Origin of the sequence: Streptomyces sp. NPDC057565, assembly GCF_042801455.1 — a bacterium.
Lineage (GTDB): Bacteria > Actinomycetota > Actinomycetes > Streptomycetales > Streptomycetaceae > Streptomyces > Streptomyces yanii.
This window is the reverse complement of record NZ_JBHVFU010000066.1, coordinates 1-42,938: the sequence shown is the minus strand read 5'-3', so window position 1 is coordinate 42,938 and position 42,938 is coordinate 1. Positions and strand designations below refer to the sequence as shown.

38 protein-coding genes and 5 pseudogenes are annotated in these 42,938 nt (G+C 68.5%); 25 read left to right on the top strand and 18 right to left on the bottom strand.

Features of this window, described 5'->3' with window-relative positions:
* Nucleotides 1–61: pseudogene (locus ACFU8W_RS44955) on the bottom strand (nuclear transport factor 2 family protein); the annotation flags it as partial.
* Between the two features lie 573 nt (nucleotides 62–634).
* On the opposite strand from ACFU8W_RS44955, the gene ACFU8W_RS44950 reads away from it, so the two are divergent.
* From ACFU8W_RS44950 to ACFU8W_RS44930, 5 genes and pseudogenes are all read left to right on the top strand, one after another.
* Entirely contained in the window at nucleotides 635–1,267 is a 633-nt protein-coding gene (locus ACFU8W_RS44950) for a transcriptional regulator (protein ID WP_384050878.1), read from the top strand.
* Nucleotides 1,268–1,271: 4 nt separating this feature from the next.
* On the top strand, nucleotides 1,272–1,709 hold the full coding sequence (locus tag ACFU8W_RS44945; protein ID WP_384050872.1) for a RidA family protein: 438 nt from the start codon (nucleotides 1,272–1,274) through the stop codon (nucleotides 1,707–1,709).
* Nucleotides 1,618–2,681 (top strand): annotated as a pseudogene (locus ACFU8W_RS44940) (ornithine cyclodeaminase family protein). Before ACFU8W_RS44945 ends, ACFU8W_RS44940 begins: the two are co-directional and overlap by 92 nt.
* Nucleotides 2,678–3,847, top strand: coding sequence for a DSD1 family PLP-dependent enzyme (locus ACFU8W_RS44935; protein WP_384050869.1), 1,170 nt, complete (start codon nucleotides 2,678–2,680; stop codon nucleotides 3,845–3,847). The pseudogene ACFU8W_RS44940 and the gene ACFU8W_RS44935 overlap by 4 nt, the downstream one beginning before the upstream one ends.
* Before the next feature lie 70 nt (nucleotides 3,848–3,917).
* Nucleotides 3,918–4,886, top strand: coding sequence for a pyridoxal-phosphate dependent enzyme (locus ACFU8W_RS44930; RefSeq protein ID WP_384050866.1), 969 nt, complete (start codon nucleotides 3,918–3,920; stop codon nucleotides 4,884–4,886).
* Nucleotides 4,887–5,020: 134 nt separating this feature from the next.
* Here the strand turns inward: ACFU8W_RS44930 and ACFU8W_RS44925 are convergent, their stop codons facing one another.
* Both ACFU8W_RS44925 and ACFU8W_RS44920 read right to left on the bottom strand, forming a co-directional pair.
* Nucleotides 5,021–6,226 (bottom strand): hypothetical protein, encoded by a 1,206-nt coding sequence (locus ACFU8W_RS44925; RefSeq protein ID WP_384050863.1) that lies wholly within the window; start codon nucleotides 6,224–6,226, stop codon nucleotides 5,021–5,023.
* 554 nt (nucleotides 6,227–6,780) lie between these two features.
* Complete coding sequence (locus ACFU8W_RS44920; protein WP_384050860.1) at nucleotides 6,781–9,972, bottom strand: glycoside hydrolase N-terminal domain-containing protein; 3,192 nt, start codon at nucleotides 9,970–9,972, stop codon at nucleotides 6,781–6,783.
* Between ACFU8W_RS44920 and ACFU8W_RS44915 the strand changes: the two genes are divergently transcribed.
* Entirely contained in the window at nucleotides 9,971–10,489 is a 519-nt protein-coding gene (locus ACFU8W_RS44915; protein WP_384050857.1) for a hypothetical protein, read from the top strand. The genes ACFU8W_RS44920 and ACFU8W_RS44915 overlap by 2 nt on opposite strands.
* A gap of 439 nt (nucleotides 10,490–10,928) precedes the next feature.
* Here ACFU8W_RS44915 and ACFU8W_RS44910 read toward each other — a convergent pair whose 3' ends face one another.
* The 3 genes from ACFU8W_RS44910 to ACFU8W_RS44900 form a co-directional block, all read right to left on the bottom strand.
* Nucleotides 10,929–11,390, bottom strand: coding sequence for an RHS repeat-associated core domain-containing protein (locus ACFU8W_RS44910; RefSeq protein WP_384050854.1), 462 nt, complete (start codon nucleotides 11,388–11,390; stop codon nucleotides 10,929–10,931).
* Between the two features lie 281 nt (nucleotides 11,391–11,671).
* Entirely contained in the window at nucleotides 11,672–12,514 is an 843-nt protein-coding gene (locus tag ACFU8W_RS44905; RefSeq protein WP_384050851.1) for an alpha/beta fold hydrolase, read from the bottom strand.
* 46 nt (nucleotides 12,515–12,560) lie between these two features.
* The gene (locus ACFU8W_RS44900) at nucleotides 12,561–13,658 is read right to left on the bottom strand and encodes an integrase core domain-containing protein (protein WP_384050848.1); all 1,098 of its coding nucleotides are present in this window, start codon (nucleotides 13,656–13,658) and stop codon (nucleotides 12,561–12,563) included.
* Between the two features lie 163 nt (nucleotides 13,659–13,821).
* Between ACFU8W_RS44900 and ACFU8W_RS44895 the strand changes: the two genes are divergently transcribed.
* From ACFU8W_RS44895 to ACFU8W_RS44885, 3 genes are read left to right on the top strand one after another with little or no spacing between them, the layout of a single operon-like run.
* Nucleotides 13,822–14,109 (top strand): winged helix-turn-helix domain-containing protein, encoded by a 288-nt coding sequence (locus ACFU8W_RS44895; RefSeq protein ID WP_384050845.1) that lies wholly within the window; start codon nucleotides 13,822–13,824, stop codon nucleotides 14,107–14,109.
* Nucleotides 14,106–14,333 carry a hypothetical protein gene (locus ACFU8W_RS44890; RefSeq protein WP_384050842.1) on the top strand — a complete coding sequence of 76 codons (228 nt, stop codon included), beginning with the start codon at nucleotides 14,106–14,108 and terminating at the stop codon, nucleotides 14,331–14,333. Before ACFU8W_RS44895 ends, ACFU8W_RS44890 begins: the two co-directional genes overlap by 4 nt.
* A gap of 6 nt (nucleotides 14,334–14,339) precedes the next feature.
* Entirely contained in the window at nucleotides 14,340–14,555 is a 216-nt protein-coding gene (locus tag ACFU8W_RS44885) for a transposase (protein ID WP_384050839.1), read from the top strand.
* A 113-nt stretch (nucleotides 14,556–14,668) separates the two neighbouring features.
* Here ACFU8W_RS44885 and ACFU8W_RS44880 read toward each other — a convergent pair whose 3' ends face one another.
* The 4 genes from ACFU8W_RS44880 to ACFU8W_RS44865 all read right to left on the bottom strand — a co-directional run bounded on the left by ACFU8W_RS44880 (nucleotide 14,669) and on the right by ACFU8W_RS44865 (nucleotide 18,949).
* Complete coding sequence (locus tag ACFU8W_RS44880; RefSeq protein WP_384050836.1) at nucleotides 14,669–15,217, bottom strand: nuclear transport factor 2 family protein; 549 nt, start codon at nucleotides 15,215–15,217, stop codon at nucleotides 14,669–14,671.
* A 240-nt stretch (nucleotides 15,218–15,457) separates the two neighbouring features.
* On the bottom strand, nucleotides 15,458–16,807 hold the full coding sequence (locus ACFU8W_RS44875) for an IS701 family transposase (protein WP_384050833.1): 1,350 nt from the start codon (nucleotides 16,805–16,807) through the stop codon (nucleotides 15,458–15,460).
* 98 nt (nucleotides 16,808–16,905) lie between these two features.
* Nucleotides 16,906–18,036: an agmatine/peptidylarginine deiminase gene (locus ACFU8W_RS44870; RefSeq protein WP_384050875.1), complete on the bottom strand. Its 1,131-nt coding sequence runs from the start codon at nucleotides 18,034–18,036 to the stop codon at nucleotides 16,906–16,908.
* Between the two features lie 211 nt (nucleotides 18,037–18,247).
* Nucleotides 18,248–18,949, bottom strand: coding sequence for a TetR/AcrR family transcriptional regulator (locus tag ACFU8W_RS44865; protein WP_384050831.1), 702 nt, complete (start codon nucleotides 18,947–18,949; stop codon nucleotides 18,248–18,250).
* 220 nt (nucleotides 18,950–19,169) lie between these two features.
* On the opposite strand from ACFU8W_RS44865, the gene ACFU8W_RS44860 reads away from it, so the two are divergent.
* From ACFU8W_RS44860 to ACFU8W_RS44815, 10 genes are all read left to right on the top strand, one after another.
* Nucleotides 19,170–20,720 carry a serine/threonine-protein kinase gene (locus ACFU8W_RS44860; protein ID WP_384050828.1) on the top strand — a complete coding sequence of 517 codons (1,551 nt, stop codon included), beginning with the start codon at nucleotides 19,170–19,172 and terminating at the stop codon, nucleotides 20,718–20,720.
* Between the two features lie 329 nt (nucleotides 20,721–21,049).
* The gene (locus tag ACFU8W_RS44855; RefSeq protein ID WP_384050825.1) at nucleotides 21,050–21,631 is read left to right on the top strand and encodes a TetR/AcrR family transcriptional regulator; all 582 of its coding nucleotides are present in this window, start codon (nucleotides 21,050–21,052) and stop codon (nucleotides 21,629–21,631) included.
* 369 nt (nucleotides 21,632–22,000) lie between these two features.
* A complete protein-coding gene (gene ureA / locus ACFU8W_RS44850; RefSeq protein ID WP_384050822.1) occupies nucleotides 22,001–22,729 on the top strand; it encodes an urease subunit gamma in 729 nt (242 codons plus the stop codon).
* Nucleotides 22,729–24,477, top strand: a complete 1,749-nt coding sequence (locus tag ACFU8W_RS44845; protein ID WP_384050819.1) for an urease subunit alpha — start codon at nucleotides 22,729–22,731, stop codon at nucleotides 24,475–24,477. The genes ureA and ACFU8W_RS44845 overlap by 1 nt, the downstream gene beginning before the upstream one ends.
* 190 nt (nucleotides 24,478–24,667) lie before the next feature.
* Nucleotides 24,668–25,681: an agmatine/peptidylarginine deiminase gene (locus ACFU8W_RS44840; protein WP_384050816.1), complete on the top strand. Its 1,014-nt coding sequence runs from the start codon at nucleotides 24,668–24,670 to the stop codon at nucleotides 25,679–25,681.
* Between the two features lie 98 nt (nucleotides 25,682–25,779).
* Nucleotides 25,780–27,441, top strand: a complete 1,662-nt coding sequence (locus ACFU8W_RS44835; RefSeq protein ID WP_384050813.1) for an ABC transporter substrate-binding protein — start codon at nucleotides 25,780–25,782, stop codon at nucleotides 27,439–27,441.
* Complete coding sequence (locus ACFU8W_RS44830; protein WP_384050810.1) at nucleotides 27,438–28,397, top strand: ABC transporter permease; 960 nt, start codon at nucleotides 27,438–27,440, stop codon at nucleotides 28,395–28,397. The genes ACFU8W_RS44835 and ACFU8W_RS44830 overlap by 4 nt, the downstream gene beginning before the upstream one ends.
* The gene (locus tag ACFU8W_RS44825) at nucleotides 28,394–29,248 is read left to right on the top strand and encodes an ABC transporter permease (protein ID WP_384050807.1); all 855 of its coding nucleotides are present in this window, start codon (nucleotides 28,394–28,396) and stop codon (nucleotides 29,246–29,248) included. The genes ACFU8W_RS44830 and ACFU8W_RS44825 overlap by 4 nt, the downstream gene beginning before the upstream one ends.
* Entirely contained in the window at nucleotides 29,245–30,222 is a 978-nt protein-coding gene (locus tag ACFU8W_RS44820; RefSeq protein WP_384050804.1) for an ABC transporter ATP-binding protein, read from the top strand. Before ACFU8W_RS44825 ends, ACFU8W_RS44820 begins: the two co-directional genes overlap by 4 nt.
* Nucleotides 30,215–31,024 (top strand): ABC transporter ATP-binding protein, encoded by an 810-nt coding sequence (locus ACFU8W_RS44815; protein WP_384050801.1) that lies wholly within the window; start codon nucleotides 30,215–30,217, stop codon nucleotides 31,022–31,024. Before ACFU8W_RS44820 ends, ACFU8W_RS44815 begins: the two co-directional genes overlap by 8 nt.
* A 16-nt stretch (nucleotides 31,025–31,040) precedes the next feature.
* Here ACFU8W_RS44815 and ACFU8W_RS44810 read toward each other — a convergent pair whose 3' ends face one another.
* Complete coding sequence (locus ACFU8W_RS44810; RefSeq protein ID WP_384050798.1) at nucleotides 31,041–31,541, bottom strand: TetR/AcrR family transcriptional regulator; 501 nt, start codon at nucleotides 31,539–31,541, stop codon at nucleotides 31,041–31,043.
* Nucleotides 31,542–31,665: 124 nt separating this feature from the next.
* Here ACFU8W_RS44810 and ACFU8W_RS44805 point away from each other — a divergent pair, with 124 nt between their 5' ends.
* Complete coding sequence (locus tag ACFU8W_RS44805; RefSeq protein ID WP_384050795.1) at nucleotides 31,666–33,426, top strand: IS1182 family transposase; 1,761 nt, start codon at nucleotides 31,666–31,668, stop codon at nucleotides 33,424–33,426.
* Nucleotides 33,427–33,586: 160 nt separating this feature from the next.
* The gene (locus ACFU8W_RS44800; protein ID WP_384050792.1) at nucleotides 33,587–34,678 is read left to right on the top strand and encodes an integrase core domain-containing protein; all 1,092 of its coding nucleotides are present in this window, start codon (nucleotides 33,587–33,589) and stop codon (nucleotides 34,676–34,678) included.
* 33 nt (nucleotides 34,679–34,711) lie between these two features.
* Here ACFU8W_RS44800 and ACFU8W_RS44795 read toward each other — a convergent pair whose 3' ends face one another.
* From ACFU8W_RS44795 to ACFU8W_RS44780, 4 genes and pseudogenes are all read right to left on the bottom strand, one after another.
* Nucleotides 34,712–35,449, bottom strand: a complete 738-nt coding sequence (locus ACFU8W_RS44795; RefSeq protein WP_384050749.1) for a DUF1963 domain-containing protein — start codon at nucleotides 35,447–35,449, stop codon at nucleotides 34,712–34,714.
* A 650-nt stretch (nucleotides 35,450–36,099) separates the two neighbouring features.
* A complete protein-coding gene (locus tag ACFU8W_RS44790; RefSeq protein ID WP_384050789.1) occupies nucleotides 36,100–37,329 on the bottom strand; it encodes an MFS transporter in 1,230 nt (409 codons plus the stop codon).
* A complete protein-coding gene (locus ACFU8W_RS44785) occupies nucleotides 37,326–37,793 on the bottom strand; it encodes an ArsI/CadI family heavy metal resistance metalloenzyme (RefSeq protein WP_384050786.1) in 468 nt (155 codons plus the stop codon). The genes ACFU8W_RS44790 and ACFU8W_RS44785 overlap by 4 nt, the downstream gene beginning before the upstream one ends.
* A gap of 60 nt (nucleotides 37,794–37,853) precedes the next feature.
* Nucleotides 37,854–38,285 (bottom strand): annotated as a pseudogene (locus ACFU8W_RS44780) (flavoprotein); the annotation flags it as partial.
* Between the two features lie 35 nt (nucleotides 38,286–38,320).
* Between ACFU8W_RS44780 and ACFU8W_RS44775 the strand changes: the two are divergent.
* The 3 genes and pseudogenes from ACFU8W_RS44775 to ACFU8W_RS44765 form a co-directional block, all read left to right on the top strand.
* Nucleotides 38,321–38,554 carry a hypothetical protein gene (locus ACFU8W_RS44775; protein ID WP_384050783.1) on the top strand — a complete coding sequence of 78 codons (234 nt, stop codon included), beginning with the start codon at nucleotides 38,321–38,323 and terminating at the stop codon, nucleotides 38,552–38,554.
* Nucleotides 38,555–38,702: 148 nt separating this feature from the next.
* Nucleotides 38,703–39,143 carry a DUF6083 domain-containing protein gene (locus ACFU8W_RS44770; protein ID WP_384050780.1) on the top strand — a complete coding sequence of 147 codons (441 nt, stop codon included), beginning with the start codon at nucleotides 38,703–38,705 and terminating at the stop codon, nucleotides 39,141–39,143.
* 203 nt (nucleotides 39,144–39,346) lie between these two features.
* A pseudogene (locus ACFU8W_RS44765) lies at nucleotides 39,347–39,790 on the top strand (dihydrofolate reductase family protein); the annotation flags it as partial.
* Nucleotides 39,791–40,185: 395 nt separating this feature from the next.
* On the opposite strand, the gene ACFU8W_RS44760 reads toward ACFU8W_RS44765, so the two are convergent.
* Nucleotides 40,186–40,920 (bottom strand): dienelactone hydrolase family protein, encoded by a 735-nt coding sequence (locus ACFU8W_RS44760; protein ID WP_384050777.1) that lies wholly within the window; start codon nucleotides 40,918–40,920, stop codon nucleotides 40,186–40,188.
* Between the two features lie 835 nt (nucleotides 40,921–41,755).
* On the opposite strand from ACFU8W_RS44760, the gene ACFU8W_RS44755 reads away from it, so the two are divergent.
* A complete protein-coding gene (locus ACFU8W_RS44755; protein WP_384050774.1) occupies nucleotides 41,756–42,034 on the top strand; it encodes a hypothetical protein in 279 nt (92 codons plus the stop codon).
* A 46-nt stretch (nucleotides 42,035–42,080) separates the two neighbouring features.
* Here the strand turns inward: ACFU8W_RS44755 and ACFU8W_RS44750 are convergent.
* Nucleotides 42,081–42,646, bottom strand: a pseudogene (locus ACFU8W_RS44750) (transposase); the annotation flags it as partial.
* 82 nt (nucleotides 42,647–42,728) lie between these two features.
* Nucleotides 42,729–42,938: DUF2461 family protein (locus ACFU8W_RS44745; protein ID WP_384050771.1), on the bottom strand; the 210-nt coding region annotated here is incomplete at its 5' end.

The window sequence follows — 42,938 nt, the reverse complement described above, 5'->3', positions numbered from 1 at the left end:
CCGAGGCGTTAAACGCGGAGATGAACGTGTCGATCGCGGAGCGTGCCGTCTCTTCCTGCATGCCCCAGTAATACCAGCCGTTGCGCGTGCGCTCGTCCCGCGAGCCGCCTTCCGATCACGGTGGACCATCCCGGTCACAGCACTAGCCAGTCGGCGGGCAGCACGTACGCGCCCTCCACCTGGACCGTCCGTGCGAGGTAGGAACGCCCGTCTGCGCGCTCCCCTCCACCTGGCTGCTCGATGACTACACCTCTGCCGTGCTGCAGACCGGGGGGTGGCAGTACGGACGTTCCTACGGGCGAAGCGGCATCGGTCTGCCTCCGTCCTGGTCGGCCGGCACCGGCCAGCCCTAGCACTGGACGAGAACTCTAGAAATAGATAGATTGTCTGTATAGAGCTAGACGAAAAATCCGAGAAGATTGGATGCCGGTCCCTGCGCATGATCGCAGGCCTGGCGAGAGCGAACCGCTGCAGCGCCTGAGTGACTGCACTAAGCACCGGGCGGAAGCAGGATCAGGAGATGAGCGGCAGTGACACCACTACGGAGGGCCGGGCGATGACCGCGGAAGGCAACCGCCACGTGAGGGGCCAGGACGGCACGCAGCTACGGGACGGGCGACCCCCAGGGCCGGCGATGTCCGGGGCGCCGGAGGACGAGCACCTCTTGGCCGAGGCCGAGAAGATCGCCCAGGCGCTGGGCCGCATGTTCCCCGGCATCTGCGAGGTCGTGCTGCACGACCTGCGCGATCCGGACCACGCCATCCGCTTTATCGAGAACAACCTGTCGGGACGCCAGGTGGGAGAGTCCGCCACGGAACTGGGTCTCGCCCGTATCAGGGACCCGCACTACCCCAGCGTCATCCAGAACTACGCCAACCAGTTCCCCGACGGACGCCCCGCGAAGAGCACCTCGATCGGGATCAAGAACGCCGCCGGGCAGTACATCGCCGCCCTCTGCCTGAACCTGGACATCTCCACGCTCTCGCCCATCACACTGACACTGTCGAACCTCGTCGCGACCGATCCCGAGAACCGCGACGTCCAGCTCGAGAGGCTGAGCGACCGGAGCCGCCGAGAACTGCGCGAAGTCATCGAGACAGCGGCCGCCGAGCGCTCCACAACCCCACGAGCCCTGCCCCGGGAAGCGAAGAAGGACCTTGTACGACGCCTGTACGAGGACGGCTACTTCGACACCCGCAACGCCGCCCAGACCATCGCCGACCTCCTCGGCATCTCCCGAGCCAGCGTTTACTCCTACACGAAGTGAGACGATGACCACCAGCGAGATCACCACGGGGAACGACCGCCCCCACACAGGCGGCACCCCCGCGATCGACACGTTCGACAGCCCGCAGCTGGCACCGCCGGCAGGCCACTACTCGCACATCGCCACCCACCGCGGCGTGGCCTACATCTCCGGCCAGCTCCCCGTGACACCCGACGGCTCCCCCCTGGCCGACGAGCCGTTCGAGGTCCAGGCGCGCCAAGTGCTCAGCAACCTCGATGCATGCCTGGCCACAGCAGGCACCAGCTGCGACAAGTTGATCTCGGTCACCGTCTACGTGACCGACATCGGTGACTGGCCGGCCTTCGACCAGGTGTACAAGGAGTGGCTCGGTGCGAGCAGGCCCGCGCGGGCCGTCGCCGGCGCCAGGGAGCTGCACTACGGGTCCGCGGTGGAGGTGCACGCAGTTGCAGCCCTCGACTGACCGCCACCCTGTGCCGAGCGCGGACCGGCTGCCGGGACCGTCCGGCCTGCTGTACATCACTGAGCAGCAGACCGCCGCGCTGGTGGATGAGTCCCTCGCGCTCGACGCGGCCCGCGCCGCGTTCGCCGCCACCGTGGACGCTGCCGTCCTGCCCAGCCTTGTCGTGCATGGATCCGACCCGCGTAATCGGTTCAGCCTCAAGCCGTCCGCCTCCGCGACCCATGCGGGGGTGAAGATCGGTACCTTCTGGCCGGACAACCCCGCGCAGGGGCTGCCGCGGCACCACTCCACCCTGCTGCTGTTCGACCAGACCATCGGCAGGATCGCGGCCGTCCTGGAGGTCGGGACCGCGAACGCCTACCGGACCGCTGCCGCCGACGCCCTGGCCGTGGACCTCCTTGCCCGCACCGACGCCTCAACCCTGGCCGTTTTCGGCACCGGGCACCAGGCCGCCTACGAGGTCCGGGCCGTCAGCCGCGTACGGCCATCAGCACGGTGCTGGTCGTGGGACGGGACAAGGACCGCGCCGGCTGGCTGGCCGCACAGTTGGCCGCAGAAGGCCACGACGCGCAGACCATCAGCGCCGAGGAAGCCTGCGCACGGGCCGACGTCATCGTCACCGCCACCACCGCCCAGGCCGACACGCCGCCCCTGTTCGAGGCCGACTGGGTCCGCCCCGGCACCCACATCTCCTTCATGGGCGCCGACGCCCCCGGCAAGCGGGAACTTGCGCCCGAACTGTTCGCCCGCGCCCGCGTCTTGTGCGATCTTCCTGAGCAGGCCCGGCGCATGGGCGAGAGCCAGCACGCCCCACAGTGCACTGTGCTCACCGCGCTCGGCGACGTCCTCACCGGGGGCGCCCCGGGACGGGGCGGCAACGACGACATCACGCTCTTCGACAGCTCCGGGATCGGTCTGCAGGACCTCTACCTGGGCCTGGTCCTCCTCAAGAAGATGGACGTAACCCTGTGAACACCGCCCTGCCCCCGGCCCCCGTGACGACGCTGGCCGACCCCGACACCCCGTTCGCTGTCGTCGACGTGCACAAGGCCCTGCGCAACATCGAACGACTGGCGAGGCGGGCCGACCAACTTGGGGTCACCCTGCGGCCGCACGTGAAGACGGCCAAGAGCCTCGACATCGCCGCCCTGATACACGGCGGCGCCCCGTGTCCGGTCACCGTCTCCACCCTCGCCGAGGCCGAGGCGTTCGCCGACGGCGGCTACACCGACATCACGTACGCCGTCGGCATCGACCCGCACAAGCTGCCCCGCGTCATCGCCCTCCTGCGCCGCGGCGTCACCCTGCGCGTCCTGCTCGACAGCCGCGAACAGGCCGCCTTCGTCGCCGACGCCGCCCGCGAAGCCGGTCTCGCCGTCCCGGCGCAGATCGAGATCGACTGCGACGGCCACCGCGGCGGCCTCAAGGCCAACGCTCCAGGACTCGTCGACATCGGCCGCATCCTGCACGAGGCCGGATGCCTCGACGGCGTTCTGACCCACGCGGGCGAGTCCTACTTCGCCTACACCCCGGAAGACCAGCGGCTGGCAGCCAAGAACGAACGCGACACCGCGGTCGCTGCAGCGGAGCGGCTGCGCGCCGCCGGGCTGCCCGTCGGCACGGTCAGCGTCGGCTCCACACCGACCGCACACGCGGCCGAGGACCTCACCGGCGTCACCGAACTGCGCGCCGGCAACTACGTCTTCTTCGACCTCGTCATGGCCGGTCTGGGCGTCTGCCGCGTGGAGGACCTCGCCCTGTCGGTGGTCGTGACCGTCATCGGCCACCGCCCCGAGTACGGCTGGATCGTCACCGACGGCGGATGGATGGCCATGTCCCGGGACCGCGGCACCGCCGGCCAGGCCCAGGACCAGGGCTACGGCCTCGTCCTCGACCTGGCCGGAAACCCGATCCCGAACCTGGTCATGAGCGCGGCGAGCCAGGAGCACGGCACCCTCACCGCCCGCGACGGCGCCGACCTGCCCGATCTGCCGGTCGGCACCCGGCTGCGCATCCTGCCCAACCACGCGTGCGCCACCGCTGCCCAGCACCGCGATTACCACGTCATCGACAGCACCCGGCCCACGGACCCCGCGCCCACCATCCAGGCCAACTGGGAACGCATCACCGGCTGGTGACCAGCAACAGGACCGCCCTCACCCTGCCGCCCGACTCGCCCTCCCTCCCCGGCCTGCTCAAGGACCCTCCATGACCACTGCCTTGCCCGTGACCTTCGACGACGTCCGCGGCGCCGCTGCCCGCCTCAACGGCATCGCCCACCGCACCCCCGTGCTGACCTCCCGGACTCTCAACTCCCGGGTCGGCGCGGAGGTGTTCATCAAGTGCGAGAACTTCCAGCGCATCGGCGCGTTCAAGTTCCGCGGCGCCTACAACGCCGCCGCGCAGCTGCCCCCCGAGCAGCTGGGCAAAGGCATCGCCGCCTACTCCTCCGGTAACCACGCCCAGGCCACCGCACTGGCCGCCCGGGAACTGGGCACCAGCGCCGTCATCCTGATGCCCGAGGACGCCCCCCGCTCCAAGCGGGAAGCAACCGTCGGCTACGGCGCGGAAGTCGTCACCTACGACCGCTACACCCAGGACCGCACCGCGCTCGGCGAGGCGCTCGCCGCCGAACGCGACCTGGCGCTCATCCCTCCCTACGACCACCCGCACGTCATCGCGGGCCAGGGCACCGCAGCCCTGGAACTCCTGGAGGAAACCGGGGAACTGGACGCTCTCATCGCACCCGTCGGGGGTGGGGGCCTCATGGCCGGCAGCGCCATCACCGCCAAGACGTTGCACCCCGGCATCCACGTCGTCGGTGTCGAACCCGACACCGGCGACGACACCAAGCGCTCCCTGGAAGCCGGCGAGCGCATCACCATCCCCGTGCCCCGCACCCTCGCCGACGGACAGGCCCTCCCCACCCCCGGTGAGATCACCTTCGGCATCAACCAGCAGCTCGTGGAGGGCATCGCCCTCGTCAGCGACGATGAGATCCGAGGCGCCATGCGTTTCGCCTTCGAACGACTCAAGATCGTCCTCGAACCCAGCGGTGCAACCGCCCTGGCCGCGCTCCTCGCCGGGCACATCGACAACCGCCCCCGGCGGATCGGTGTCATCGCCTCCGGAGGAAACATCAACACCCAGCGATTCACCGACATCATCAACGGCTGACAGACCCTGCTCCAGCACGTAAGTCCCCAGCGGCGGCGGCTTCGGCGTCGGTCATGAGCAGCGCCTGCCGACAGCCGCCCGATGCCTGCTCCCTGGACTTCGGCAGGATCGTCCAAGGCGCGGTGCCGGGGGTCTCAGCTGTCCCCGGCGCTCTTGGCGGAGGGTGGCAGTGCCAGATCGAGCAAGGCGTCGATGGTCTTGCCGTCCAGTTCGCTGTCGAGGTGGAGGGATTGCCGCAGGAGACGGCCGACCTTCTCGGGAGGAAGCGCGAGACGCAGGCGGGCGGTCAGGCAGATCTCGCCGAGGAGTCCCGGCGTGTGGCCCGGTTCCCGCTGGATGTACCAGTCGAGGAGTTTTACCACGTCGGTCCTGATGTCTCCGAGAGAAACTTCGCCCTTCCCCCATTCCCGGGCGTTCTCGACGTCTTGGGCGAGGCCGCCGATGACAGCCTCGATCAGCGTCGTGCGCAGCGCTGAGACGGGAATCAGGCTGTTGGGGCCTTCGGTGAGGGCGACCGCTGGCCACCAGGCGAGGGTTGCGGCGGTCTCTTCAAGGCTCGCTTTTGTGAGCCCGAGGCGTCGCTTCCCGCTCCGGCTGTCCTCGAGACTGTGGCGGATTATCTCTGTCAGGTGGTTGTGGTCGGCGACGAGTCCGCATGGCTGGTCGGTACCGAAAGCCGTGGTACTGGCGAGAAGGGCCTGCGGCCCATGGGCGCTGCGGTGTTGCTCGGCCCAGTCCCGGGCGACAGGTTCCGACCAGCGCGGGCCGTTGGGTGTTTCGGTCTGAGGACCGGGCAGATCGCGGCGTCCTCGTTCGGGGTGGGGCAGATCGTCCGGTGCCACGCCCGCGATCTTCGCCAGGCCGGCCCGGTCGACGAAGTGAGCTGGCTCGAGTTCCGGCGCCTGCAGGTCGACGACGCACTGATCGAGCGGCTTGGAGTCGTGCAGGCGCCGCTCGGCCCATAGGGCGAGATGGTCGCGCCAGTTGGGCAGCGGCTCCTTCGACGCGGTGAAGGCGGAGATCTTCGCGACGCGGGCGTTGTCCGGTGTGCCGGGATGGGACAGGAGGTCCGCGGCAGTGACGGTGATGGCGTCCTGAACAGGACGGGCGTCGTAGCGTTCGAAGGCACGGTCCACGACCTGGCTGGGCCGGTGCCAGGCGGTGCCGTCCCACCAGTAGCCGCCGTGCCGGTAGAGGAATCCGCTGTGCCCGTACATCCACTCGTGGTGGAGGTCGCTCGTATCCTGGTCACGGATCAGCAGAACGGTACGGCCGTGCTCGGGGTGGTGGTGAACGGCCCACGCGTACACGGGGTTCTTCGGTTCGGTAGCAAAGGCCACCTAGCCACCGCCGGGTAAGGAGTCAGTGCGGCCCCACAGGCCTTCGCCCTGGTTCCGGCCGGTCCGCTCGATCGCGTCGGGGTTGTCCAGGGGCAGCCGCTCGTCGTTGATGAACGGCAGGCCCGGAACAGGATGATCGGTGCGCAGACCGTTGGCGACCGGATGAATCAGACTTACGACGGCTTCTCCCCTTTTGCGGCACTCAGGCCCCCAGGCGGCATACGCCGGGGGTGCTCCCCCATCCCTGCAACACAGCAGGTGCCGTCAAACCCGGCAGCAGGCACCGGGCTCATGCAGTCCGAGCCCGGGCCCACCTCACGTTACGAATACCTCCGACCGGGATGATCGACAGACGTGGATCGAGGCCGGTCCACCCCTGGCTGATCAGATAGTCGGACATGCGCATCAACGGCCACACCAGCGTTCATGCGCGAGGTTGTTAGGACCATTGGGGAGGGGGCCGTTCCGCGCTATTCATCCGATGGCACGCCCTGGGCCCGTGGTCGCCGGACAGCGTCCACGGGCTCAGGTCGGGGAGTGGTGCGCGCCTTGGGTCAGTTACCGCGGCACGGTTTCACCGGCTTGACCCGCACCTCCTTGCCGTTGACGCGGACGATGACGGTGCCCTGGTCGCGTGCCCGGTCGGCCACGATCGTGAAGTCCGTGACGCGCCCGCCGCGCCAGGTGCAGCTGACCTCGTGGCCGCCGCGGGCACGCAGACCCTTGAACGAGCCGTCGGCCCAGTCCTTCGGCAGCGCCGGCAAGAGGTGGATGACCTTCTCGTGGCTCTGCAGGAGCATCTCGGCGATCGCACCGGTGATGCCGAAGTTGCCGTCCATCTGGAACGGCGGGATCTTGGCGAAGAGATTCGTATGCGTGTTGTACCGCAGGAGACCCCGGAGCATGTACCTCGCCCGCTCGCCGTCACCAAGACGCGCGAACAGCGCCGCCCGCCAGGGCCAGGTCCACGACCCCCGGCTCTCACCGGAGACGGTGGCCTCGCTGAACGGGACCCCCTCGCGCTCGCCACACCGCGCCTTGAGCGAGACGAGAGCGGCTGCCGCAAGGTCGGGCGACGCGTCGGGCGTGATCTGGCGGCCCGGGAACGCCGCGAACAGATGGGACGTGTGGCGGTGGATGTCCTTCGGGTCGTCACGGTCGGTCTGCCACTCCTGGAGCTGGCCCCACCGGCCGATCTTGTTGGGCGCGAGCCGCGACTGCATGTCGGCGATGGTGGCCCGGTACTCGGGGTCGACGTCGATCGCCGCCGCGCAGTCGAGGTAGTTCTGGAAGAGGTCCCAGATGATCTGCTGGTCGTACATCACGCCGTCTTCGTGCGGGCCGTGCTCGGGCGACCACCCTTGGGGGGACACGAGCTGGCCGGCCTCGTTCTCAACGAGCCGGTCCTCCCAGAACTGGCAGATCTCCTTGATCATCGGGTAGGCGACGCGGCGCAGGTAGGTGAGGTCCTGCGTGAAGGCCCAGTGCTCGTACAGGTGCTGCGCGTACCAGGCGCTGGCGACGGTGTTCCACTGCCAGGAATTGCCCCCGAAGATGCTCTGGCTCGTGCGTGCCGTCCAACCTCGGGTTTCGGCGCCGAAGGCGTTGCGGGTCGCGACGCGGCTCGGCACCGCTACCTGGCGCACGAACTCGATGAGTGCCTCATGGCTCTCGCTGAGGTTGGTCGTCTCCGCGCCCCAGTAGTTCATCTGGACGTTGATGTTCGTGTGGTAGTCCGACGCCCACGGGGGCTGGTTGCTGTCGTTCCAGAGCCCTTGGAGGTTGGCGGGCAGGCCGCCCGGTCTGGAAGAGCTGTGGAGCAGGTAGCGGCCGAGAACGAACATGCTCTGCTCGAGCCCGGGGTCGGACTTGCCGGCGCCGTAACGGGCGAGCCGTGTGTCTGTCGGGAGCGCGGTGACCTCGTCGTCGGTGCTCCCCCAGTTCACGGAGACGCGCTCGGCCATGGCGCCGGTCTCGGCGACGTGCGCCCTGCGCAGCTCCTTGTAGGACTGTTCGGCTGCGGTGTCGAGGGCTGCAGTGATGGCGGGCTGGGGGTCCGGCCCGCGCCACTTCGCGGCGGCGTCGAGCTTGTAGTCGGTGCGCGCGTCGAGGAGCAGGGTCATGCGCGTCGCCGATCGAACCCGGAGTTGGGAACCCGCGGCGGTCACGGAGCCGTCGGTGTCGGTCACCCGGAGGACGGCGGCATGCTTCAGGCCGTTTCCCATGGTGCCACGGAATCCGACGGTCCCCGCTGCGGCGTCGACCGACGCAGGCGCACCCTGCGCGGAGGCGAGGGTGATGTCGCAGTCGAGCGCGCCGGCGCGCTCGGCCTCGTAGCGCAGTACGAGCAGGTCGGCGGCTCGACTGGCGAACGCCTCCCGCAGGACCCGCTGCCCGGGGGAGCCGAACCACGTGGCGTGGATTCCGGACTCGGGGTCAAGTGCCCGGCGGTACTCGATCACCGGGCCCAGCTTCGCCGTGTCGAATTCGGTGCCGATGAGGCGGATCTCGGCAACGCGCACGACCGAGGATCCGGACCTCGGCCGCAGCGTCAAACGGTAGCTGGTGAACGCCCCAGGCGTGCCGACGGTGAACTGCCGGCGCTCACCGCGATCGAGTGCGGGTTGGACGTTGCGCTCGTCGAGCAGCGTCCACTCCTGGCCGTCGGTCGAGCCCTCGAGGGTCCACGAACCGGGGTCCTCCTCGGGAGTGTCCGGCGCAGCCGTCACGCTGTAGCCGGTGACCGTCGCAGCCGACGGCAGGTTGCCTTGCCACACCGCTCCGGCGGTCGCGTCGGCCGCTCGCCACACGGTGGAGCCGTCCCCGTCCACGCTCCGGGAGATGTCGTGCCCGTCACCGGCGCCGTCGGCGTGGCCGGAGGATGAGGAGACGTAGAGGAGGCGCCGTCCGCCGAGGTCGACCCCGGCGAGCGCAATCTCGGCCACCTGGAAGTGGCTCACCCCGGAGCGGGGTGTGAAGACGAGGCGGTAGAAACAGTAGGCAGTGCTGTTGGAGCAGGTGAACTCCTTGGTCTGGAGCCGACTCTCGAAAGGGCTGGGCAGCGACCGGGAGTCGAGCGTGGTCCACGCGGACCCGTCCGTCGAGCCCTGGAAGGTCCAGGTCTGGGGATCTCGGTCAGGGACGTCTTCGGCGCTCGTGAGCCGGTAGGTCGACACCGCGGCGGGTGCGGTGAGGGCGACCTGCCAGATCACCTCCTTCGGGGGGCCTTCGATGCACCATTTCGTCCGCAGGTCGCCGTCGACGGTCTTGTCCAAGCCCTGGGTCGCAGAGCTCATGTAAGGACCGCCGGGGGAGGTGACCTCGGGCCGGGCTCCGAAAGAGAGCGTGACGTCACCGAAGGCCCGGTAGGAACCGAAGCCGGTCATGCTCGTGTCGAAGACGTCGTCGGAGCGGCCGGCGAGGGCGTTGTCGTAATTGTTGACTCCGCCCCAGAGGCTCTGCTCGTTGAACTGGATCCGCTCGTGGTCGGGCTGGCCGAACAGCATGGCGCCGATCCGGCCGTTGCCTATCGGCAGCGCCTGGGACTGCCAGTCTGTGGCGGGGAGCCGGTACCAGAGGGAGTGGCGGGCGAGCGAGGGTGGACGCACCGACACCAGCGCGGCCGGCCCGAAGGCGGTCGGTGCCGCGGATGCCGGCGCCGAGGTGAGGTTGCTGACGAGAGGGGTCAGGGCCAGTGCGCCACCGAGTCGCAGGACTCGGCGCCGGTTGGGTTGGTACGGGGCCATGGACGAACTCCTGGGGCTCATTGATCGGGCCTATTCGGACGAAATATCGATAATGGGCACATGTGATGCGCCTTCAGTTCAATCCGCCGGGCGACTGACGGGAGAAAGGTTGGATGCCTACACCCAGCGCCGGATTCCGCGTGAGTACGAACTGCGTAAGCACGCCGCGGAGTTGAAGACGCGGGGGCTGGGGTCGCAGGCCGCGCAGCAGCCGATCAAGAAGGTCCGCGACGACTACACGACGTCGAAGGCGAACATCAAGGCGGAGAACCTCGGCAAGCCGGGCTTCAAGCGCCGGATCAAGGCCGAGTCGAGGCCGATCACCTTCGGTCCGAGGCTGCTCCCGGCCCGGATGGTGATCTACCTTGACGCACCAGAGGGTCTCTCTCCGGCAGCGAGGACAGCGCGACCAGCGACGCCCCGGCACGCAATACGCCACGACGCGACATACCACCCTTGTCCTCGACGGGGGTTGGGCAGGGAAACGAGGGGACATGGCGCGCGCGTCCTTCTTTGAAGGCAGAGGCTTGGTCGTCCAGCTGCGGCAGTGCGGAGGCTGGGCAACAGTGCAGCGGCACGGGCGGACCCTGTCAACGAGTTGAACCGAATTTCCTATATTTTTCTGCTCGCTCCATCGAGTGATGCGTTCGATCCATCGGGGGTCGCAGTCGTCCCCCGGAAGGCTGACCCAATGCCGGTACCGCTTCAGACGCGGCCCGTCACTGCACGTCATACCGCCTGGATGAGGTCGAGCCCGCCCAACTCCCTCGATCACGTCGGCAGTCCGCACGGGGGTGAGCCGCCCCACGGGGCTTGACGACGCCATCCCTGGCCCACCATCACCTCATCAATTTCCTATATTATTTTGAGAGGTGGGGGCATGCGTCTCCGGACCAGAGCTGTGCAGCCAGGAGTTCTCGCCGCCGCGGTCCTGATGGGCTCCGCGGCATGCACCCTCAAGACCTCGGACGAGCCCCGCCTCTAGGAACGCCGGGGGTAGTGCTCTGGCCTCCCCCTCCGCCGCCGGGACGCGGCTCGTTGTGGCCGGTGCCGTCGTCGAGCCACATGCCGGTGGGATCGGCGTGGGTGACGGGGTTGTTGTCGGCGTAGGTGTAGCCGTTGAGGGACTGGGGGTCGGTGGTGTCGAGGACGGGGTCGACGCTGATGAATTGGCCGGTGGTGGGGTCGTATTCGCGGGCGCCGATGTGGGTGAGGCCGGTTGCGGTGTCGGCCGGTTTGCCAAGGAAGGCCTTGTCGTCGGGCCAGGTGCCCGTGGAGGTGCCGCGGGGGGCACCGAATGGGGTGGTGTAGCGCTTGCTGATCGCCTGGGTGGTGCTGTCCAGGGACAGGCTGGAGGTGCCGTGCTGGTCGCCGGCGAGGAAGGAGAGCTTCTCGGTGCCGGTCTGGTTGGTGCGCACGGCGATGGTGGAGCCGGCCGCGCTGTAGTAGCGGCTGGCCCAGGTCTTGCCGGCTTTGGTGTGGACTTCGGTGTTGCCGAGGTGGGCCGCGCTTCCGTGATGACTACGACGTTCGACGTGGAGCGCTGACGGCAGAAGCCGTGGGTTTACGGGACATGGATCGAGAGAAGCATCCTGGACAACCTCGGGTTGGAATCGTGCCGATCGCGGCGCGCGGGCGGATCGAGCCTCCGACGTCCACTGCTGCGTGGAGGCTGGACCCGCGCGGTACCCGCCGTTCCCTATCCGAGCGTGAGCATCGCCTCGGTGACCTCGCCGACCGCCGCATCGGGGATCGCAGTGGCGGCCTCCTTGAGGACGAGCAGCCGTGCCCCGGGGATCTCGCGCGCGATCGCCTCGCCGTTGCCGACGGGGAAGAACCGGTCGCGGCGGCCGTGGACGACGAGCGTGGGGACCTCGATCTCGGGCAGGCGCTCGCGCCAGCGGGGTTTGCAGTCGAGCCTGGAAAACACCATGCCGATCTGGTTGGCCATCTGGACCGGGGGTGCGGTGCCGGGCGTGCGGTCCCAGATGCGCGCGGCGATTGCGCGGGCGGCGACGGGGTCGTTGCCGAGGATCTCCGCGCCGGCGGCGGCGAACTCCGCTACCGCCTCGCGGTCGGTCCAATCGGGCATCGGGCGCGCGAACAGTCGGCTCATCGTTGCCTGGTCATGGTCGGGGAGGTCATCGTCGGGTGGGCCAGGGGCAACCGGGCGGGTGCCGACCAGGGTGAGCGCCGAGAACGCGTCCGGATGGTCGAGCACGGCCACCTGGGCGACCATCCCGCCGACGCCGATCCCCGCGAGGTGCGCGGGCCCCCCGCCGAGCACGCCGGCAAGGGCCGCCGCGTCGGCGGCGAGGCCGCGCAGGGTGTAGGCGGGCGCCTCCGGATCCGTCATCGTCGACTCCCCGCTGTCGCGCAGGTCGTAGCGCACCACGCGGCGCCCGCCGGCGGCGAGGCGCTCGCACAGCGCGTCGGGCCAGGAGAGCATCGTCGTCCCGCCCGCGAGCAGGACGAGTGGCGCGTCGTCGTCACCGAACGACTCGATGCCCAAGGCGATCTCATTGGCGTGGACCGTGGTCATCGGATCACCGGAAGCGTGCGCTTGCCGAGTACCTCATCCGTGCTGGTCAGGCCGCATGTTGGTACTCGTGGAGGGTGCCGCCGAGTCGCGTGCGTCTGCGTATGTCGAGACGCGCGATAGTGCCCGGATCTTCGATCGGAGCAGGTAGCGGATGGAGGGGGCGGGCATTCGCGATGCCCTGGTGCGGCCTGTGCTCGTTGTAGAAAGATTCGAACTCGCGCAGGGCATATAGGAGATGGCGCTGGTTCCAGATCAGTGTGCGGTCCAGCAGTTGTCGTCGGCAGGTTTGCACCCACCTCTCCATGATGGAGTTCATCCTTGGCATCTGAACGCCGCTGAGCACCACCTCGATGCCCGCTTCCTTGAGGACTGCGTCGAACAGCCCGGGGAACTTCCCGTCCCTGTCCCGGATCAAGAACCGCGCTCGGCAGCCCGCGTCCTCGAGGTCCATGACGAGGTTCTTCGCGGCCTGGACCACCCAGGCTGCGGACGGGTGAGCAGTGGCGCCCAGGATACGGACCCGGCGGTTGGCGTGCTCGATCACCGCGAACACGTATAGCCGCACCCCGGACAGGGTGACCGTTTCGAAGAAGTCGCAGGCCAGAAGGGCGTCGGCCTGGGAGCGCAGGAAGTCGCCCCAGGTGCCGGAGCTCCGTTCGGGCGCCGGGTCGATCCCGGCATCCTTGAGGATCTCCCATACCGTGGAAGCGGCAACCTTGATCCCCAGCACGAGCAGCTCACCGTGCACTCTCCTGTAGCCCCAGCTGGGATTTTCGCGCGCCAGGCGCAGCACCAGGGCTCTGATCGAGTGCACGGTCCGTGGCCGACCCGGGCGCTTCGGCCGAGACCGGGCCGCGTGGCGGCGTGCGACCAGGTCGCGATGCCATCGCATCACCGTCTCCGGGCGCGCCAGCAGCCGCATCCTGCGCAGCACATGCCGTGGCAGCCAATGCGGCAGCGCCGCCAGGAACGCCCGGTCGGTCGGGGTGAACCGCACCCTCTGCTTGCCGAGTTGGCGTTCCAGCACCGTGATCTGATGACGCAGGGCAAGGATCTCCGTGTCCTTGTCCCGGGCGCTCATCGGCAGCAGGCGCAGCAAGGCGAATGCGTTCGTCACGCCCAGGTAGGCCAGTCGTAGCAGCACGGTCGATCATCATGCCGCGCTGATCGACAGCCACGTGAGGGTGCCGGCGCGAGCGACCGCGGTCGACATCCCGCACACCGGCTACCACCAGGGCGGATGAGTTTTCGGCAAGGGCAGCGGCTACGACTGTCGGCTCGGCCCACACCTGCAGGCCAGGCTCGCGATGTGGCTTGATGAGGGGCCGGCCGCGCACGGCTGGGTGGACGGCCAGGTGTGGACCGCCGCCCGGGTGCGCACGCTGATCGGGCGGACGTTCCACCTCTCCTACAGCGTCTGCGGGGTCACTCGGCTGCTGCACCGCATGGGCTACAGCGTGCAGATGCCCGCCCGGCCCGCCGCCGAACGCGACGAGGACGCGATCACCGCATGGCGGGAGGTGACCTGGCCGGAGGTAAAACCCTCCGGGCGGCGACCGGCGCGTTCATCTGCTTCGAGGACGAAGCGGGCGTGACCGGTCGGCCGCCCAAGGGCCGCACCTGGGGCCGGCGCGGCATCACCCCGAGGGTCAAAGTGTCCGGCCGCAAGGGCGAGCGTCGCTCGCTGGGCGAGGCGGACTGCATCCGCCTGTTGGATGGCGCCCACCAACTGCTCAAGGCCCCGCTGATCGTGGTGTGGGACCGGCTGAGCACCCACACCTCCAAGACGATGAAGGCACTCGTTGCCGAGCGGGACTGACTGACGGTGGTCCTGCTGCCCGGGTATGCGCCCGACCTCAACCCGGTCGAGGGCCTATGGGCGCACATCAAACGGAGCCTGGCCAACCTGGCCGCCCGCACCCTCAGCGAGCTGGAGACTCTGCTCCGCAGGCGGCTCAAGGCGCTGCAGTACCGGCACGGCATCCTCGGCGGATTCCTCGCCGGAACCGGCCTCGCTCTCGACAGACCGGACGGACCCTAATACGCCGAAGTCAGTAACGTCGTTGGTGGTGATGTTGGGCTGTCGTCTGGCCGGGGTGGGCCGTGACCTCGATCGAGCGGACCGCGTATCCGCTCAATCGGCTGATGGCTGAATCAGGCCGGTGGCCGGCGTCTCCGTGGCGTCAGAGCCAGCTGGTTCAGCGGGAGAGCACCGTCCAGGACGTCCGACTGCTCCGTGATCACAGGGAGCCGCGCGACCAGGTCGGCGTCCAGCAGGCACGTCTGGGCGAGGACCGATGCCTGGTCCCAGTAGATGTGCTCGCTGTCGATGGCTCCGTCGCGGAACCCCACGACGGCGATGACGGGTACGCTGACGGCTCTCCCGGTCGGGTCCACGCCGGGCAGGACCCACGGGACCTCGATGTCGTGGGTGAAGGACACAACCATCTCGTCGACGATCCGGTCGCCCCCGACGGTGCGGGACACGGACCTCAGCGCAAAGTCCGCCGGGTTGCACCCGATGAACCAGCGCTCGTAGAAGTCCGCGACACTCTGGCGGCCCACGCCGCCCATCGCGGTCGGCACATGGACCACTGTGGGGCTGTCGGTCATCGTGCTCATCGTGGCCTGCAGGTCCAGCTGCACGAACTCGCCGTCCGTGTGCGCCACCCACACGCGCTCCATCGCAACACGATCAGACATGGGCGTCTTCCTCACCGAAGCACCGGTCGTCCCCGCCCCGACACTCAGTGTCGGGACAGAGGGTCCGGTACGCATCTCGAAGGTCGTCCGCACACCCCCGGCGGGCTTCAAGACCATCCCATGGCCTTTTAGGGCTCACCTCGGCGATACACGTAGTCTGCCGATCAGCAGCAACGAACCCACCGCACTTTCGAGCACACCGCCAAAAGACACCGTGGGTTCCCGATGAAGGCCCCTCAGTCACGCTGAACCCACGGCGGACGTGTCAATCCCCTGGAACAGAGCTTGGTCATGGTCCTCGATCAAGGTTGGTGAGGTCATCAGGCGCGTGGTGGCAGGCGGGGCAGCGCCACAGGGAGCCGAGCAGCGCGATCTGGAAAAGAGCCACGATCTTGTACAGGCTGAGGTCGTGCCCTCGCCTTTTGGGTTGAGGCGATGCTCCAGGCAGAACAGGTGGGCTGCGGAGACCAGCGCCACGTGGTGGTGGAATCCCCGGTAGGTCCGGCCCTCGTAGTCGCCCAGGCCGAGGGCCTGTTCCATCTCACGGTAGTCGGTTTCGATGTACCAGCGGCTCGTCGCGTGCCTGACCAGGGCCGCGAGCGGAGTGTCCGCGGGCAGGTCGGTGATCCAGGACCGGAAGACGTCACCGCCGCGCTTGCGTCTCCACTGGATCAACAGGGTGCGCAGGGGCAGGAGCCGGTCGGCGGTGGACGCGACGTGCTCGCGCTCGATGATCCCGGCGATGTGCACCGGGATGGCGACGAACCAGCCGGAGCGGGCGCGGTGATCGGCGGTCCTGGCCCGGTAGACGAACCTGCGGGCCCGGTAGCGGTGTTCCGCGGAGACCTGGTCGACGGTGATGCTGGGACGCCTGCGCGCCCAGGCGGTGACCGGGGCTCCGGTGGCGGGCAGGACCACGGTGTGGCCGGTGACCGCCAGCAGCCAGCGGATACCCCGTGCGGTCAGACCGGTCCGGAAGGCGACGTTGGTGCCGTAGTCGCTGTCCGCCACGACCAGCGGCGGGGCCAGGCCCCACTGGCCGAGATCGTCGAGCAGGTCCAGGGCGATCCGCTGTTTGGTGCGGTGCGTGATCTCTGGCCCGATGCCCGCCTTCGCGCAGCGTGCCCGGTCCTCCGCCCAGCTCTGCGGCAGGAACAGCCGCCAGTGCAACGGCGACGCCCCCTGGCGCGAGACGGCGTGCACGGACACCGCGACCTGGCATAAGTGCTGTTCGCGTTCACCGCAGTGCTGCACGATGGCGCCGGCGGTGCCGTGCCCGTAGCGGACGAAGGGGTGGTCGTCGATCAGCCAGGCCGACGGCCGCAGCACCCGGTCCGCACGGGCTGCCACGCGCCGCATCACCTCGCGGTACTCCCAGGTGGACTGGGCGACGAAGTGGCCCAGGTTCTGCCGGGGGATGCCCAGGCGCTCGGCCATCGGTTCCACCGACTTGCGCCTGCCGTCCAGCATCAGCCCGCGCAGGTAATGCTGTCCGTAGCCACGCTGGCCCGCGTAGGCCAGATACGCGAAGACATCGCCGGTGAACTCGGCGAGATCCGCGTTCAGTTCCTCCACCGCCTGTCGGTCCATCCTCCTACCGTCCTCCCCACAGGCATGGTCAAACAGCTACTCCCGCGAACTGATCGAGGACCATGACCAAGCTCTGTTCCAGGGGATTGACAGCCGTGTCAGGCGGCCGGCTTGCCGGGCTGATCGTGGGTCGAGCAGTGGATACCACCGCCACCGGAGGCGATGGTGTCGATCTGGATCGGCACGATGTCGCGCTTGGGGAAGTGCTCCTGCAGGATCCCGCGGGCGCGGTCGTCGGCCTCCCGATCCCCGAACTTGGGCATGAACACCGCATCGTTGGCGATGTAGAAGTTGACATAGCTCGACACGAAGTCGTCACCCTGGCCCGTGATCTTGTCGAGGTCGGGCTGCGGCAGGTCGATGATCTCGAATCGTCGGCCCCGGGCGTCCGTGGCCTTGGAAAGTACGGACCTCGCCTGGTCGGAGGAGCGCGACCAGGAGTCGGCGGGCATCCCGGGGAACGCCTTGTCCAAGAGGACCACACCGGGTGCGGCGAACCGTACGAGGCTGTCGACGTGGGCATCGGTGATGTCTTCGCCGCGGACTCCAGCCAGCCAGATCACCTTCTTCAGGCCCAGGGTGTCCTTGAGTTCGGCCTCGATCTGGTCCCGGCTCTTGCCCCGATTACGGTTGTTGTTGACGATCGAGCTCTCGGTGATCAGCAGGGTTCCCTCGCCGTCGGTCTCGAAGGAGCCGCCCTCGGCGACCAGCGGCGCCTGGACGCGGGGGACCCCGTACTTCTGCAGCAGGGTGCGGCCGACGCGAGCGTCGTTCATGTGCACCTGCTTGTTACCCCACCCGTTGAAGTTGAAGTCGAGCCCGACGACCTTGCCGTTCTCCTTCACGAAGACGGGCACGATGTCGCGGGCCCACAGGTCGTCGACCTCCAGGGGGATGACCTCAACCTGGGAGCCGCAGGCCCGCTGGGCCGCGGCCAGCTGCGAGGGCCGGGCCATCACGATGACCTCTTCGTACTCCGCGACGGCACGCGCCACCCGCGCAATGTCCTTGCGTACGTAGGGCAGGTCCTTCCCCCAGACCGACTCCAGCGCAGGCCACGACATGAAGGTACGCGTGTGACTCTCCCACTCGGCGCCTATGTGTCGCTCTCCGCCCGTTTCAACATCCTTGCGCGGGCTGCCGGAAGCGCTGCGCTGCTGTCCGAGCTCGGCGGGGCCGCAGGCCGAGGCGCCAAGCACGACCGCGCCGACTCCGGCGAGCGTGCGCAGGACGGAACGGCGAGAGGGAGGCAGAACGGTCACAATGGGCTCCGATCGTGGACTGGCAGGACGGAGATATCCGGCCGAGAGGGGGGTCACGAGGCGGTATGGCAAGGGTCGCACGAGCCCTGATAACAGGGGCGCACGAGCCGCAACGCGCGCGGCTGGCATCCGCATAGCGGATACGGGCTGCGCCATCAGTGTCGTACTGACTGGAATTTCAGTCAAATTGCCTTCGCTGCGTAAGCGACGGGCGCGCGTTCAGCGTCGGGCTCCCGGGGGTCAGGCTCGGAGGGGTCGCTGCGGCCCGGAGATCATCCAGTTGCCCCGTTTCCACTGCGATCGCCTCCCTCATGAGCTCTCGAGCATGCTTCAGCGACAAGACGCCGCTCAGCCATCGCGCGCTGAGCCCTTCGAGTAGCGAGGTGAGTCGTTCGGCCGACGCGGCGAGGGCCGTTGCGGGTGCCGTCGGGTGTGCTCCGCCGAGGAGCTCTGCGACCTCGAGGACCCAGGTCAACCCGGCTTTGGTCAGATCACCCCGCAGTGCAGGGTCGAAGACCGCGCTGGCCCGCAGCTCGCCCCATGCGATGCTGTTCTCGCGAACCTCGGGCAGGTCCTGCAATTCCAGTAGGAAGGACTGCTCCAGCTCCCGCCTGGGGTTGGACGGCTTGGTGGGGTCGTTCCGCTCGGCGGTGTACCGTTCCGCCCGGTCGCTGATGAACTCCAGAGTACTGAGAAGGATGCCGGCCCGGTTCTTGAAGTGGTAGTAGATCAGTGCAGCGGACACGTCGGCTTCTGCTGCCAGCTCCTCTACCCGCAGCCCGCGCACCCCGCGGCGGGCTATGAGTCGGGCGGCCCCTTCCAAGATTGCCCTTCTGCGGTCCGTCGCCACTTGATCCCTCCTGGTGGTCTGCGCACCCATGGTGTCATATTGACTGAATTTTTAGTAAGAAGGATCAATCGCTGGGGTACGGTGCCCCCGGACGGGATGGGTTCGGCGGAGTCGTGGGCGGCTGTCGGTGCGCTGCGCCCGGCCGGATGCCCCAGTGGGTCGATCACCACGCGGTTCCGTCGGCCTCATTCATGTCCGCGCAAGCATTCTGCCCACCGCTTCGTCCTTCTCTCACTGAAAGAGCCACTGCATGTCCGCTCAGCTTCCCGGTGCGCAGCCCGCTCACGCGGCCCTGTCTGCCGACGACCCTCGTGAGATCGGTGGTTACCGTCTCCACGCCCGGCTGGGCTCAGGCGGCATGGGTGTGGTGTACCTGGCTCGTACGCCAGGTGGCCGGCCCATTGCTCTGAAGGTGGTGCGCGAGGAGTTCGCGGGGGATCCCGAGTTCCGGCAGCGTTTTGCCCAGGAAGTGGCCAGCGCTCGGCGCATTCATGGTCTGTTCACCGCGCAGGTGGTTGACTCGGGTGTGAACGACCCCACCCCATGGCTCGCCACGGCCTACGTTCCTGGCCCTTCGCTGCAGCAGGTGGTCCAGCGACACGGTCCGCTGCCGGTGCGTACGGTGCTGTTGCTCGTGGCCGGTATCGCGGAAGCTCTCCAGGCGATCCACCGCGCGGGCGTCGTCCACCGGGACCTCAAGCCCGCCAACGTATTGATCGCCGATGACGGTCCCCGTGTGATCGATTTCGGTATCGCTCGTGCGGCCGACGCCACGGCGCTGACCGGTACGGGGCTGCGGATCGGCACCGCCGCGTTCATGGCACCCGAGCAGGCTATGGGTCTGCCGGTGACGCCGGCGACCGACGTCTTCGCACTTGGGGCGCTCGCTGTGTACGTGGCAGGAGGTGCACCACCCTTCGGGCCAGGGCCCGAATCGGCCGCGCTTTACCGAGTGGTCCACGAGCAGCCCGACCTCACCCGGGTGCCCCACGACCTGCACGACCTGCTGTGGCGTTGCCTGGCCAAGAGCCCCGAGGACCGGCCCACCCCCGATGACCTGATCGCGGCCGTGCACGCCCATCCCCTCGTGGGTCTGCGCACCGAGTTCACCGACGGCTGGCTCCCTCACTCCGTCAGCAGCGGGATATCAGAGCATGAGCAGCCGTCGGCGCCGTCCCATGCCCAGTCCACGCTCACGGCCCCCGCAGTTGCGAAGTCGCACCCTGGAAACAGCGCCGGGACAGAACGCACCCGTCGTGGCGGGCGCCGCCTGCTCGTGACCGCTTCGGCGGCGGCCACGGCACTCGTACTGGCAGGCGTCATGGTGTATTACCTGGCCTATCCGCAGGAGGCGGGGGCAGGTTCTTCCGGGGCGCCCGCCCCGTTTTCCAGCGCGCCGCCTCGACCGTCCACGTCCTCACCTACAGCTGCCTACAAGTCGGATTACACGGACGCCGAACTCACCGCCCCGGACAGCACCTACGAATTCGATCTCAAGACCGGAACGGTGGTCCCCGCCGAGACGTCTTCCTGGTATCTGGCACGCGACGACACGGGGTTCGTCCAGCCCGAGGACAGCGACGCCTTCATCGCGGCCGGCGGCGATCTGAGCCTCGCCGACTGCATCCGGGGAATCGAGACGCAACCGGTGACCGCGCTGCCTTTCAGCGCCCTTGGCGACGAGCAGCCCTTCTGTGTCCGCAGCGCCGACCGGAAGAACATCGCCATCGTGCGTCTTGTTCAAGCGGCGACCGACAGCGATGCCGTCACCGTCGCCGTGGATCACTATCGAGCACAGTGACCGGGTGCAGGCGAGCGTGAAGCACCCTTCCGAGCGCATCGCCTGCCAGAAAGGCCCTGGGGAACCAGTCAGGTCCCTGAGCAAAGGTGCCAGTCGTCGGCCCTCAGTTCCGCGACAGCCGCGCCGACGGCATGACCAACTGCATGGCGCAGACAAGTGCCCTCACCTGAACGTCGTCCAGCTCAACCGTCGCCAGTGGTGGTGTGTCCGAATCGTAAACGCACCCGGACGCCCCCGTCGCCGCCCGCCGGGGCCGGGCCATGACTGTCCCGAACGCCCGGCCCCGGGCTGCGAACACGCGGCCGAGCAGGGCCGGTAGGGTTCGGGTCATGGCCTCTCGCAGTACTCAGATCCTCGAAGCGGCCGCCCGGGTGATCGCCCGGCGCGGGGTCCGCGGGCTGCGCGTGGAGGAGCTCGCCGTCGAGGCGGGTGTGTCCACCGCGCTGATCTACTACCACTTCAAGGACCGCACCGGGATCCTGCGCCAGACGCTCGAGTTCATCAACACCCGCGCCGAGCGCTACACCACCAGTCGCGACCCGGACGCCCCACCGCTCAGCCCCCGCGAAGAGCTCGACGACACTCTGCTCCTGGAACTCCAGGACACTGTCGAGGTGAGGGAGAACAGCTCGGCCTGGGGCGAGCTGCGGGCGAGCGCCGTCTTCGACGAGGAACTGCGCGAGGATCTCGCCAGGGCGACCTTGGTGTGGGCGCAGGAGGTGGCCGCGTTGCTGGGCCAGGTGCAGCCGATGGCGTCGGCGTCGTCACTCGCCGCAGCTGCCGAGCGGCTCACCGCCCTTCTGGAGGGCCTGAGTATGCGCTGGCTCAGCGGCGGAATCCGGATCGACCACGCGCGTGCCCTGATGCGGGGCGCCATCGATGCCGAACTGGCGCGGCTGGGACAGAATTAGCGCACCTCCCAGGGAGCGCACGGATGCCGGGCAACGCCCACCTCCGTGGGGCCGGCGGGGCGCAGCAGGACCCAGGCACCTGTGTCCGGAAGGGCTCGCATCGCTTCACCCGATGTATTGACTGATTTTTCAGTCAGTGTCACAGTGGTTCCTCCGGCGGCCATTTCAGCCACACGGGCCACTTAGAGGGCTGGAGCCGGGCCATCTTCGCCCGCCCGCTTCTGCGCATCTGCAGCGGTGCGGCCTCGGCAAACATCTGCCCGCGCCCGCGCGGCGATCCCTGCCGGCGTCCTGCCGACCTTCCGGAGAAGGAATGAAGACCATGTTTTCGACCGACGTGTCCGCCGGTGACGTGGGTCGGGGGCCGTCGTGCCCTTGACTCCCACCGAGCGTGACCGACTGTTGCTGTTCACCGCCGCCGAGCTCGCACGGACGCGTCACGCACGGGGGCTGAGGCTCAACGTTCCGGAGGCGACGTCACTGATCGCGGACACCGTCTGTGAAGCGGCGCGTGGTGGGCTCCGTTTGGCCGCTGCCCTCGAACGCGGCCGCACTGTGTTGGGCCCCGACGACGTCCTGCCCGGCGTCATCGACATCGTCACGGAGATCCAGGTCGAGGCCGTCTTCGATGACGGCACCCGCCTCGCTGTCATTAGCGACCCGTTCGGCGCCTGGGCGCGGAACGACGGCGCCCCGGGGGCCGTACTGCCCGCGTCGGACACCGTGGACGCGCCCGAGCCGGTCACGACGCTGACCGTGCGCAACACGGCAGCGGTCCCCGTGAGCGTCACCTCTCACTTCCACTTCTTCGAGGCCAATCCGCGCCTCGACTTCGACCGCGCCGCCGCCTACGGCATGCGCCTGGCCGTCGCCGCCGGATCGTCCACACGTTTCGACGCCGGTGAGACCGCCGAGGTTGGACTCGTCCCGATCGGCGGCGCCCGCGTCACGATCGGCTTCGCGGGCCTGGTCGACGGCCCACTGGACGCGCCCGGCGCGAAGGAAGAGGCCCTGCGTCGCGCAGCGGCCTGCGGCTACCTGGGCACAAGCAGCGCGGACAGCGCGCAGGGCGCCGCTGCTGTGCAAGGAACGGACTGATGAGCAAGCAGACCAGGCACAGTGATCACTGTGCGCCGGGCAGCCGGCACATAGACCCCCATGAGTACGCCACCGTGCACGGTCCCCGGGCCGGTGACCGCGTCCGGCTCGGCGACTCGGGGCTCGTCGTCAGGGTGGAGTCCGACTCCCAGGCGCCGGGCGACGAGTTCCTGGCCGGTTTCGGCAAGACCGCCCGCGACGGGCTGCATCTCAAGGCCGCGGCCGTCCGCGCGACCTGCGACGTCGTCATCAGCAACGTTCTCGTGATCGACGCCGTGCAGGGCATCCGCAAGGTATCCATCGGCATTCGAGAGGGCCGCATTCACGCCATCGGCCGTGCGGGGAACCCCGACACCCTCGATGGCGTGGATGTCGCCGTCGGCACCGGCACGACCATCATCTCCGGCGAGGGCCTGATCGCCACCGCCGGGGCCATCGACACCCACGTGCACCTGCTCTCGCCGCGAATCATGGAGGCGTCGCTCGCGAGCGGTGTCACCACGATCATCGGCCAGGAGTACGGGCCGATGTGGGGTGTCGGCGTCAACTCGCCCTGGGCCCTCAAGCGCGCCTTCAACGCCTTCGACGCCTGGCCCGTCAACATAGGCTTCCTCGCCCGCGGCTCGTCCTCCGACCCGGCCCCGCTGGTCGAGGCGCTCGCCGAGGGCGGTGCCTGCGGCTTCAAGGTCCACGAGGACCTCGGCGCCCACACCCGCGCCCTGGACACCGCCTTGCGCGTGGCCGAGGAGCACGATGTCCAGGTCGCCCTGCACAGCGACGGCCTCAACGAGTGCCTCTCCGTCGAGGACACGCTCGCCGTGCTGGAGGGGCGCACGATCCACGCCTTCCACATCGAGGGCTGCGGTGGCGGACACGTCCCCAACGTGCTGAAGATGGCGGGCGTCCCGAACGTCATCGGCTCCTCCACCAACCCCACGCTCCCCTTCGGCCGCGATGCCATAGACGAGCACTACGGCATGATCGTCTCCGTTCACGCACTCAAGACGGACCTCCCCGGCGACGCGGCCATGGCCCGCGACCGGATCCGGGCCGGCACCATGGGCGCGGAGGACGTCCTGCACGACCTCGGCGCCATCGCGATCACCTCCTCCGACGCCCAGGGCATGGGCCGCGCCGGCGAGACCGTACGCCGGACGTTCGCCATGGCAGGGAAGATGAAGGCCGAGCTCGGCCCCATGGATGGCGACAGCGCACACGATGACAACGCGCGTGTGCTCCGCTACATCGCCAAGCTCACCATCAACCCGGCCATCGCCCATGGCCTCTCCCACGAGGTCGGCTCCATCGAAGTCGGCAAGATGGCGGACATCGTGCTCTGGCGCCCCCCGTTCTTCGGTGCCAAACCGCAGATGGTTCTCAAGTCCGGATTCCCGGCCTACGGCGTCACCGGCGACCCGAACGCTGCCACCGACACCTGCGAACCGCTGGTACTGGGCCCGCTGTTCGGGGCGCATGGATCGGCGCCGGCGGACCTGTCGGTCGCCTTCGTCAGCCGTGCCGCGGCCGAGTCGGGGAGCTTCGGGCGACCGTACGACGCGATGGCCACCAGGCGGCGCCGTGTCGCCGTACAGGGCACGCGCGGCATCGGGCCGGCGAGCATGGTCAACAACGCCCGCCTCGGGCACATTGAAGTCGACGGTCGCAGCGGGCTGGTGACCCTCGACGGGGATCCGCTGCGGTCCGAGCCGGCGCAGCAGGTCTCCCTCAGCCGCCTCTACTTCCTGTGACGCTTCCCCCGTGAGCCCGCCTGGTCTCGAATCGTCGAGCGGGCAAGAATTCCAGACAGCCTTTCCCTTGACTGAATTTTCAGTCGAGTGGAAGATTCACCCACCCCGTGCTCGTCCTGTGGCTTGAACCGGCCTTGCGCTTGGCCGGCGGCCGTCGACCGGTACGTCTGGCGAGAAGAAGAGAGACGTGATGACTGCATTCCGTATGCCTGCCGAGTGGTCCGAGCACGAGGGGTGCCTGATGGCCTGGCCCACCCGTCCGGATCTGTGGGGCAGCGTGCTGACCGAGGTCAAGGAGGAGTACGCGAACGTCGCCCGGGCCATCGCCGGGTTCGAGCCGGTGACCATGGTTGCTCCTCCCGGCCACGGCGACGACGCCCGGGGCTTGTGCGGCCCGGAGATCACCGTGGTGGAGCTGCCGCTGGACGACTCGTGGTTTCGTGACTCCGCCCCGCTGTTCGTCCTCGATGGCGACGGCCGCCGCGCCGGGGTGGACTTCCGCTTCAACGCCTGGGGCGGCAAGCACCACCCGTACGACGCCGACGACCGGGTCAGCGCACTGCTGCTGGAGCACCTCGGGGTGGAGCGCATCCACTCCGGCATGATCCTCGAAGGTGGAGCAATCACGGTCGACGGTGAGGGGACCCTGATCACCACTGAGCAGTGCCTGCTCCACCCCAACCGCAATCCGGGCCTGAGCCGGGACGACATCGAGGCCGAGCTGAAGTCCCGGCTCGGCGTCAGCAAGGTTGTCTGGCTTCCTTACGGCGGGCTGCTCGACACCGAGACGGACGGGCACGTCGACGGGGTCTGCGCCTTCGCGGCACCCGGCAAGGTCGTGGTCTCCCTTCCCGAGGACCCCGACCACCCCGACTACGCGCGGATGCGCGCCAACCGCGCGGTGCTGGAGGTCACCACCGACGCTCAGGGCCGGTCGCTGGAGATCATCGACGTCCCGCAGGTGGCGTTCGCCGACGTCGCCGGTGACGAGGTCGAGGTGTCGTACCTGAACTACTACGTCGCCAACGGCGGCGTAGTCGTCCCCGTCGCCGGGGTGCCGCAGGACGAGGACGCGCTCGCGGTGATCGCCTCGGCCTACCCCGGCCGCAAGGTCGTCGGGGTGCGGGCACCCGTGATCGCGTTCGGTGGCGGCGGCGTCCACTGCATCACACAGCAGATCCCCGCCATCCGTCCCCTCCCGTAGCCCCTGACCGCACCGACCGCTCCTGCCGGACCGTCCTCGCGGTCCGGCAGCCTCCCGTATTCACATACGGTCACCACGTACGGAAAGAGAGCGCGACGATGACCACACCCCCACTCCGCACCAGCAGACGCACGCGCGTCCTGACCGGCCGACTCGCCGCCGCAACAGCCGTCCTGTCCTCCGTGGCCCTGCTCGCGGCCTGCTCCGGACCGCCCAAGAACGGCGGGGGCGCCTCCGACGATTTCACCCTGTCCAAGCAGACGCCCAAGGCCAAGGGGGACATCGACTCCTTCACCTGGGCCACTTACGCCGAGCCGCCCACGCTCGACTACACCGTGGCGTTCGACTACCCCCAGAACACGATCCTCTCCAACGTGTGCGAGAGCCTGATGCGTTGGACGCCAGGGCTCACCATGGAGCCGGGCCTGGCGCAGAAGGCGTCGAACCCTGACCCCACGACCTGGGTCTACGATCTGCGCTCGGGTGTGCGGTTCCACGACGGCAAGGAGATGACGGCCGACGACGTGGTCTTCAGCCTCGGCCGGCAGATGGACCCGAAGAACGCCGCCGCCTGGGCCCAGGTCTTCCAGAACGTCGCTTCCGTGAAGAAGACCGGACCGCTGCAGGTCACCGTCAAGCTGAAGAAGCCCGACTCGCAGTTCCCGCAGTACATGGCGACCGCCGCGGGTGTGGTGGCCTCCAGGGCCGGCGTCAAGGCGGCGGGCAAGGACTACGGCACCACCGGTGACCTCGCCTGCACCGGCCCGTTCAAACTCGGCACGTGGAGCAAGGGCCAGTCGATCGAGCTCGACCGCTTCGACGGCTACTGGGGGACGAAGGCCAAGTCCAAGAAGGCCGTGTTCCGGTTCCTGACCGACCCGTCCGCCCGCACCAACGCCATGCTCAGCGGGGAGGCCGACGGCGGCTACCTGATACCCACCGAGAGCTACGGCCGCCTGCGCGACAGCGGCGTGGGCACCCTGTACTTCGGCGAGGGCCTGACCACGGTCAACGTCAACGTCACCAACATGGAGGGCCTGCTCGGCGACGTCCGAGTCCGTCGCGCGCTGTCCCTGGCCATGGACCGGTCCGGGTTCGTCAAGACGGGCCTCGCCGGCGCGGGCACCAGCACCAACTCAATCACCCCCCGGGCCGTCTGGGCCGAAGCCTCGGAGCCGACCCGGAAGGCTGCCCTTGATGCGCTGCCGCCCGCGAAACAGGACATCGAGAAGGCCAAGGCGCTGATCAAGCAGGCCGGTGCCACCGGCAAGAAGCTGACCATGGCCACCAGTCCCATCGGCCAGGACGTCTCTCTCCTCGCCACTGCGGTCCAGGCGGCCGGCACTCGGATCGGCCTGGACATCCGCCTCAAGACCATCGCCCCGAACGCCTTCACCGCGCTGTTCACCGACCCCAAGGCGCGCGAGGGCATCGACATGTTCCCGTACACCTCGTACTACAACATCAGCGACCCGCTGGACCTGCTGACGAACTTCAGGACGGGCGCCTACCTGAACTTCGCCGGCTACAGCGACAAGGGCTACGACAAGCTCGTCGACCAGGCCACCGCCGTCTACCAGCCGGAACAGCGGATGGAGATCGAGGCCAAGCTGCAGAAGCACGCCGCCGAGAACGTGCTGTGGATACCGGTCGCCGAGTGGCCCACTTCGGTCTTCCTCAACAAGAGGATCACCGGCGCCCCCACCACCATCTCGTACATGTACTACCCGTGGGCCGCCGATGTCGGGGCCGCGAAGTGAACTTCGTGAGATTCGCCGTACGACGGCTGGCGGAGATGACCGCCACCCTGCTCGGTGCGTCGTTCGTGGTGTTCGGCGCCATGTACCTGGCGCCGGGCAACCCGGCCAGCTTCCTGCTCTCGGGCCGCTCGGCCTCACCGGAGGCCCTCGCCGCGATCAAGGCCCAGTATCACCTGGACGACCCATTCTTCATCCGGTACCTGCGATGGCTCGGCGATATGGTGCAGGGAGACTTCGGCCGGTCCATCACCTACCGCACCGACGTCTCACGCCTCCTGGCCGACCGCCTGCCCACCACGCTGCTGCTCGTCGTGATGGCGCTGATTGTGGTTGCGGTGATCGGCCTGCTCCTTGGATGGATCGGCGCCGTGCGTGGCGGTGGCATCGATTCCGCCATCCTGGTGAGCACCACGTTCGCCGTCGGCACCCCTTCCTTCGTCGCGGCCGTGCTCCTCCAGGGCCTGTTCGCCGTGAAGCTGGGGTGGTTCCCCAGCAGCGGCGCCGGCGACGGCTTCGGGGACAAGCTCTGGCACCTGACCCTCCCCGCGATCGCCCTCGCGCTCTACCTGATCGGCATGCTCGCCCGGGTGACCCGCTCCACGATGCTCGAAGCGCTCGACAGCGAGCACGTCACCGTCGCCCGCAGTCGCGGCGTTCCCGAACGCCAGGTCATCCGCCGCCATGTGTTCCGCAACTCCCTGGGCACGATCCTGACCACCGGGGGCCTGATCGTCTCGACCCTCCTGGTCTGCACGATCCTGGTGGAGACCGCCTTCAGCATCGGTGGCGTCGGCCAGCTCCTGGAGCTTTCCACCACCACCAAGGACTTCCCGACCGTCCAGGCCATCTCCCTGATCATCGTCGCCCTGTTCATGATCGTGAACCTCATCGTCGACCTGCTGCTTCCTGTGGTCGACCCGCGGATCACCCTCGGATCGAGGAGGTCCGGCGCATGACCGCCATCCTCACCCGCCGGCCGGGACTCGCCAGAATCCGCACCGCCCGGTCCCCGCTCTACCTGGTCTGCCTGGGCTTCGTCGCCCTCGTGACCGCCGCAGCCCTGCTCGCGCCCTGGGTGGTGGCTCACGACCCCAACGCGGTCGACCTCGGCAACGCACTCGCCGGACCCTCCGCCGAGCATCCGCTGGGTGTGGACGCGGCCGGCCGCGACACGCTCTCCCGCCTGCTGCTGGGCGCCCGTACTTCCCTGCTGGGTCCCCTCGGAGTGGTCGTCTTCTCCACCCTCGCCGGAATAGCCGTCGGCATGGCCGCTGCCTGGAGGGGCGGCTGGCTCGACTCCGTCCTCTCCCGCAGCACGGAACTGGTCTTCGCCTTTCCCGGGATGCTGCTGGCGATCCTCATCATCTCGGTCTACGGCGAAGGGCTCCTCGCCCCGGTCATCGCCCTGTCCATCGCATACCTGCCCTATGTCAGCCGCCTGACCCGCTCCCTGGTCCTGGCCGAACGCGAACGCCCCTACGTCAGCGCCTACCAGGTCCAGGGCCACTCCGGACTCCAGATCTGTCTGCGCCACATCCTGCCCAACGTCGCCCCCGTCGTCCTCGCCCAGTCCACCATCAACTTCGGCTATGCCCTGATGGACCTCGCGGCCCTCTCCTTCCTCGGACTGGGCATTCCCGCGCTCACCCCCGACTGGGGCCGCATGGTCTTCGACGGGCAGACCGCCATCCAGCGCGGCTACCCTCTGTCCGCGATCCTGCCCTGCGTGCTCATCGTGCTGACCGTCGTCGCGTTCAACGTGGTGGGGGAACGCTGGGCCGACCGCGTCGCCAGGAGAGACCGATGAACACACTCGACATCCAGGGGCTTCGGATCACTCTGCCCGGCACCGCCCGCCCGGTCCTCGACGGCATCGACCTCACTGTCGGCGCCGGCGAGACCGTGGCTCTCGTCGGCGAGTCCGGCTCCGGAAAGACGCTCACCTCACGCAGCGCACTGCGCCTCCTGCCGCCGGCCGCCATCACCGAAGGCGCCGTCCGGGTCGACGGACACGACGTGCTCACCATGGACGCAGACCAGCTACGCGCCCTGCGCACCGGCACGGTCGCCATGATCTTCCAGGACCCGCGCGCCGCCATCAATCCGCTTCGCCGCATCGGTGACTTCCTCACCGAGAGCGTCCGGCTGACCAAGGCCATGAACCAGGCGGAGGCCACTGCCCAGGCGTGTGAACTCCTCGAGGCGGTGGGTCTGGACGCCTCCGCGCTGCAGAAGTACCCCGGCCAGGTATCCGGCGGCATGCTCCAGCGCGTCATGATCGCCACCGCCCTGATGGGAGATCCGGCTCTCCTGCTCGCCGACGAGCCCACCACGGCGCTGGACGTCACCACCCAGGCCGAGGTCATCGCCCTCCTCAGCCGGCTGCGCGAACGCTTCGGCACCGGGCTGCTGTTCGTCACCCACGATCTCGACCTCGCCGCGGCCATCAGCGACCGTGTCTATGTCATGTACGCCGGACGGATCGCCGAAAGCGGCCCCGCGGAAGCGCTCTTCGCGCACCCCCGCCACCCGTACACGGCTGCCCTGCTCGCCTCCACCCCCCGGATGGAAGGCCCCCAAGGCCGGCTCGCCGCCATCGACGGCCAGCCTCCCGACCTGCGCCAGGCACTGCACGGCTGTGCCTTCGCCGCCCGGTGTCCCCTCGCGACCGAGATCTGTGAGCGGGACGTACCGTCGGCGCTGTCCGCCCCGGGCAGGCCGGAACACCAGGCCGCCTGTCACCACAGTGACCGGCTCGAAGGGAGCGCTGTCGATGCCTGAGAACGTACTGGTCGTCAGAGGCCTGAAGCGGACCTTCGGAGCCGTACGCGCCGTGGATGACGTGTCCTTCACCCTGCTGGAGGGCGGATCCCTCGGCATCGTGGGCGAATCCGGCTCAGGCAAGACCACCACGGCCCGGATAGTCGTCGGCCTGGAGCAGGCCGACGACGGCAAGGTCCTGGTCCGCGGCCGGTCCAGAACCGGGCGTGACCGCAGTGCCGACCGAGGCCGGTCACGGCGTCTCGCCCGGGCCCGCGAGGTCCAGATGGTCTTCCAGGATCCCTACCTCTCCCTCGACCCGAGGACGAGCGTCGAGGCGGCCCTCCGCGAGACGCTGCGTCTCCACTTTCCCGACAGGGACCCCGCACAGCGCATACGTGAGCTCCTCGACCAGGTGGGCCTTGGAACACGCGCCGCCGACGCGCTGCCGCGTCAACTCTCCGGCGGGCAGCGCCAGCGCGTGGCCATAGCGCGGGCCCTGGCCGTCGAGCCCGCCGTACTCGTCCTGGACGAAGCGGTCGCCGCACTCGACGTGTCGGTGCAGGCACAGATCCTCAACCTCCTGGCCGACATCAGGGAGCAGACCGCGGTCGGGTACCTGTTCATCACCCACGACCTCGGCGTGGTCCGGTGCGTCACCGACGAGATCGTCGTCATGCGCCACGGTGCCGTTGTCGAGGCGGGCCCCACGGCCGAGGTGCTCGCCGCACCGCAACACCCTTACACCCGGCTTCTCCTGGAGTCCGTCCCCCGCCCCGGCTGGGACCCGGAACTGATCGCGGCCGCCCGCCGGGCGCTGTAGCCGGCCCATGACCGGTTCAGGCCCCTGCGGCGAGCGCGAAGATCAGGGTCCGCAGAACCGAACCGGCATCGACCCCGGCGTCCAGTGACTCCACGGCGGCCAGCCCGTCGACGGCCGCGGCGACGGCCTCGCCCAGCGGCTGGGGATCGAGGTGCCCGCCCTTCTCGTCGGCCAGAACCTGGAACAGACCGACGAAAGCGGTGCGCCAGCGCCGGTACTCCGCCTCCAGGGACTCCCGCACCCGGTCGTCGTTCAATGCGTGCCAGTGGAGCGCCGAGTGCAGATGCGCGAGGTCCGTGCCCTCGGGCCGGCCGAGCAGATCGACCACGCGGTCGGCGCGCTCGGCGAACGTTCCGGGGGCCGCCACCGCCGCCTCCAGCGGGGAGATCCACTCGGGGCGTATGTCCTCGACGACCGCCAGGATGAGATCGGTCCGGTCCTGGAAGTGGTAGTGGCACATTCCGTGCGAAACCCCGCACATTGCCGTCACATTGCGAGTGGTGAAGCGCTCGCTCATCTCACCCGCCAGCAAGGTCCGAACGGCCGAGATCAGCCGTGTACGATCTTGGTGGCTAATTCGAATTCACGTTCGGTGAGCCGGAGTTGATCGCTGAGGAACGACGACTCCAGCGGATAGGATCATGCTGATCGTTGATCTCGTCGTGATTCCTTGGGGATCGGAGTGTGTCGTGTCGATGCAGCCGCAGTCCTGGCCTGAGCCGGATCCGCAGGTCGCGGCGGCGATTAGGGCGATGTATCGGGGCAGGCGGGAGGCACCGCTGGCGGTGCAGGTTCGTGACCGGCTCGGGGAGCTGTTCCCGGACGCGGCCTTTGCTGACGCGTTCGGCCAGGTGGGCAAGCCGGGCTGGTCACCGGGGCGTCTGGCACTGGTCACGGTGCTGCAGAAGGCCGCGAACCTTACCGATCGACAGGCTGCTGACGAGGTTCGCGAGAACCTCGCCTGGAAATACGCACTCGGCCTGGGCCTGGAGGATCCGGGCTTCGACCACAGCGTGCTGTCGGAGTTCCGCTCGCGTGTCGTCGCCCACGGCCTGGAGGAACGTGTACTGGACCTGTTGCTGGAGCGCCTGCAGACCCTGGATCTGGTGCAGGCGGGCGGCAGCCAACGCACCGACTCCACGCACATCGTTGCCGCGGTGCGGGATCTGAATCGACTCGAGTTGGTCGGCGAGAGCGTCCGCGCCACCCTGAACGCGCTGGCCGCCGCATGCCCCGAATGGGTCGACCAGGTGCTGGTGGTGGAGGACTGGAGCCACCGCTACGCAGACCGGATCGACAACTGGCGACTGCCTGCCTCCAAGACCAAGCAGCACGAACTCGCGCTCGCCTACGCCGCCGACGGTTACACGCTGCTGCAGGCCCTCCACGCGCCCGCCTCGCCGGGGTGGCTGCGCGAGCTGCCCGCGGTGCAGACCCTGCGGTGCGTGCTGGTGCAGAACTACACCCGCACCGCCGACCGGGCCGGCAGGCTGCGGATCCGGCAGCGCGAGCGGACCGGGAGCGGCGGCGACGGCCTGCCGCCCGCCCCGGCCCGCTTGGCCTCTCCCTACGACACCGACACTCGCTGGTCCGCCAAGCGTGACCTGTTCTGGAACGGCTACAAGCTGCACGTCTCGGAGACCTGCCACCCGCAGGCCGACGGCGACCGGCCGACCCGCCCGAACCTGATCACCAACGTCACAACCACCTGTTCCACCCTGCCGGACAGCAAAGCCCTGGACACGATCCACCAGGCCTTTCGCCACCGCCACCTGCTGCCCGCCCGGCACTACCTCGACTCCGGCTACCCCAGCGCCGACCTGATCGTCTCGTCCGCCAAGGACTACGGCATCGCCTTGGTCACCCCGGTCCTGCTCGACACCTCCCGCCAGGCCAAGGCCCAACAAGGCTTCGCCGCAGACGACTTCACCATCGACTGGGATCGCAAGCGAGCCGTCTGTCCGACCGGAAAGATCAGCGCCACCTGGAACGACGTCGTCCAGGAGGGCGTGGCCAAGACCGTCGCTGCCTTCGCCGCCCTGGACTGCATCCCCTGCCCGGCCAAGGAGCAGTGCACCAGCTCACGAAAGGGCCGCCGGCTCAGCCTCTACCCCCGTGAGCTCACCGAGACCATCCGCACCGCCCGCGCCCAGCAACAGGACGGAACCTGGCAGCGCGACTACGCGCTCCGCGCCGGGGTCGAGGGCGCCATCCGCCAGGCCACCCACACCACCGGCCTGCGCCGAGCCCGCTACCGCGGCCTTGCCAAGACCCACCTCGACCACACCACCAGCGCCACCGCCCTCAACCTCATCCGACTCAACGCCTGGTGGAACGGCCACCCTCTCGACCGCACTAACCACAGCCACCTCGCCAGACTCCAACTCCGCCTCGCTGCATGACAGTTGGGATTAGCCACCAAGATCGTGTACGTGCCGAATATCGCATCCGTGCTGGTCACAGGCCTGATCCGGGGTCAGCGTTGTGCAGCTGATGCGTCAGCCTTTCGCGCGGGGAGGGCTTCTTGGAGCACGCCTGGACCGATTGCGAGGATGCTCAACTGTGCTGTTGCGACTGCCGTACCTCGCCCTGTCGACCGCCTTCAGTTTCATACGACTGTTGCCGATGGGCGATCGGGAGAAGGATCTGGAGATCCTGGCGCTGCGCCACCAACTCGTCGTGCTGCAGCGGCAGGTAGGCAAGCCACATCTGACCTGGCCCGACCGGGCGCTGCTCGCCGCACTGCTGCACCGCCTCCCCCAGGTGCGGCTTCGTCAAATCCATTTGATCGTCTCCGCTGACACTGTGCTGCGCTGGCACCGCGAGCTCCTGCGCCGACGCCACGCCAAGGCCTCCCGCCCCAAGCGCCGGGGTCGGCCCCGCACCGTCCGCTCCATCCGCGCCCTGGTCCTGCGCCTCGTGCGAGAGAACCCAGAATGGGGCTACAGGCGCGTGCACGGAGAACTCGCCGCGCTCGGCATCAAGGTCGCCGCTTCCACCGTGTGGACCATCCTCAAGGAACACGGCATCCCGCCCGCACCCGAACGGGGGCACACCACTTGGGCCGACTTCCTGCGTTCCCAGGCCGACGCCATCCTGGCCGCCGACTTCTTCGAGACCAAGGCCCTCACCGGAACGACCCTGACCGTCCTCGCGGTGATCGAACACGCCACCCGCCGCGTGCGGGTCCTTGGCGTCACCGCCCACCCGACCGCGGCATGGGTCACCCAACTCGCGAGGAACCTGGCCATGGATATCCAGGACGCCGGAACGAAGATCAAATACCTGATCCGGGACCGCGACGTGCGCTACCCGGCCGGCTTCGACGGCGTCCTGGCCGAGGAGGGAATCAAGGTCGTGCAAACCGGGGTGAGAATGCCCCGCATGAACGCGATCATGGAGCGCTGGATCCGCTCGTGCCGGCCTGAACTCCTCGACCGCACCCTGATCTGGGACCATGCCCACCTGCTGCACGCCCTGCGCGAGTACGAGGCGTTCTACAACGCGCACCGCCCGCACCGCACCCTCGCCGGCGCCGCACCCCTGCGCCGGCTGCCCGAACCGATCACCGACCCCGACCGGCTCGTCCGCCTTGACGTCCACCGACGCGACCGCCTCGGCGGCATCTTGCACGAGTACCAACATTCAGCGTGAGCAGCACGGATGTGGTTCTCGGCACCTACAACGTCAGCCGACTGTGTCGTAGCAGGCCCGGGCCCGGGTGAAACGGCCAGCGGCCAGGTCGTCCCGGCGAATCACCCAGTGGACCCTGCCCAGAAGATCACCGTCGTCCGCCCCGATCTCCGCGAGCAGCACCCAGTCGCCCGGGCCGTGGTCGTAGTCCGTGACGGGATCGTTGTTCCAGACCCAGGGGTAGCCGCCTATCTGCACCGATCCGCCCGTCTGTACATCGTCGGAGGTTTCCCACCACACCTCGCCCATCTCCTCACCGTGCGGGAACTCCTCGGTGTAGTCGCCGCGGTTGGGCAGCGAGGGATCGATCACCAGATAGAGATCATGGGCCGAGTGGACCTGCGGCGGCCACTCATCGCCCGGACCGCGTTCGGAGACCGGCCTGCCAACCGGGACATAGACGAGCCGGGACCAGTCGCGTCGTGTCCACGGGGTAGATTCAGATGTGTCCGCGAAGAAGAGCAGCGTGCCATCCTTCGGCAACGGGAGGTCCGTCGCGCCCGGTGGGATGGCCGCGAGGTCGACCGAGGCGAGGAACGGCAAGTCCGGCACGGGCTCGTCCTCGGGCATCGGCGGCAGCCCGCCGAGCCGTCCGACCATCGGGCCGTCGGTCGGCTCCCCTGCGCCCAGCATCGCGCACGGACGGACGGTTGCATCGAGCCACCGCTCGACCTCGTCCTGGGGTATGCCCTGGTCGCGGGCTAGGTCGCGGAACGGATCCATCGATCTCATATTCACAGAATATCCAGGGGCGATCATTGTCCGCCTACCAGGCGGCCGCACCGATCAATCCGGGTGGTCTCCGTTGCCACCCAGGTTCGCAACCATGCGCCACAGACCTGGCCGACAAGACAGTCACACGTCGGTGCACCGGAAGTGGACGAGGAAGGTGCGGAGCGACACAGCGGGACATCAGGGCCACTTGTCCTCGGCTGACTCGACACCACCGAGATGTTCAAGAGGCCCTGCTGCTATGCACGGCCGAGCCTTGATCGCCCGAACGAGTCCCGCTTGGACGACAGTTCGAGCAAGCCCCCTGCCTTCCGGTTTGGGAATCGCTTCTCAGTCCATCCCGGCTGGGGGCGGTGCAGAAGAGAAGGCCCGGAACATCAGCTTCTACCATGCCAGGTCTGCGCAGTCCCTGGCGATCCGGGCCTCATTCGCTTCCAGCAGGGCGATCTCGGCGTCCAGCTCTTCGCTGGATAAGCCTTCCGCTCAGGCGAGATAGGACTTCGTATCTTCATCCAGGTCTTCATCCACGCCCCCAGTGTGTCGCACCGTAGGGCCCTCGACAGTCCCCCGATCGGCGGATCAGCGGGTAGCCCGAGGTGACCTGTCACGGCCGGTAGTTCGCCCCTGGCATGGTCTGCGATCCGTACCGGTCATCGGTCAGCGACGTGCGTGTTGGTCGGTGCTGACTTGACGGCGACCAGGGCTGCGATGCCGGAGAGGAGGGCCAGCGCTGCGAAGAGGGCTGGGTAGCCGCCCAGCGGTGAGGCGAGTGCCGCGCCGGCGAAGGGGGCAAGGGCGGAGGCGGCGGTCGTGGGGGCGGCGAGGAGTCCGGAGAGGCGGCCGTAGTGGGTGGTGCCCCAGCGGTCGGCGATGGCGGTGGCTTGCAGCAAGGTGAGGTTGCCGCGGACCATCCCGGCCGCGACGGACAGTACGACCAGCAGGGCATATGGACCGGGGACGATCGCGAGTGCGGCCGTGGTGGCACCGCCCAGTGCGATGAGTGCCACGGTGCGGGCGGTTACTGCGGTGCGGCGGGCGAGGGATGCGTAGAGGGTGCGGCCGAGGGTCTGTCCGGCGCCGCCCAGGCCAAGGGCCCAGGCGGCTTGCGCGGTGGTGAGACCACGCTCCAGGAGGAGCGGGACGAGGGCGACGACGACGGCGTACACGGCGAACGCCGACAGGGTGAGGGCTGTGGCCAGCATCCAGAACGGTCGGCTCCGGGCCACTTGGCCCGCCCCGCCTGTGGCGTGGGCAGGCGCGGAGGCCGCCTTCGGCCATGGTGCCTTGAGGGCGAGGGCGTGGGCGGGGATGGTGACGGCGGCGAGGATCAGGGCCAGAACCAGGTAGGTGGTCCGCCAGGAGAGGTGGTCGGCGAGTACGGCGGTGAGGGGTGCGAAGACCGTCGAGGCGAGGCCGCCGGCCAGGGTGACGATGGTGAGGGCGTGGACGTGGTCGGGGGCCCACCAGCGGGTGAGGGCGGCGAATGCGGGCTGATAGAAGGTGGCCGCCATTGCGAACCCGGCCACAATCCAACCGGCAAAGAAGACAAGCAGGTTGGGGGCGGCGGCGACGATAAGGATGGAGAGGACGCCGAGGACAGATCCTGCGGTCATGACGGTGCGGGGGCCACGGTGGTCGATGATCCGGCCGACGCGTATCCCGGCGACGGCGGAGATCAGTAGGGCGGCGGAGAACGCGGCCGTGGTCGCCCCGACGGGCCAGCCGGTAGTCGCCGTGATCTCCGGATTGAGCACCGGGAAGGCGTAATAGACGATGCCCCAGCTGGTGATCTGGGTGGCGCACAGCGCGGGCAGTACGGCGCGGGGCCGCGACCGGTCCCCAGTTCCGGTCGCGGCCCCGCGGGCGTCGAGCTCGGTCACGGGCAGCAGCCGCCTGCCTCGACCGGTGTACCAGGGCCTGCTTCGGCGACGGCCGGGTCCACGCAGCAGGTGCTGCCTTTCTGCTTGGCCATCGAGTCGGCGTCGGCCTTGACGACATACACCTCCCACGGCTCCTGGCCGGGGCCGTGGACCCAGACCTTGTCCTGGAGGGCGTAGCAGCAGGTGGTGTCGTTCTCGACGTCGGTCGCCAGCCCCTGGCCTGCGAGTCGGCTGGTGGCCGTGTGGACGGCTTCGGTGGTGTCGACTTCGATGCCGAGGTGGTCCATGCGTGTGTTCTCGTCCGGCGTGCCTTGGATGAGGACGAGTTTGAGCGGGGGTTCGGCGATGGCGAAGTTGGCGTAGCCGTCGCGGAGTTTGGCCGGCTCGGTACCGAAGAGCTTGCTGTAGAAGGCGATCGAGGCGTTCAGGTCAGGGACGCGCAGGGTGAGCTGTACTCGGGACATGACGATCCTCCTGACGCGGGGTGGTAGCGCCCCGGCGGTTGGCCGGGGCAATGGGGCGAATCAGCAGCAGCCGTCCGAGGACGACTCCTCAACGGTGAGGGCAGCGGCGGCTCCGACGCCGATCTGCACAACGGCAGGCTCCGGAGTGCAGCAGCCGCCGCTCTCGCCCTGCTCGCTGGCGGGGTCGTCGAACAGGCCAGCGCCGCCGCACACTCCGGTCTCGGGCAGGGTGAGTTCGACGCGGTCGGCGGACTCGGTGTCCCCGGCGATGGCGGCGACGACGGAGCGGACCTGCTCGTAGCCGGTCATGGCCAGGAACGTGGGCGCCCGGCCGTAGGACTTCATGCCGACCAGGTAGATGTCCTGCTCGGGGTGGGAGAGCTCGCGGTGCCCGTGCGGGTAGACGGTGCCGCAGGAGTGCTGGTTGGGGTCGATGAGCGGGGCCAGCTCGAGGGGGGCCTGGAGGCGCTCGTCCAGGCCCAGGCGCAGCTCGGACTGTCGAGTGGAAGGGATACAGGCGCGTTCCCGTGTTCACCTGCCCCGGCGCCCTCCAGTGGCTCGGTGGAAATCAGAGCGGAGAGTTCAACCGCGGTGCCCAGATGTACCGCAACCTCCTCGGGCAGCTGGGCGTCGGCGAGCTGCTCCTCTTCTGGGGGAAGGGCCTGACGCTCTATCTGAGCGCCAACCACGTCTGGAACGAACGCGAGGGCGTCAGGCGCGGAAGGAACTGGGACCTGACTGTTCGATCAGGGTCGCGGTAGCCGCCGCGTCAGCCATCCCGCGTGGGGCGGTCGACGGCTCCGTATGCCTCGTGTGGCGCCTTGTAGCGCACCCGGGCGGTTCTCCCCCACCCGGCACGTCCGGATCGTGCCCTACCTGCCCTGACGGCCCGTCCGGACCCTGTGAAGTATGGGGGACACCGGAACACCGCAGACCGCCCAAGAGTGGGCTGAACTCCAACAAGCCGCCGACTACGAGCAGGCCCTTGCCGACGGGGCCATCCCCGGACCGGAACCCGGACCCGCCTGCCCTGATTGCGGACTCGCCGGCGACATCCACCCCACCTACTACCGCTGCTGGATTCGCCTCGAACCCGAAGACCCCGAACCCCTTGCCGCGCACACCGTGCCGCCCCGGCAACGCTGGTCCCTCGACCCCAATGGCACCGCCTGGAACTCCCAGGACGACGAACCTCACCCCGCACAGACATGCCGGATCAGCCACCACATTGTCTGCCCCCGCGCCGAACGCCCCGACCTCGCCCTGTGGCTGACCGCCCGGACCGCGGCGAACGAGGCGCGCGCCGCGCTGCTTCCACCCCAGCTGCGAATGCAGGGCGACGCCGCCTGACGCCGGCCACTTCAGCGAGTGGACTACCAGCTCGAGAGCGGCCATCTGGACGTTCTCCTCGAAGTACTCGATGCTCCCCCAATTACCGGAAGGCTCGCGAAGCGCTGTCCGCCTCGAGTCCTTCTGGTCTGCAGGGATGTTCGGGTCCTCGGCGATTTCCTTGAGCTTGGCCAGGTCGCTCTTCAGGACCCGGAGCTCCTTGAGAGGCGCCCTCAAGGTCGCTGTACGGGCGCAAGCTGTGGCAGACGATGAGCTCCTACTGGCCGACCGGCGACCAGCAGCCCAACGCCACCCCGGCGGAGATCGAGTTCGCGCGCCGCTGGCGGGACATGTCGAAGGTGGTGTTCTCCTCGACGATCGACAAGGTCGACTGGAACACCCGCCTGGTCACCGGCAACGCGGTCGCCGAGATCACCCGGCTCAAGGCCGAGGACGGCGGCCCGATGGACATCGGCGGTGCGACGCTCGCCGGGGCGGCCATGCGCGCCGGGCTGATCGACGAGTACATGATCGCCGCCCATCTGGTCCTGGTGGGCGGCGGCACGCCGTTCTTCACCGCGCTGGACAGCCGGGTGAACCTGAACCTGGTGGAGACGCGGACGTTTCCCGGCGGCGTGGTCCTGACCAGGTACGAGACGAGGCGCTGAGCAGCTTCCCGCTGTCTCACGGCTTGGATGGGTGTTTCCTCTCACCGTCGCGGCGATCTCCCCCACCACACACCCCGAAGCCCACGAGCGATGCCCCGTGAGCCCAAGGTGTCAGCGGGCTTCTACCAGGGCACCAGCATCAGAGCCCAATCACCCATACGAGTGGGCGGCTTGACCTGTGTCCTGTCGGACTGCAGCTGTCAGATGGTGGGCCGTTGACGAGCTGGGATGCCAGGTCGTTTGCGACCGCGGAGGCTCGGGGTTCTCAAGCGACCTGGCTTTTGCAGATGTCTCGTTCGCGATAGAGGCGGGCCACGGCCATGGAGACATCGGTGTGGCTCGCCATGCCGTCTGCTGGTTGCGGCCGTTTCAGGCTTGGTTTCCGGGCTGGAGCCTCAGCTGTTGGCCAGGGTGCGGTCCAGAAGGGGGAGCAGGCGATCCCAGTGGCGCTTCAGTCCGGAGGCGCTAAAAGCATCGGTGTCGGACATGGTGAAGCCGTGGATGGTGCCGGGGTAGATCTCGGAGGTGTAGCCGACACCTGCCGCATCCAGAGTCTGGTTGAGCTCGCCGAGGGCCTCAGGTGTCATGTCGCCTTCGGCGTGGCCGAGGTGGACCTGGGCGGTGAGCTTGGAGAAGAGGTTGGCCCCATCGACACCCACGGGACCGTGGAACGCGGCGACGGCCGCCACTTGGTCGGGGTGGGCCGCGGCGGTGCGCATCGCGTAGAGGCCGCCTATGCAGTAGCCGGTCACCGCGACCGGTCCGGCGCCAACCTCGGGCTGGGTGGTGAGGAACCTGAGGTAGGCGTCGGCGTCGCTCAGGACACGTTCGGCGGTGTGCGCCTCGATCAGGGGCATCAGCTGGGCGAAGACCGCGGGCCGGACCTCTCCTCCGATGTACTCGGGAAGCTCGACCAGCGGTGCTGGGCCGTGCCGGTAGAAGGAGTTGGGGACGAGCACGTAGTAGCCGTGCCCGGCCAGTTCGCGAGCCATTTCCCGCAGCACGGGCCGGATGCCGAAGCCGTCCGCGTACATCAGTACCCCTGGGTGCCGCTCACTGTGGTCGGGGAAGGCGGCGAAGGCGTCGGCCTGGCCGTCCGTCGTGGGAATCCGCAGCGTCTTGGTGGGCATGAATACTCCTGTCGTGGTTGATGTGCAGAGCCTGTGATCAACACGACGGAGGCGGAGCCCGCGCAGCAGCGCAAGAGCCTCGATCAAACAGCGGGCCCAAAACGGCCCGTACGGCGCTCAGAAGAGCCCCGGGTCACCGATCCGTGTGTGGCGCAAGGCCGTCCCGGTATTCATAGCCGCACAGCGTAGCCCACCGGATATGAGCCGACGCCAGCACTCCAGCCCGAGCGGATGCCTCGATTGGATGAGAACCGACACGCGCCGCATGCGACACGGTGAGAATCCGACAGCTTCAGTGCGACAGGACAACTGCGAGTCTCATGGCAGTGGCATTTCTGCCATCCATCTGCCAACTGCCGTGAGATTCTGCCAAGGCTTTTGAGACCCTACAGTCATGTAGGTCCCGTGGCACGGGCCGGGCCTCTGACCAGTGGCTTTCAAGCTGTCTCACAGCGATGGCACACGGCTCAGTCTCACGAAACGTGGCACTTCCTCGGCGGGTTCGAGACGGAGCAGGCTCCTGACCTGCGCGTCTCACGGATATGCCGTCATGTGCCAAGATCGAATGAGACTGTGCCACGAAATCTGAGACGCTACATCACTGTAGGGTCTCGTGCTTCGTTGCATACGCCGAGGCTGTGACCTGCGACTTCTCGCGGTGTCTCACGCTGCTTCATCTGCGGTTGTCTCAGCTCTCGGTGCATCCCCGCCAGGTCTACTGCTCTGACCGCAAACGTTCACGGTGTCGGATGGGGTTCGACCGAACGGCGTGAGCGGTCGTGAGGCTTTGGCACTGATGATGTCTGGACACCTGTGCGGGTGGCAGCATCGTCTCGTGATCAGTCGTGTTGAAGAGGGCGAAGCTGTGGTTCAGGGAGACGAAGTGGTCAGGGCCCTTCTGACGGCGATGGCGACCTTGGAGGATCTCGTCGCGGTGGGGCATGACTCGCATTCGGCGTTGAGCACCCTGGAAGGCATCGCCCATGAGCTCGGCAGGATGGATTCGGGTGAGCGCCGGCGGTTCATCGAGGTGCTGGAGCGCATCGCCGCGGAAGAGCCGGGCCGGGCCGCCTGGATCCGGGGCATTCCCAATGCGCTGGGCCTTGATCGTTGAGGCCTGGGGTCGAAGGTCACGCGGCTTCAGGGACGGGGCGTCCGCCTCAGCGGATGCCCTTCTCACTGCGGACGCGGGCCCGCTCGCGGCGTTGAGCGGCCAGCACGTCGGGGTGGCGGGCGTTGGCGTTGCGCCAGCGTAGATAGGCGTGCAGGGCGCGGGTCTGGACGGTGTGGTTGCGGTGGTTGGAGTTGGCGATGGTGAACTGCCGCAGCGGTCCGAAATGGGCTTCGATCGGGTTGGCCCATGACGCGTAGGTTGGGGTGAAGCACAGTTCGACCCGGTTCTTCTTCGCCCAGCGCCGGATCTTGTCGCCCTTGTGGGCGGACAGGTTGTCCAGGATCACGTAGATCGGGGCGCCGTCCGGGCGGGCCGCGCGGATCGACCTCAGCGCGGCCAGGGTGTTCGCGGCGCCCTTCTTCTGGCGGTTGACGCCCCACAGCCTGTCGTCGCCGACCGAGTAGCAGCCATGGAAGTAGCGCACGCCGTGGGTGCGTGGTAGGTCGCGGGATGCCGCTCGGGCCGGCCCTGCTCGGCCCAGCACGACCCTGCGGTGGGCCGAATCCCGAGCGGCCCGAACTCATCGAACGCGAACACCCGGTCCGGGAAGCGCTGCGCGGGGGCATCGCCCCAGTCCGCGCCTACCGACGGCACGGGTTTGGTTCCTCCCGTGCCGCGCGGGGCCCTCGTGATGTCAGGCGGCGCGCTTCACGTGACGGACCAGCCACATCAGCAGGGCGTCCAGGTCAGCGGCGGCCGAGAGGACTCGGTCGACCGCCTCGGGGGTGTGCAGCCACTCCTCGCAGCCAAGGGGACGGGCGGCGATCAGAGAACGGTGGCGCAGCAGGTTCGTACGGGAGTGGTCTGTCGGATAGCCGCGCGGGGGGCGTTTCATCACGTCCCC

Coding starts and splice junctions, on each gene's coding strand:
- ACFU8W_RS44815 (WP_384050801.1), top strand. CDS start 30,215: ATGCCTGAGAACGTACTGGTCGTCAGAGGCCTGAAGCGGACCTTCGGA.
- ACFU8W_RS44795 (WP_384050749.1), bottom strand. CDS start 35,449: ATGAGATCGATGGATCCGTTCCGCGACCTAGCCCGCGACCAGGGCATA.
- ACFU8W_RS44805 (WP_384050795.1), top strand. CDS start 31,666: ATGCTGATCGTTGATCTCGTCGTGATTCCTTGGGGATCGGAGTGTGTC.
- ACFU8W_RS44905 (WP_384050851.1), bottom strand. CDS start 12,514: ATGACCACGGTCCACGCCAATGAGATCGCCTTGGGCATCGAGTCGTTC.
- ACFU8W_RS44950 (WP_384050878.1), top strand. CDS start 635: ATGTCCGGGGCGCCGGAGGACGAGCACCTCTTGGCCGAGGCCGAGAAG.
- ACFU8W_RS44855 (WP_384050825.1), top strand. CDS start 21,050: ATGGCCTCTCGCAGTACTCAGATCCTCGAAGCGGCCGCCCGGGTGATC.
- ACFU8W_RS44930 (WP_384050866.1), top strand. CDS start 3,918: ATGACCACTGCCTTGCCCGTGACCTTCGACGACGTCCGCGGCGCCGCT.
- ACFU8W_RS44845 (WP_384050819.1), top strand. CDS start 22,729: ATGAGCAAGCAGACCAGGCACAGTGATCACTGTGCGCCGGGCAGCCGG.
- ACFU8W_RS44835 (WP_384050813.1), top strand. CDS start 25,780: ATGACCACACCCCCACTCCGCACCAGCAGACGCACGCGCGTCCTGACC.
- ACFU8W_RS44875 (WP_384050833.1), bottom strand. CDS start 16,807: ATGGACCGACAGGCGGTGGAGGAACTGAACGCGGATCTCGCCGAGTTC.
- ACFU8W_RS44810 (WP_384050798.1), bottom strand. CDS start 31,541: ATGAGCGAGCGCTTCACCACTCGCAATGTGACGGCAATGTGCGGGGTT.
- ACFU8W_RS44915 (WP_384050857.1), top strand. CDS start 9,971: ATGGACGAACTCCTGGGGCTCATTGATCGGGCCTATTCGGACGAAATA.
- ACFU8W_RS44785 (WP_384050786.1), bottom strand. CDS start 37,793: ATGTCCCGAGTACAGCTCACCCTGCGCGTCCCTGACCTGAACGCCTCG.
- ACFU8W_RS44825 (WP_384050807.1), top strand. CDS start 28,394: ATGACCGCCATCCTCACCCGCCGGCCGGGACTCGCCAGAATCCGCACC.
- ACFU8W_RS44840 (WP_384050816.1), top strand. CDS start 24,668: ATGACTGCATTCCGTATGCCTGCCGAGTGGTCCGAGCACGAGGGGTGC.
- ACFU8W_RS44820 (WP_384050804.1), top strand. CDS start 29,245: ATGAACACACTCGACATCCAGGGGCTTCGGATCACTCTGCCCGGCACC.
- ACFU8W_RS44920 (WP_384050860.1), bottom strand. CDS start 9,972: ATGGCCCCGTACCAACCCAACCGGCGCCGAGTCCTGCGACTCGGTGGC.
- ACFU8W_RS44945 (WP_384050872.1), top strand. CDS start 1,272: ATGACCACCAGCGAGATCACCACGGGGAACGACCGCCCCCACACAGGC.
- ACFU8W_RS44770 (WP_384050780.1), top strand. CDS start 38,703: ATGGGGGACACCGGAACACCGCAGACCGCCCAAGAGTGGGCTGAACTC.
- ACFU8W_RS44760 (WP_384050777.1), bottom strand. CDS start 40,920: ATGCCCACCAAGACGCTGCGGATTCCCACGACGGACGGCCAGGCCGAC.
- ACFU8W_RS44895 (WP_384050845.1), top strand. CDS start 13,822: ATGTGGCTTGATGAGGGGCCGGCCGCGCACGGCTGGGTGGACGGCCAG.
- ACFU8W_RS44860 (WP_384050828.1), top strand. CDS start 19,170: ATGTCCGCTCAGCTTCCCGGTGCGCAGCCCGCTCACGCGGCCCTGTCT.
- ACFU8W_RS44865 (WP_384050831.1), bottom strand. CDS start 18,949: ATGGGTGCGCAGACCACCAGGAGGGATCAAGTGGCGACGGACCGCAGA.
- ACFU8W_RS44880 (WP_384050836.1), bottom strand. CDS start 15,217: ATGTCTGATCGTGTTGCGATGGAGCGCGTGTGGGTGGCGCACACGGAC.